The following is a 57,671-nucleotide window of genomic DNA, read 5'->3' as shown; positions in this document are numbered from 1 at the left end:
AGCAGTCTGCGCGGGCGGGTCGCCGATGCGCTGCGCGGCGCGCTCGCCGGCGGGAAACTGCGGCCGGGCGTCGTGTACTCCGCGCCCGCGCTGGCGGACGAGTTCGGGATCTCGGCCACCCCCGTCCGCGAGGCCATGATCGACCTCGTCCGGGACGGGCTCTTCGAGGCCGTCCGCAATCGCGGTTTCCGGGTCGTCCCGCTGTCGGACCGGGATCTCGCCGAGCTGACCGAGATCCGGGAGCTGGTCGAGGTCCCGGCGGTCGCGGGGCTGGCCGGGAACGTGCCGGCGGCGGCGCGGCGGTCGCTGCGGGTCCTGATCGATGAGGCCGCCGCGGCGGCGGCCGACGGGGACCTGATCCGCTTCCTGGACGCCGACCGCCGCTTCCACACCGGCCTTCTCGAACTGACCGGCAACCGGATGCTGGTCCGGACGGTCCTGGAGCTGCGCGCCCGGTCCCGGATGTACGGGCTGGCCGAGCCCGCCGCGGCCGACGACCTGATGGCGTCGGCGCGGGAGCACGCGCACCTCCTGGACGCGCTGGTCGCCGGGAACTGCGACCGGGCGCGCAAGGTCATGATGCGGCACCTGGAGCGCTTGCGGCGCGGCGGGCGCTGAGCCGCCTTCCCGGGAGCGGGTCGTCGCGGCCGGATCCGGCCACACCCCTTGCATGCTGGCCTTCGGTCCCGCCGATGGGTCTTGGCAAGTCGCGGCTTCCATTTTACAGTTCAGTGCAATTTCACATTGCACAGCGGACGCCGCGGCTCGAAGCCGCGGCACCCCCGTCCGCGAAGGAGGATCCCCCGAATGGTCCGCCACAAGCGCAGCGGCATCGCCACGGCCCTGGCCGCGGCCGCCGCCCTCATCACGGCCTCGGTGGCCGCGCCGGTCCCCGCCGGCGCGGCCACCGGCCGCGGCGCGCCCCCCGCCCCCTCCCCGACCACCAGATCCCAGACCCAGATCCAGCAGGAGACCGAGCAGGCACTCGTCAAGCAGATCGTCAAGGACCACCACGTCACCACCTCCGAGGCGCGGCGCCGCGCCGACCGCCAGCCGGCCCAGCTCAAGCTGGCGTCCAAGATCCGCAAGGATCTGGGCGCGGCCTACGGCGGCGCCTGGATCGACCAGGAGCACGGCGGCAAGCTCACCATCGGCGTCACCAAGGCGACCAAGGCCACCGCGGCGCCCAAGGCGCGCACGACCGCCAAGGCGTCCGGCATGAGCGACACCAGCACCACCACGGTCAAGTACAGCTTCCGGCACCTTCAGCAGGTGTCCGCGGCCCTGGCCAAGCGCGTCGCCAAAGCCAACAAGGGCACCGAGAACGGCCTGCAGACCGGCATCATCACCTCCCGCAACGTGGTGAAGCTCAACAGCCTGCGCGGCGCCGCCCTCACCCCCGCCCAGAAGGACGTGCTGCGCTGGGCCGAACACCAGTTCGGCGACGCCGTGCAGACCGGCACCTACGCCCACAAGTCGGTGCCCAAGTACTGCTACGACGACTACGCCTGCGACCCGCCGCTGCGCTCCGGCCTGGCGATCTTCACCAGCGGGGCGCGCTGCACCAGCGCGTTCACCACCTACTCCGGCGGCCAGTACTACATGCTCACCGCCGGCCACTGCGCCGAGATCGGCTACTGGTGGGACGTGTCCACCTACAGCTACGGCTACCAGAACGTGGGAGGCGTGGCCAACTACACCTTCGGCTGGTACGGCGACTCCGCGATCATCTCGGTCGACAACCCGAGCTGGTGGCAGCCGCGCGGCTGGGTGCTCTACACCACGCCCGTCTACGGCAGCGAGAGCGACTACGTCGGCGGATACGTCTGCAAGCAGGGCTCGACCACCGGCTACACCTGCGGGACGGTCACCGAGGTCGACGCCACCGTCTCCTACCCGAACCGGACGCTCGCCGGCATGACCTGGAGCACCGCCTGCGATGGCCCCGGTGACAGCGGCAGCGGCGTCTTCTACGGCAACTACGCCCACGGCATCCTCAGCGGCGGCCCCAACTCGGGATGCGGCATGATCCACGAACCGATCGGCCGCGCCCTGTCCACGTGGGGGGTCTCCCTGCTCAGCGGGTGACCCACCACGGATGGGAATGGGCGGGCGGTGCCGCTGCGGGGCGGCACCGCCCGCTCGCATGTCCGGATCCGCGCTTTCCGGACCCGTGCTCTCAGGAGTGGGACTGCATCCAGAGCTCGATCTCTTCCGGGTGACGCGGGAGTTCCGCCGACAACAGGCGGCCGCCCTGCTGGGTCACGAGCACGTCGTCCTCGATCCGGACGGCGATGCCCCGCAGCTCCGGCGGGAGCGTCATGTCGTCCGGCTGGAGGTAGAGGCCGGGCTCGACCGTCAGGACGTGGCCGGGCCGCAGCACCCCGTCGAGGTACTCGGACGCGCGCGCCGCCGCGCAGTCGTGGACGTCCATGCCGAGCATGTGCCCGCTGCTGCACAGGGTGTAGCGCCGGTAGACGCCCGATTCGGGATCGAGCGCCTCCTCCGCGCTGCGCAGCACGCCCCAGTCCTCCAGGCCCTCGGCGATGACGCGCATCGCGGCCATGTGGAAGTCGCGGAAGCGGGCGCCCGGGCGGATGGCGGCGAGGCCGGCCTCCTGGGCGTGGTAGACGAGGTCGTACACCTGCCGCTGCCGCGGCGTGAACCAGCCGCTGATCGGGAGGGTGCGGGTGATGTCGGCGGTGTAGAGGGTGTCGGTCTCCACGCCGGCGTCGAGCAGGAGCAGGTCGCCGAGACGCAGCGTCCCGTCGTTCCGGGTCCAGTGCAGGACGCAGGCGTGCGCCCCGGACGCGGCGATCGTCTCGTAGCCGACCCCGTTGCCCTTGATGCGCGAGACGCGCTCGAACGTGCCCTCCACCCAGCGTTCCCCGCGCGCCATGCCCGTGGCCTGCGGCAGCCCCGCGGCGACCTCGGCGAAGGCGGTCACGGTGTGGTCGACGGCGGCCTGGATCTGGGCGACCTCCCAGTCGTCCTTGACCAGGCGCAGCTCCGCGGCCCGGCTGGCGAGCTCGCGGTCGGGCAGCGGGTCCGCCACCGGGACCGCCCGGTCCACCTCCGGGTCGATGCCGCGGATCACGCGGGTCGGGCCGGGGCCGCGCAGCGCCTTCTCGAGGTCGTCGAGGGGCGCGCAGGTGATCGCCAGCCTCTCCGCTGTCTCGGCGAGGGTGGCGCGGGGGCCGACCCAGAACTCCCCGTGCCGGCGGTCGCGGTAGAAACCTCCATCACCGCGCGGTGACCGGGGCCGATGGTAGAGGATGGCGTCGTGCCCGTCGGCGGTGGGCTCCATCACCAGGACGGCGCCGGTCCCAGTGTCGGCGGCGGTGTCCCCGGTGAGGTGGGCGTAGGCGGTGTGCGGGCGGTACCGGTAGTCGCAGTCGTTGCTGCGGACCTTCGGCGGCCCGGCGGGCAGGACCAGGCGTACGCCGGGGAAGTGCGCGGACAGGGCGGCGCGGCGCGCGCTTGCGTACGGCGCCACGACGAGGCGGTCGGGAGGCGGCTTGTCGGCGGCGGCCCAGTCCCGCGTCATGAAGGAGGCGAGGGCCTTGGATACGGGCAGATCGTGGCTGCCCGTGGTGAAGCGGTCATCCATGTGCGTGTTCCCGGAGGTGGAGATTCGGTAACGGGGCTTGCAGTGCAATTGCACAGTACTATTTTATATTGCACTCCGCCCGACAATGCACGGAGATGCCATGAGACGTCCGGTACGGACCTGCTTCGCCCTCGCCCTCTCACTCACCGTCGCGGGCGGGCTGTCCGCCTGCGGATCGGGAGACGACGCGCCCGCCGCCAAGGCGGGGGGCACCCTCACCGTCCTGTACACGCAGGACTTCGCCCACCTCGACCCGCAGCGCAACTACGTGATGTTCGCGATGGACTTCGGCACCCGGCTGCTCTACCGGACGCTGACGACGTACGCCGCCAAGCCCGGCCAGGCGGGCACCGAGGTCGTCCCGGACATGGCGACCGGCACCGGCACGACGTCCGACAACGGCAAGACGTGGACGTTCCACCTCAAGCCGGGGCTGAAGTTCGAGGACGGCTCGCCCATCACCAGCGCGGACGTCAAGTACGGCGTGGAGCGTTCCTTCGCCCCCGATCTGCCGGAAGGCCCGGGGTACGCGAGGACGATGCTGGAGGGCGGCGACCAGTACAACGGCCCCTACAAGGACAAGGGCGGCCTGGACTCCATCGGGACGCCGGACGACCAGACCATCGTGTTCCACCTCAAGGAACCGTCCATGGACTGGCCGAAGATCACGACGCTGCCCACGTTCGCCCCCGTCCCCAAGGCCAAGGACGCCGGCGTCAACTACGACAAGCGGCCCTTCTCGTCCGGCCCCTACAAGGTGGAGTCGTACGACCGGGGCCAGAAGCTGTCACTGGTCAGGAACACCAACTGGAGCAAGACGACGGACAGCGTCCGCCAGGCCAACCCTGACAAGATCGTCGTGGAGGAGGGCCTCGCGCAGACCAGCATCGACCAGCGCCTGATCGCCGACCAGGGCAAGGACCAGCGGGCCATCACCCTCTACAGCGTCGCGCCGGCGAGCATGCCGCGCATCCTCACCAGGCCGGACGTGAAGAAGCGGTTCGTCAGCGCGACGAGCCTGTGCACCCGCTTCCTCGGGATGAACACGACCAAGCCGCCGTTCGACGACCCGAAGGTCCGGCAGGCGATGCAGTACGCGATCGACAAGGAGGCATACCGCACCGCGCACGGCGGCAGCGGCGTCGGCGACCTGGCGGGCTCCTACCTCCCGCCGGCCATGACCGGCGGGCAGGCCCAGGACGTCTTCCACGCGCCGCCGACCGGCGACCCGGTCAAGGCCAAGCAGCTGCTCGCCGCCGCCGGCAAGGACGGCGGCCTCTCGATCAACCTGACCACCACCAGCACCGAGCAGGGCAAGGCCGAGGCCGAAGCCGTCCAGCAGGGGCTGGCCCGCGTCGGCGTGAAGGTGCGGATCAACTCCGTCGCCAAGAGCGTCTACTACGACACGATCGGCGACATCAAGAAGGAGGACGAGATGGTCTTCTACGGCTGGTGCGCCGACTACCCGTCCGCCTCCTCGTTCATTCCGCCGATCTTCAACGGGCGGAACATCACGCCGAAGGGCAACACCGTCGTCTCCCAGATGGACGACAAGGCCATCAACGACAAGATCGAAGCGGCCGTGAAGGCGAACGATCCGGCGCAGTGGCAGGCCATCGACCGGGAGCTGATGCAGCTGTCGCCGATGGTCCCGCTGATCCACGACAAGCTGCCGCTGCTGCACGGCTCCAAGGTCACCGGCGCGTTCGGCCACCCGATCTGGGAGGGCGAGTTCGACTTCGCCACCATCGGGGTCAAGTAGTGAGCGCCCCGCCCCTCACCGAGGCGGCGGGCAGCGTGCCGGCGCCCGCCGGCCGGTCGCCCTGGCGACTGGCCGGCGGGCGCCTGCGCCGCGACCCCGCCGCGCTCGTCGGGCTAGCGATCATCGCGCTGTTCGTGCTGATGGCGCTCGCCGCCCCGCTGCTCACCGCGCTCAACGGGCACGGCCCGAACGAGTTCCACCCCGAGAAGATCGACAAGGCGCTCGCGGGCGCGCCCAAGGGCGCGTTCGGCGGCATCGACGGCGACTTCTGGCTCGGCGTCGAGCCGGGATCGGGACGGGACGTGTTCAGCCGCATGGTCTACGGCGCCCGCGTCTCGCTGCTGATCTCGGTCGCGGCGACCGCCGTGTCCACCGCGGTCGGCACCGTGCTCGGGCTCGTCGCCGGATTCACCGGCGGCCGCGTCGACGCGTTCATCAGCCGCGTCATGGACCTCGTCCTGTCGTTCCCGCACCTCATCTTCATGATCGCGCTGGTATCGGTGCTGCCGGACGCCAACCGGAAACTGGAGCTGGTGTTCGTCATGGGCTTCTTCGGCTGGCCCTACATCGGGCGGATCGTGCGCGGGCAGACGCTCTCGGTGCGCAACCGGGAGTTCGTCGAGGCGGCGCGGGCGTCCGGGATGCTGCGCATGCGGATCGTGTTCCGCGAGGTGCTGCCCAACCTGATCGCCCCGGTGCTGGTCTTCGCGACGCTCACCGTCCCGATCAACATCGGCACGGAGGCGGCGCTGTCGTTCCTCGGCATCGGCGTCCGGCCGCCCGACTCGTCCTGGGGGCAGATGATGGCCAAGGCGATCGACTGGTACCAGGTCGATCCGACGTTCTTCGTGGTGCCCGGTGTCTGCCTGCTGCTGACCGTCCTCGCGTTCACCCTGCTCGGCGACGCGTTCCGGGACGCACTCGACCCGCGCGGGGGTGGCCGGTGATCCGCTACATCGCGCTGCGCCTCGCCGGGGTCGCCGGCGTCCTGCTCGTCATCTGCGCGGTCACGTTCGTGATCTTCTACGTGTTCCCCGCCGACCCGGCGCTGCAGGCGTGCGGGAAGTCGTGCACGTCGGAACGGCTGGCCATGCTCCACCACCAGATGGGGCTCGACCGGCCGATCTGGCAGCAGTTCACCGACTACCTGGTCGGCATCTTCGCCGGACGCACCTACGGGACGGGGCCGCTGGCCGTCCAGTGCCACTTCCCGTGCCTCGGGTTCTCCTACCAGAACAACATGCCGGTCTGGGACCTGATGATGCAGCGCCTCCCCACGACCTTGTCGATCGGGATCGGCGCCGCGGTCCTGTGGCTCGTCGGCGGCGTCACCGTCGGGGTCGTCTCCGCACTGCGCAAGGACTCGCTGCTCGACCGGACGATGATGGTCGGCACGCTGACGTCCGCGTCCCTTCCGATCTACTTCACCGCGATGGCGCTGACCGTCCTCGTCGTACAGATCGGCGGCCTGCTGCCCTACTCCAGCTACGTGCCGATCGGCGAGGACCCCATCGGCTGGGTGAAGAACCTCATCCTGCCCTGGGTCGCCCTCGCCCTGCTGTACGCGGCGATGTACGCGCGGCTGTCGCGGGCGTCGATGGTGGAGACGATGGCCGAACCCTACATCCGGACGGCTCGCGCCAAGGGCCTGCCCGAGCGGACGGTCGTCACCAAGCACGGGCTCCGCGCCGGGCTCACCCCCGTCCTCACCGTCTTCGGCATGGACCTCGGCGCGCTCCTCGGCGGCGCCATCATCACCGAGAGCGTGTTCGGGCTGCCCGGCCTCGGCCGGCTCACGATCGACTCCATCGAGAAGTCCGACCAGCCGGTCGTGATGGGCGTCGCGCTGCTGGCCGCGTTCTTCATCACGTTCGCCAACCTCGTCGTCGACCTCTTCTACGCCGTGCTCGACCCCCAGGTGAGATACCAATGAGCCTGCTGACCGTCCGGGACCTGACCGTCGAGTTCACCGGCCCGAGAGGCACGGCCCGCGCGGTGGACGGGTTGTCGTTCACCGTGGACGAGGGCCGCACCCTCGGCATCGTCGGCGAGTCCGGCTCCGGCAAGTCCGTGACCAGCCTCGCGATCATGGGGCTGCACGACCGGGCCCGGGTGACCGGGTCGATCGACGTCGCCGGCACCGAGGTCGTCGGCGCCGGCCGGGAGGAGATCCGCGCGCTGCGCGGCCGCCGGGTCGCGATGATCTTCCAGGACCCGCTGTCGTCGCTGCACCCGCACTACCGCGTCGGCGAGCAGATCGCCGAGGCGCGGCGGCTGCACTTCGGCGTGTCCCGGCGGGCGGCGCACAAGCACGCCGTACAGCTGCTCGCCGACGTCGGGATCCCCGATCCCGGCGAGCGCGCCGGCGACTATCCGCACCAGTTCTCCGGCGGCATGCGCCAGCGCGTCATGATCGCCATGGCGCTGGCGTGCGAGCCGGACCTGCTGATCGCCGACGAGCCGACCACCGCGCTGGACGTGACCGTCCAGGCGCAGATCCTGGAGCTGATCGCGGACATCCAGCGGGAGCGGGGCCTCGCCGTCCTGATGATCACACACGATCTGGGGGTGGTCGCGCGGGTCGCCGACGACGTCCTGGTCATGTACGCGGGACGGGCCGTGGAGCGGGCGGACGTCGACGCGCTGTTCGCCGAGCCCCGCCACCCCTACACGCGCGGGCTGCTCGGCTCGCTGCCCAGGCTCACCGGCCCCGCCGGTGAGCTGACCCCGATCGCGGGCACCCCGCCGTCTCCGCTGACTCCGGCGGCGGGGTGCCCGTTCCATCCGCGCTGCCCCGACCGGATCGCGACGTGCGAGACCGTCCGCCCGGACCTGGAGGGCACGTCCCACCAGGCGGCGTGCCACCTGACGGCCACGAAGAAGGTGACATCGTGACGCCCCTGCTGAAACTGGACGGGCTGACCAAGACGTTCCACACCCGGCGCGGCGCCGTCCGGGCCGTGGACGGCCTCGACCTGGAGGTGCGGGCCGGGGAGACGCTCGGGCTGGTCGGCGAGTCCGGCTGCGGGAAGTCCACCACCGGGCGGATGCTCGTCCGGCTCCTGGACCCCACCGCCGGGCGGATCACCTTCGACGGGCAGGACATCACCGGGCTGTCGCAGCGGCGGATGCGTTCGCTCCGCCACGACCTGCAGATCATCTTCCAGGACCCGTTCTCGTCGCTGAACCCGCGGCACACCGTGGGCTCGATCGTGGCGGCGCCGCTGCGCGCCCAGGGCGAGGAGGCTCCGCGCCACCTCGTCCAGGAGATGCTGGAGCTGGTCGGGCTCGGCGCCGAGCACATCGACCGGTACCCGCACGAGTTCTCCGGCGGGCAGGCGCAGCGGATCGGGATCGCCCGCGCGCTGGTCACCCGTCCCCGCCTCGTCGTCGCGGACGAGCCGGTGTCGGCGCTCGACGTGTCGATCCAGGCGCAGATCGCCAACCTGCTCGCCCGCCTGCAACGGCAGCTCGACCTGGCGTACGTGTTCATCGCGCACGATCTGGCGGTGGTGCGGCACGTGTGCGCCCGGGTCGCCGTGATGTACCTCGGCCGGATCGTCGAGATCGGGGCGCGGGACGTGATCTACGGTTCGCCGGCGCACCCCTACACTCGGGCGCTGCTGTCGGCGATTCCGCTGCCGGATCCGGCGGCGGAGCGGTCCCGGGAGCGGATCGTGCTGCGCGGGGACCCGCCGAGTCCGGCGGACCCGCCCGCGGGGTGCGCGTTCCATCCGCGGTGCTTCAAGGCCGCGGCCCGGTGCCGCACCGAGCGGCCGCGGCTCACGGAGGTCAACGGGCGCCGGGTCGCCTGCCATTTCCCGGAGCTCGGCCCGTTCGAGCTCGCCCCGCCGTCCTGAGGAGGCCCGGGCCGCTCTGCTGAGGAGGCTCGGGCCGCTCTCCCGGAAACGGCGCCGGGGCCGGACCTTGCGGTCCGGCCCCGGCTGTTTTCGTCGGTGCGGTGGCGGGTCAGTACTGGGTCTTGACGGTCACGCCGTTGAAGGCGTCCTTTCCGTAGAGGCTGATGTAGTTGTAGCCGGCGGGCGGGTTGGAGATGGTGAGGGATTCACCGTTTCCGGTGTTGGTGGAGCGCTGGGTGTAGGACGTCGATGTGGCCCAGGAGCTGGCGTTGTAGTAGAGGTCGGCGTCGCCGGTTCCGCCGGAGGAGGTGATGGTGATCGACCGGGTGCCGGAGGGAACGTAGAGGTAGAGGTAGGACAGGTCGCCCTGTCCTCCCGACAGGTTGCTGCGCTGGCAGTTCTGGCCGAGCTGGCGGGTGTCGGATCCGGTGCACTCGGTTCCGCCGCCTCCGCCGCCGCCGGCGGACACCGAGATCTGCTGGGTGCTGGTGGCGGTGGCGCCGCCGTCGTCGGTGACCGTCAGCGAGACGCTGTAGGTTCCGTCGGCGCCGTAGGTGTGGGACGGGTTGGCGGAGGTGGAGGTGGTGCCGTCGCCGAAGTCCCAGCTGCGGGAGGCGATGGTGCCGTCGGTGTCGGTGGACTGGTCGGTGAAGTTCACCGCCAGGCCGTTGGCCGAGTAGGAGAACTTCGCGGTCGGCGCCTGGTTGCCGCCGCCACCGCCTCCGCCGGCGCAGGCGCCGGATGCGCACGCGGCGAGCCAGGTCCACCAGTCGCTGTCGTAGCGGCTGCCGATGGTGCTGGTCAGGAAGGTGCGTGCGGCGTTCCAGTTGCCGGTCCGGTAGTAGCCGAGGACGGTGGCGATGTCACCGGGGTGCTTCTCCAGCATGTACCGCACCGCCAGGTAGCCCCAGTAGTAGATGCGGGTCGTGTCGTGGCTGTAGGTGGTGTCCCACAGGGTGCTGAGCGCGTAGGTGTTCTTGGCGGCCTCGGCGATCGCCGAGGTGTTGGTCACCTTCCGGTAGGAGTAGGAGACGTACTCGGCGAACCCTTCGATCCACCAGATGGTCGGCGTGGTGACGTTGGAGTTGAAGTCGCCGTACATGTCGAAGCGACCGTCGAGGTAGTGGGTGTACTCGTGGTTGAGGTTCCAGATCTGGAACGTCGGGCGCATCCATTCGGCTTCGTAGGCGATGAAGCGGGGCTGGTTTCCGGCGGCGGAGGGGTTTCCTTCCAGGTACATTCCGCCGTTGTTGGTGTTGATGCCGAACATGGCGCCGGCGTAGGTCTGGTAGTCGGTGCTGGAGTCGAAGACGCAGACCTCGATGGTGGTGTTGTTGTCGCCGGCGACGGGGGTGTTCCCATCCTTGACGAGGCTGTGGAAGTAGGCGTCCTGGTTGATCAGGCTGGCGCAGGTGTCCGACAACTGCCCGGCGGTCATGTCCTGTGCGCGGATCTTGATGCTGGAACTGCACGTGTGGTTGATGGTCAGGACGTTCTGTGCGAGCCGCTGGGCGAGGTTGCAGGTGCCGTAGTAGGAGCAGTTGGCCTTGTCGTAGGAGTCGGTCATCTCGGCGATGCCGACCCACAGCGGCGCGGTCGTCCCGGTCATGCTGCTCTGCCCGAGCAGGCCCTTGGCCAGCGGCCTGACCTTGGCCTGGAGCGTGGCGTGCTGGAGGAACCGGGCCATTTCACGTCCGGCGTTGGACGCCAGGTAGCTGCGGTCGGTGCCCAGCAGGCTCAGGTGGCCCGCGGCGAACGAGTTGAGCGTGTCCAGGACGCTGGGGTCGGACTGCACCGCGGAGACGAACGCGGGGACCTGGTGGCCGCGGAACAGCACCGTGTAGACGTTGTTGACCGCGTTGAGCATCCACCAGGAGGCGTCGTAGGAACTGTTGTAGCCGTTCAGGAGCCGCTTGACCACGTAGATGTAGCGGGCGTTCTCCTGGGCGCTGTCGATCAGCGTGACGGCCTCGGCGAGGACCTCGCCGTTGGCGTCACTGACCGTTGAGGAGTTGGAGTTGCCGAAGTAGGCGTCCAGACCGGACTGGATCGCGGTCTTCAGCGACTGCCCGTAGGTGCCCACGGTGGAGGAGTTGTACCACTGGACGTAGTACCCGGCGCGCAGGTACAGCACGAGCTGGGCCGTGCTGGTGCTGTTGTCGCCCGGGTAGTAGACCGCGTTGTCGCGCAGCGCGTAGGCGATGCTCACCATCTGCGACTCGCGGAACGCGTAGTAGGCGTCCCCGCCGGTCAGGCTGAACAGCGAGTTGATGCAGTCGGTCGTCGACGCCTTGACCTGCTGGACCAGCGCGCTCCCGGACCGGCTGGTGAAGTCACTGGGACTGCACGCGGCGGCCGCCTTGGCCGTGGCCTTCGGCGCGTTCTTCTGCGCCTTGGCCGCGCTCTTCATGGACGGCCGTTTGTGCTCGGCCGACTTCTTGGGCTGCTCGGGGCTGCTCTTCAGCGCGTCCTTCTCCGCCGACAGCGGCGGACGGTCCTTGGCCGGGAGCGGGGACTTCTGGACGTGCGGCGCCCGATCGACGCGAGTACTGACCGGGGGCGGTTTCGGGGCGGCGTTGGCGGGGCTCGCGGGCGAGACCAGGAAGCTGATCCCGAGGAGGATTGCGGCCGACGCCTGCAGGCATCTGACAGATCTGCGTTTGCTTCTCACAGGGGGTTTCCTTCGGAGGCGTTCCCATGGGAACGAACCGGATCGGGGGGCTCCGGGGTCCAACGCCCGGAGGGGGTGAGGGAAGCGTGCGCCCGCAGTGTGCGAGCCGGATCCGCGCCGTGGTCATACACGGCCCCATCGGTCTCGGTTATGGATCGCCCGAGTGACCGGATTCGCGCCGCGGCCGAGATGCGCATCCGCTGAGGTCGCAGGCACTTTTCCGGTGCCGCTTCTCCGCCCGTTGCCGAATGCGGACAGCCCTGAAGGAAGGCTGCAATTGTACACTGCAATTTCACTGGCAACCTCAGGAGGCACTGGTGAAACAGCCGAAACCCAGACGCCGGGGCGCGATGGTCATCGCGGGCGGAGCCGTTCTGGCCGCCGCCGCGCTGACCGTCCCGCCGCCGGCCGCAGCCGCGCAGAAATCCCCCCAGCAGGCCCCCCAGAAGGCCCCCCAGTGGCGCTCGTGCGGCGACACCGAGCACCCCACCCTGCAGTGCGCGATGCTGGAGGTCCCCCTCGATCACGCCCGTCCGGACGGGCGCACGGTCAAGATCGCGGTGAACCGGCTGCCGGCCACCGCACCCAAGGACAAGCGGCAGGGCCCGATCCTGCTCAACCCCGGCGGTCCGGGCATCAGCGGCCTGTGGATGGCCACCTGGATCCCCGACCAGTTGCCGCCCGACGTGGCCGCCGCCTACGACTGGGTCGGCTTCGACCTGCGCGGATCCCAGCACAGCGAGCCGCACATGTCCTGCGACCCGCACTACTTCGACGGCCCGCGCCCCGACTTCCAGCCCAGCCAGGGCACCACCCGGACCTGGCTGAAGAAGGCCGCCGGCTACGTCGCCAAATGCACCGCCAAGTACTCCTGGCTGCTGCCGCACCTGGCGACCGTCGACCACGTCCGCGACATGGAGTCCATCCGCCGGGCCCTCGGCGCCGACAAGATCAGCTTCTTCGGCTGGTCGTACGGCACCACGCTCGGCTCGACCTACGCCCAGCTGTACCCCCGGCACGTCCGCCGGCTCGTCCTGGACAGCATCGTCGGCCCGTCGGTCTCCTGGTACGACCACAACATCCGCCAAGACCTCCAGCACGAGAAGCGGTTCACCGCGTTCACCGAGTGGGTGGCCAAGGCCGACGACGTCTACCACCTGGGCACCGATCCCGACGAGATCGCCGACAAGTGGTACGCCATGCGCGCCGATCTCCGCGAACACCCCGTCGGCCGGATCGGCCCCGACGAGTTCGACGACACCCAGGTCGCCGGCGGCTACAACGCGCTGCGCTGGCCGCGCCTGGCGACCGTCCTGTCCGCCTACACCAACTCGCGCGACACCGCCCCGCTCGTCACCGCCTACGAGCGCTACGCCGCACCCGACCCGTCCGACGACTCCTTCGACCTGTACAACGCCGTCATGTGCGCCGACAGCAAATGGCCCCGCAGCTTCCGGTACTGGCGCGAAGACCAGGCCGAGGTCAACGAGAAGGCCCCCTTCTACACCTACAACAACATGTGGTTCAACGCCGGCTGCCTCTTCTGGCCGGTCAAGGCAGGACACCGCACCAAGATCACCGGAAAGGACCTGCCGCCCGCCCTGCTCTTCCAGGCCACCGACGACCCGGCCACCCCGTACGAGGGCGGCCTGGAAATGGCCCGCGCACTCCCCTCCGCCCGCCTGGTCGTCGAACGCGGCGGCGGAAGCCACGCCATCACCTTCGCCGGCAACAAATGCCTGGACGACCTCCTGATCGACTACCTCCGCACCGGAAAGGTCCCCGCCGACCGCGGCCTCGTCGACCGGACCTGCGCAAAGAACCCCGACCCGACCCCGATCTGGGTCGCGCCCGCGCCGGCCACCGCACTCCGCACACCGGCGACCGCCGTCCCACGCCAGTTCACCACCTGACCCTCCGGCTCCCGACAAGAGGCAGCGGAAGGTCCGTCCCGTTCGTCGAGGTGCCGCCGCCCACCGGCACCTCGGCGGACGGGTGCGCGGCGAACGGCGCGAAGGCGGAGTTCGAGCAGGCCCCGGCTCCGGCGTCGCCGGACCGGCTGCGCACGATGATCCACAAGCGGCCGCTGACGGACGGCACGGTCGGCATGCCGCTGCCGGGGCTGTTCAACGCCCCATATCCCGGTGGTCCGCCCCGGCCCGCGCCGTAGGATCCTAGGATTCCAGTGCGGAACGAGCCGGTCAGGTAGAGGGTGCCGCCCGGGCAGGCGGTGGCGCCCACAGGAGCAGAAGCAGGGTCGTGGCGGATGGAGCAGGTCAGCTTGGACATCGGTGCGGGCGAAGAGGAGGTCGGGACGGAGGCGGGTGCGCCGGACTCGCTCGCCGATGACGAGATCATCGACTTCATCACCGGTAAGCGGATCAAGGAGAGGGGGAACGAGCCCGTCCGGCAGCGGATCGCCCGTGCCCTCTTCCACGAGTACGGGATCGCCGTGCGGGACATGCACCGCGACTTCCCGATCCCGGTGGCCGCGGTGGGCCGGCGCAGGGCGACGAAGAAGGCCGACATCGCGATCTTCGCGCACGGCGCCCCGCACACCCTCGCCAACCTCCGCCGGGTCGTCGTCTGCAAGCCGGAACCCAAGGCGAGCCGCAAGGTCACCAAGATCCGCACCTTCAACCAGGCGAGGGAGGACCTGGAGGAACTCGAGACCCTCCTCGGGACCGAGACCACACCCCAGGCCCAGTACGGCATGTGGACGAACGGGGTGGACTTCTTCTTCCTCTACAAGGAGTCGACCCGCTTCGGCGCCAAGTTCGAGCAGCGCGCGGACTGGCCCATCGCAGACGAGTCGGTGCAGAGCGGCTCGGTGGTGTCGGTCGCACGGCTGCGGCGCGGCGAGGCCGCGATGCTCAAGACCGCATTCCAGCGCTGCCACAACTACATCCACGGCAACGAGGGCATGCCCAAGGACGCGGCGTTCTGGCAGTTCCTCTACCTGCTGTTCGCCAAGATGCACGACGAGCGGGTCAGCCGCCGCACCCGCCGCACGCCCGAGTTCTACGCGCTGCCGTCCGAACCGTTCAACGAGGACGGCCGCAAGGCGATCCGCAAGCGCATCGAGGCCCTGTTCGCGGAGGTGAAGAAGGAGTACCCCCTCTTCACCGTCCGGGACGAGATCTCGCTGTCCGACCGCGCGCTGGCCTTCATCGTCGGCGAGCTCGCGCCCTATGACCTCACCGGCACCGACATCGACGTCAAGGGCATGGCCTATCAGGAACTCCTCGGCGCCAACCTGCGGGGCGACCGGGGGCAGTACTTCACCCCGATCGGAGCGGTCGAACTGGCGGTCGCCATCCTGGACCCGCAGGAGGACGAGACCGTCTTCGACCCCGCGTGCGGCACCGGGGGCTTCCTCCGCGAGACGCTCCGGCACCTGCTCAACAAGTGGCGCGCGGACGAGGACACCATCGGCCTGCCCGACACCGAAGAGCAGCTGATCAGCCACCAGGACAAGCTGCACACCTACGCAGAAGACCACCTGTTCGGGGCCGATTTCGATCCGTTCCTGGTGCGCGCCACGAGCATGAGCATCATGACCCTGACCGGTGGTGAGGGGAACGTCTACAACATGGATTCGCTGGCGTTCCCCCACGGATTTCTCCCCGGGGAGGCCGAGGCCAAGGAGCGCATCCCGCTGAACTCGGTGGACGTCCTGATGACCAACCCTCCGTTCGGCACCGACATCAAGGTCGAGAACAAGGACGTCCTCGAGCTGTACCGGGACGGGGTCGCCCGGACGTGGGTCCGCAACAAGGAGACGGGCAAGGCCGAGCCCGGTGAGATGCGCGCGGCGGTTTCGCCCGAGCAGCTGTTCATCCAGCGCGCGGTCCAGTGGGTGAAGCCGGGAGGCCGCATCGGCATCGTCCTTCCCAACGGGATCCTGTCCAATCCGGGCCCGGTGGACGAGGGGATCCGCGAATGGATCCTGGAGAACTGCTGGGTGCTGGCCAGCGTGGAACTGCCGGTGGAGACCTTCATCTACGACGCCGGCGTCAACATCCTCACCAGCCTGCTCTTCCTCAAGAAGAAGACCGAGGACGAGAAGGTCAAGGAGACGCTGGCGGGCCGGCAGCAGGACTACCCGGTCTTCATGGCCGTGGCGGAGAAGGTCGGCATCGACCGGCGCGGCAACCCCGTCTACAAGCGGCACCCGGACGGTGAGGTGGTGCTGGAGGTGCAAGAGGAGCGGGAACGGGTCCGCATCGATGGCCGCGACGAGGTGACGGTCCTGCACCGTAAACGCAAGGCCATCGACAACGACCTGCCCAAGATCGCCGAGGCGTACAAGGAGTTCCGCCGCCGGCATGACGAGCCCGGCTTGCCGCGCAGGAGCGGCCGGTGATCACCCGCATCGAGGCGAACCGGTACCGCTGTCCCTCCGCACAGGGTGCCGAGGGTCATTACGACGTGATCGCCGGGACGGTGGCCTCAGGCAAGTCGGCTCTGCTGGGTATCGTGGGCCTGCTGGGCGACCCAGTCCGGCTTCGGCGGGTCTCGCAAGCTACGGCGGAGGCGCAGCGCGCCGGAAAGACCCGCCGTACGGGCACGCTTCTCGAACTGCTGCACCGACAGGACGGCGACAGGATCTTTTTCGTGGTGGAGGCGAACCTGTCGTCGAACCACGTCGGTGCCCTGGCCGGTACGGACCCGGCCGGGCTCGTTATGCCGGTGCCAACGCGTCTCCGTCACGCCGCCCGGGTGGACGTCGGCAGGCGCACATTCGAGATCACCGACGACAGCATGCTCCTAATCAACGGCCGGAGAGATCGACTGTCGGACGAGTTCTTTGGGGCCGCCGCACTGGGGGAGGCTTCCGAGAAGGACGCCCTGGAGCCGAAGGTCCGGCAACTCGTGGCCGCCCGGCAACAGCATTGGGGGACCTGCCTCACTCCGGGCGCGACGCCCCAGGAGACGGAGACATCACCCTTCAAGATCTCACCGGATCGTCTTTCGCCCGACAACATCCCGGCCGGCGCGGGCTCTTTTCCGGATGCACCCTGGTTCGCGCAGTTGTTGCCTGAGGAAGTGGCCTCCCCAACCTCGAACTGGGAAGCGCTTCAGTACCCTGCCAGTCCAAACAATCCAGAGCAGTTGGGACGGCCAGGGCAGAACATTCGGCGGCTCGTGCTGGCGTTGCAGGAGGATGACACGCACCAGTCCGCCGCATGGGGCGACCATGTTCGGGTGGAGCCCCCTCAAGTGAACACAGTTGGAGCCGTTGGGTGTGAGGCGGGTCAGTGCGCTCCCGTCGAGGTCGATTACGGCCGCGGACACCGGGTTGCCTCTACAGGGCTGTCGGAAAGCACGCCGATGCTGATGCCGCTGGCACTTCTGCCGCTCCTGGACGAGGCACGGCCGCCCAAGCTCCCGCCGACTGAGGAGCCGGAGAAGAGCGTCTACCGACGAGCCATCGAGGCAATGATCCAGCTGCTCTACCCGCACAACCGTTCGCAAGTCCGGGCGCCTGCCCACTCGCCGGACGTGACGCGGAACAACCCATTGGAGGCAGTCAGCGTCGCACGGTTGAACGGTGGGTGCAGCACGATCGTGGCACCGGGCGAGGATTGTCATCGGCTGTGTGACCAGCCTGGCTCCCTCGGCAACGAATCCCTGTACGCGGCATGAGTGTCCTCGTGACCGAAGCCTCGAAACAAGGCGTCGTCCTCATGGTCGCGAGCGGCGGCACGGAACGAATGGTGCGCGGCCTTCTCGGCGACCGTTTGGGCTGCGCCACCTTCGATTTCAATCCTGACGAGGATGTCTTCGTAGTGCCGAACCGGGACGCGAGCGTATACAGCACGGTGCATGAACTTCTGAAGCCGTTCGAGCGGTTGCATCGCCGGGCGGTGGTGATGCTGAACGCGGCCTGGCCGGGCAGCCCCGGAGCCGCCGCCATCAAGGACGAACTCAGCCGGCGTCTGGCCGACTCGTGGGACGAGTACGCGGTGATCGTGATCGATCCCGTACTCGAAACCTGGCTGTGGTGCGGGCTCCCGGATATCACCGTACCCCTCCCCGTCCCCGAGGATTACCGCAAGACGCTCGCCGTCAGTAAACACTGGCGGGAAGACGAGGACACACCGAACGACCCCAAGGGCGCGCTGGAGCATTTGTGCCGTCGGAACAAGGCGCATATCTTCAGCTCAGACCTCGGCGAGGCCGCCCAGTACATATCGGTGGAGCACTGCAAGGATCTGGCCTTCGTCCTGCTGTGTGACCGCCTCCAAGCATGGTTCCCGGAGAACTCGTGAAGCTCGCTGAGCCCGACAACCCCGTCCGCTACTCATGGCTCGCCGACCACGGCTTCCGCCTAAGCCCCGGTCCTTTCGTATCGGAAAGTTACGCGGCGCGAAAGTTTGTGGAAGGGCTGCCGCGCACAGAGACTCTGAGTGAAGTCACGGAGCGCATCTTTCACCCGGGGCGAGTCACGCGCAGGTGGACCACCAGCCCGGAGCACGGTGTTCCCTTTCTGTCCAGTGCCGACATCTTCCAGGCGGACCTGTCCACGCTCGCACTGATCACCAGGAAGTCGTACGAGGAGAATGACAGACTTCCACTCGAACCCGGTTGGACGCTGGTGACACGCTCCGGGATGACGGCGGGTCGTGTCACGTATGCCCGCCTTGACATGGCGGGATACGCGTGCAGCGAGGACGTTCTACGCATCGTCCCGAATCGCGACCGGATACCGCCTGGCTACCTCTACACCTTTCTGGCCAGCTCGCTCGGTACAGCGATGATTAAGGGGACGGTGTACGGCACTAGTGTCAAGCACATCGAACCGGTACACCTGGTTGACTTGCCAATACCTCGCCTTAATGATGAGGTCGAACAACGGATCGACTCGCTTTGGCAGCGCGCATCACAGCGGCGGGCAGACTTCCAAGATGGGATCACAAAGGCTACTCGTGATCTTTTTGAGAGCGCTGGAGTCTCAGAGTTCACGGGTCTTCGGTGGCATGACTTGCCCCGCGATGTAAATTTTACTGCGCCTTCGGTAAATGCGCTTACGCTGCGCTCCCTCAACTTCTCGCCGCGCGCTCAACGTATCCTGGAACGTCTTCGTTCGGTCCCGCATCGCACCCTTGGTAATATCTGCCGAGATGGGACATTGCGTACTGGCGCGCGGTTCAAGAGAATTGATGCGTCAGCCGCTAATGGTGTTCGGCTCATCGGGCAACGTCAGGCGTTCTGGATGCGTCCGGAAGGCCGTTGGATCAATCCTCGTCAAGCGCCATCAGATGTTATGCAGAGAGATGAGAGCGTTCTGGTTGCAGCGCATGGGACCTTGGGTGATACGGAGGTCTACTCAAGATCCATCTTTGTGACTGGAAGCTGGCTTGCTCATGCCTTTAGCCAAGACTTTGTGCGGGTAGTGAGTGGCGACCCAGAAATTTCGGGCGCCTACCTGTTTGCGTTTCTCCGGTCCGAGGTTGCGTTTCGTTTGCTGCGCTGCATGAGCGTCGGAGGAAAACAACAGGAATATAATCCGGTTCTTCTTCGTCACCTCCCGATACCAGAATGTACGCCATCAGACAGGAAGCGGATCGCTGGCGCCGTGAGGCAGGCGTATCAGTGGCGGGACGAGGCAGACGCGTTGGAGGATGAGGCGCAAGCCCTACTCGCCGAAGGGATGCATGAGGGAACGCAGGGCTGAGGCTGAATGGCGGCATGGTGTTGAGGACGAGGCGGACGATCCGGTTTTAGCGCGCCGTTGGTGCCGGAGGCATCGAAACGATAAATAGTTTGTTCGTCCGATGTCTGTGGCTCTCCACGATGTGCTGAAGAGGTGTGCAGACGCCTTCGGCCACGTGAATCAAGCATCCGTTATTTGTCCATACCGCTCAAACGGGCTCGTTCAGCGCGTACCTGTACCGGATTGATAGCGTTTACAGAGTCGTTCGCCCTGGCATGCTGCCCTTGCGTTCGCCGACAGGAGCAACACACCGTAACCCAACGTAATAGGCAAAATTTGCGATCAATCCATCAAGAAGGGATGGCTTTGGTAATTTTCTGGGCGGCTGAGTCCAAATATAATTGGGTGGCCATAGGCACCCTAGGATCTTAGTGTAATTGAGGGCTCCGCAGGTGATGCGGCCGTTTGATGCAATCCAATTAATGGTGGCGCTTTACGGCTCAGGCGCTTGCTTCCTTGATCTGCCTTACAAGGGCGGCGAAACCGGCAGGTGAGACCGCAAGGTATCCCGCGTCGGGGTTCTTGCTGTCGCGGATGCCGATGGTTTCGACTAGGTGGGCAATCTCCACGCACTGAGCGCTGGTTCCCTCCGTGGAGCGGCTGCTCTTGCGCCAGGCTGGGGGAGTCACGACAAGGCCTCCATGTGTTTCTTGATCAGGGTTTGGGAGGAGTCTACGGGCAGGGCAACTGCACCGATCCGGTCAAATCGTAGCTTGAAGCTCTCCACCTCGGCGACTTCGGCGACCAGTCGTCCCCCGTTGGGAGCCTCAACGAAGGCGATCTCTCCCTCCCGCACCTTGATGATCTTGAACGAGCCGTCGAGCCCTGGGTTCGCCCCGGCCGTGTTGGGGACGATCCGTAGCGTAATGTGCGGAAGCGCGGAGAGCTTCAAGAGGTGGGCAAGCTGTTCTCGCATGACATCCTTCCCGCCCACGCGGACCTGGAGAGCGGTTTCGGCGAGCAAGACCCATAGCTCTGGGGGATTGTCCTGGTCAAGGATGGCTTGCCGTGCTATGCGAGCGTTGACCGCCTTATCGATTTCCGTCTCCCGGCCCGCGAGGAGGAGCGCGCTGGCGTAGGCCGGGGTCTGGAGTAGAGCGGGAATGAGTTGTCCGCTGTACTGTTTCATGAGCGAGGACCGGGCCTCGAACTCCGTGAAGCTCTTGAACCACATCGGGTCGTGTCCCTGGCGGGCGTACCACACCATGATCGAGAAGAGGCCGCCGGTGTTCCATGCCTCGTCGAGGACGGCCGCCTGCTTCTCGTCCAGCTTCGCCTCGCCGTTCTCCAGTCTGGAAACTGAGGAACGCGCGCAGTTGAGGAGCTTGCCCACGGCGTCGCCCGTGAGGCCGCGCTGCATGCGGTGGAAGCGCAGCGAGTAGGCGATCCACGCCCACATCGAAGATCGCGGGTCTGGTGGTTCGTTGATGTTCACTGCTCCCCCTCGGGGTTGGTGAAGTTCCAAGAGTTCCCGGGAACAAGGAAAGGCTAGGTCAAGGGGCGCAGGCTGTGGCCGGAAGAAAGAAACCTGTGGCCTGCAAGGATGGTTCCAAAATGGTGCAGATCGCACAGTCCGGACAAATATCTGTCGGTCATGCCGCCGATATCTCGCTGGGCGGCATGTGCGCGTGGCGACTTCCCGGGGACGCGAGCTGCGCTTCGGCCGCCCGTTCGCTCCTCGGCATCGCCATGAAGACGGTCGGTCTGGACCGTGACACGGCCGCCGACGCGGTCCTGGCCGCCAGCGAGCTCGCGACGAACGCGTTCAACCACGCGCTGCGCGCCGGGCCCGACGTCCAGGCCGGCCCGCCCGAGCTCTGGGTCTGGGCCAGGGTCACGCCGACGCCGCAGCTCGTGGTGTCGGTGTTCGACACCTGCCGGTCCGCGTGGCCGGACACCGCTCCCCGCGATCTCCTCGACGAGCACGGCAAGGGTCTCGGCATCGTCGGCATGCTCGCCGCCGCGTGGGGCACCTACCCGACGCGGTCGTGGCTCGGCCGCCCGGACCTGTGGGGCAAGGCCGTCTGGTGCGCCTTCCCTCTCCCCGGCCCCTGGCCCAATGCCCGTACGACGGCTCCGCCCGTCCTCGTCGCACGGCACCTCACGTCATCGCTCGCCGGACGGGGCATCGCGGGCGTCTCCCACTGTCACGGTAAGGGCGTCTCACTCGTGACCGTCCCGCGTCCCAACGGCCAGGACGTCAACGTGTGGGTCGAGCCCGGGCACCTCACCTACACCTCGGCCAGCGGCGCACGCATCCGCCGTCCCGTCGTCGACCTGTACGACGTGACCGAGAACCTCGTCGGCTCTATCGAGAGTCCCGGTCATGCCTAGCGGTCTTGTGCCGGTGAGACCTGGATACTGTGGCGTCACGTCGTCTGGTGCGGCGGGTGATTCCTCGAAGGAAAGGACCGGCGCGATCGGTGTGAGCAAGGACGTACAACTCGACATCCCGGTTGAGTACGACTACAGGGGCCTGAGCACGGACGTCGAGGCCGAGGAGGAGGAGCCACAGGACGGCACGATCCACGAGCCGTTCGACCCGGCGAAGATCGACGTCCAGACGCGAACGATGACGGTCGGGCTGCTTTTGGCGCGGCTGCGGCGGGGCGTCCTCGACCTGGCGCCCGACTTTCAGCGTTTCGCCGGTATCTGGAGCGAGGCCGCCCAGAGCAGGCTCATCGAATCCGTCCTGCTCCGCATCCCGCTTCCGAACCTTTACGCGGCCGAGGTCGGCGAGGAGAGCTGGGCGATCGTCGACGGGATCCAGCGGCTCACCACCATCGCGCGTTTCGTGGAGCCCGAGGTGATCGGCATGCCGCCGCTGAGGCTCACCGGCCTGGAGTACCTCAGCAGCTACGAGGGATACACCTATGCCGACCTTGCCAGCGGGCTGAAGACCAGGATCGATGAGACCGAAATGGTCGTCCACCTCATCCGGGCGGGCACACCCGAGCCGGTCAAGTTCAACATCTTCGGCCGGATCAACACCGGCGGCCGTCCGCTGACGCTCCAGGAACTGCGACACGCGCTGATTCCCGGGCGAGCCCGAACCCTTCTCGCGGAACTGGCCGGCAGCGACCCCTTCCTCCAGGCGACGCTACACAGCGTCAAACCAGACCGGATGGCCGACCGTGAGATGGCCCTGCGGTTCCTCGCCTTCCGCCTCACTGAGCCGAAGGACTACCCGCGAGGAGACCTTGACCTCTTCCTCCGCCAGGCGATGAAACGGCTCAACACTCTGGAGCCGGAAGCGATCGAGCGGTTGAAGGACGATTTCGCGCGTGCGATGTGGGCGGCCCGCGATATCTTCGAGGAGCACGCCTTCAGGAAACGGTTCCCAGGCCAGCACAGGCGCCTGCCGGTCAACAAGGCGCTCTTCGAGGCAGTCTCGGTGAACCTCGCCAAGATGACGTCCCAAGAGATCGATGCGTTGCGGGAGGGACGTGACATGGTGCAGGCGCGGTTCGCGGCGTTGATGGAGGACAACAAGTTCCACCAGGCCATCTCGGTCGCGACCGGCGACGGGAAGAAGGTTCGCCGCCGCTTCGGCGCCGTGGAGGAGCTGTTCAGGGAGATCGCCAGATGATCGACGCGCTGACCATCACGAACTTCAAGTCCTTCTCCTCGGCGGAGATACCGCTTGGCGCATACACGTTGCTGTCCGGGCTGAACTCCTCCGGCAAGAGCACCGTCCTCCAGGCCCTCGCCCTTCTGCGGCAGGCCGAGCAGGCCGGGCTGCTCTCGCACGAGCACGGGAACGCCGAGTACGCCGAGACAGGCGCGGTCGGCGGATTCCCGCTGAACGGTGAGCTCGTCGAACTCGGGACCGGCCAGGACATCCTCCACGAGGACCATGTCACCGAGCAGGGTCGCGACCCCGAGATCGGCTTCGCCCTGCGAGCGAGTACCTCGGTGCCGTATGAATGGCGTGCTCGCTATGGCCGTGAAGACGACCTATTGCCGCTGACTGTCTGTCGTCCGCTCCCACATGAACGTCCGGCGCTGCACGATGAGCAGCGGGTCACCCTCTTCAACCCGGGCTTCCAGTACCTGAGGGCCGACCGGATCAACCCGGCGGTGACCTACCCGCAGTCCCACGAGATGGCGGTGCGGCGCGGGTTCCTCGGCACCCGCGGCGAGTACACCATCGATTATCTGCGGCACTACCAGGACGAGACCGTCCCGTCGACGGTGCTCCACCATCCCGACGCGTCCCCGCGGCTTCTCGACCAGGTCGAGGCGTGGATGGGGGAGATCTGTCCCGGAGTGAAGATCGCGGCCACCGCCATCGACCGAACCGACCTCGTCCGGCTCGGCTTCGAGTTCACCCGGCCGCGTCAGCTCACGACCAACGCGCGCCGGCCGACCAACGTCGGGTTCGGGCTCACCTACGTCCTGCCGGTGGTCGTGGCCTGCCTGACGGCCAGGCCCGGCGCCATGATCCTGCTGGAGAACCCCGAGGCGCACGTCCACCCCCAAGGACAGAGCGCGATGGCCCGGCTGACCTGCGCCGCCGCGTCTGCGGGCGCGCAGGTCATCGTCGAGACCCACAGCGACCACATCCTCAACGGCGTCCGCCTCACGGTGAAGCGGCAGCAGCTCGCCCCCGACGACGTCCGGCTGCACTACTTCCAGCGCAACGCCGACGGGATCGTCGACATCGTCAGCCCCGCCATCGGGCCCGACGGGATGCTGTCGCAGTGGCCCCCCGGCTTCTTCGACGAATGGGACCGCTCGCTCGACCAGCTCCTCGACTGACCGTCCTTTCGCCGTCCCCCCAGGGAAAGGGGCCTCGTGCGCGTCCTGCTCTTCTTCAACGAACTGTCCTGCTCGAAGGCCCTTCCGAAGGAGCAGGTGGACGAGGCGATGAAACAGTTCGTCGCCGTCCTGCGCGCGGTCGCCGCGCGACGCGGCGATACCGGCCTCGTGTCCGACGTGAAGCTGGCGGAGCTGGAGCTGGCGCCGGGCTACTACCTGTCCGAGTGGTCCGGGCGACCCGCCAACGTCGACCTGTGGCGCTGGATCCGCCGCATGCAGAACCGGGCCCCGTTCAGCTCGGTCCTTCCCCAGGGCGCGGGTGAAGGCGCCGACTACCACTGGCAGGGGCGGACCGCGAAGGCGCTGGGGGCGGCGCATCTGATGGACGGCGTCCTCGTGAGCCTCCAGGTCGATCCGGCGTGGGACGCACCCTGGGTCCACGCCGAACGCGAACTGCTTCCCGAGGACCCGGACGAGCTCGACTTGGTCAAGCAGAACGTGGAGGTCCGGCACGTCTCGTCGCTCGACCATGTCGAGGAGCACGCCGACTGGATCGAACAGGCGGGCATCTCCGACTTCAAACATGGTTCGGACATCTGGGAGGCGCGCGCGGACCTCTACCCGCACCTGTCATTCCTGCCCCGCACCGAGCAGCACTTCGCCGGACTGAGGCGCGACTGGGTGATCCCGGCCGCACGCGAACTGCTGAGGATCAACGGCGCGTTCGCGGAATGGGATCCCACGCTGGCGAAGGAGCCGCACTGGAGGTCCGATGTGACGCCGGAGTCGAAATCCCGGATCCGGAAGAGGCTCTTCGAATTCGAGGACCTCGACGGTGTGGTGCGCTGCTTCGAACTGCACGGCCGGTTCGCCCCGGGCTACGGCCGCATCTACTTCCGGCTCGTGCATGAGGAGCGGAAGGGAAGGGTCGCTCACGTCGGCGACCACCTTTAGCGGCCGGTCGGCGTCCCTGCCGAGCATGCGGCCGGGGCGGCCCACCGCGCACCTCGGCCTCGCGCCGAGCCCTGTCGGAATGGCCTGACCGGTTGCGTAGCTCGTCTTGACGAAACGGTGGATCAACAGGTTCCCGGCGTTGTTAGATGGGGTCTCGGTACGGGCGACAGGGGAGCCGGGAGAGGCGGTCCGGTAGTTCATGGCGGTCATCGTCGGCGGGGGTCCACCGGTCAACGACGCCGAGCGGGCGGCCATCGCGCATCTGCGCGACCACGGCCCCGACGACTGGCTCGTGCTGCACAACATCGACATCCCGGTCCGCGGCGACATGTACGAGGTCGACCTGATCGTCGTGATGCCGCATTCGGTGTGCGTCATCGATGTGAAGGGGACCAGGGGACGCATCGAGGTCTCGGGCCGGCGCTGGTACCCGTCCAACCGCGGCTCCTTCCACTCCCCGGTGTCCAAGCTCCGCGACCATGCCCGGGCGCTGAAGGGAGCGCTCGCCCGCCGGAGCCCCGGCCTCAACCGCGTGTTCGTGGACGCGCTGGTGGTGCTCACGGCCGATGACGCCGTCCTGGTGGACCGCAGCGACCGGACGGACGCGGACGCCCACGACGTCGCGAGCCTCGACGACCTGATCCCGGTGCTGTCCGACGTCTCCCGGGTCCGCAGCGGTTTCCCACGCGACATCCGGCGGCACGGGGAGGAGATCATCAGGACGCTGCAAGGCGTCGTGCGGGTGGCGTCCGGTCCGCCGCGGTTCGGCAACTGGGTGGTGCGGGAGACACTCGGCGGCACCGAGGAGGTCACCGAGTACCGGGCGGCGAACGCGACCGTCACCAGCTCGCAGACCGTGCTGCTCCGGGTCTACAAGGCCGACCCGTTCCAGCCGGAGGACGTGCGCGCGGCGGAGCGCATCGCGATCGCCAACGCCTACGAGGTACTGGCCAAGATGCCGCCGCACGAATGCGTGGTCGGCTGCCGGGACTTCTTCCCCACCGAGGACGAGAGCCAGTTCGTGCTCGTCCTCGACGACGTTCGCGGCGGCGCGTTGCGGCTGCGCCTGGACAACCCCCGGCAGGCGCTGGCGGCGGACGCCCGGTACCGGCTGATCGCAGACCTCCTGCGCGGGCTGGCGCACGCGCACGGCCATCGGGTCATCCACCGCGCGCTGTCCCCGGCGGCCGTGCTCGTGACCGACAGCGGGCGGGGCATGCTCACCGGCTTCGACTACGCCCGCCCGGAAGGGCCCCGGTCGCACACGGTCGTGGACCGGCTCGCCGGTGCGCTCGACCCCGCGTACGTCGCCCCCGAGTGCCAGTCGAGGGCGCAGGCGATGAGCCGGGCATCGGACGTCTACGCCGCCGGTGTGATCGCCTTCCAGGTCCTGACCGGGGAACTGCCGTTCGCCTCGACGTCGGACCAGTACGAGAAGGGGAGCGTGCTCCCCGCCGAGCCGTTGGAGGCGGCGGTGATCCCGGAGCGGATCGCCGAGCTGCTCGGCCGGATGTGCGCGCGGGCGCCGTCCGCGCGCCCTTCGGCGGCGGAGGCCCTGCGGGCGCTGACCGGTGCTACCCGGCGGCAGACCGGACGAGACGCGACCCCGAAGGTCGACTACCGCAACCTTCCGGAAGGCCACCAGCTCACCCGCAAGTACACGATTCAGCGCAGGCTCGGCAGGCCCGGTTCCTTCGGCGCGGCATACCAGGTGTACGACAACCTCGCGGGCGCCGACCGGGTCGTGAAGATCGTGGACCGGGACCGCGAATCCCTCGTCGAGCGTCTCAGGCACGAGTACCAGATCCTGCTCGGCCTCCGCCCGCACCCCAACGTGATCAAGGTGGAGGGCGCCGACTACCTGGACGGCGGCGAGACCCCGTACCTGGTGTTCGAGTACGTCGAGGGCCAGGACGTCGGCGTGCTCGTCGACGAGCGTTCGCTCGGCCCGGCGGACGCGGTGAAGCTCGGTGTCGAAGTCGCTCGCGGACTGGCGTTCCTGCACGCGAGCGGAATCTTCCACTGCGACATCAAGCCCGGGAACCTCCTCTGGACCGACCGGGGCTGCAAGATCATCGACTTCAACGTGTCGGCGTCGGCGGGGTCGAGCATGTCGAAGGCGGGCGGCACGACCAAGTACGTTCCGCCCGACCACAACACGCGCGTCCCGCCGACGGCGATCGACCTCGTCGACCGCGACGTCTACGGCCTCGGCGTCACGCTCTACCAGGTGCTGACCGGCCGGTACCCGTTCTCGTCCGGCAGGCCCGCCCTCGGTGAGCAGCCTGTGGACCCGCGGTCGTTGTCCGGGCTGTCCGAACTGTCGGACGCGTTGGTCGACACGGTGACGAAGGCGATCGCCCCGCTGCGCAGCGCCCGCTATGGCGACGCCGCCGAGTTCCTCACCGCGCTGGAGGCGATCGGCGAGGTGCACCGGCGGCCGCCGGCGCCGCCACCGGAACCGCGGCCGGTCGTCTCCGCCCGGAACGTGAACCCGTTCGTGGCCCACCTCCAGACCCTCTACAGCCAGAGCACCAGCAGCAACGCGGGCACGCGCGGAAGAGACCCCTACGACGTCTACGTCGCAACCGCGCTGGACGACAGGCTGATCCCCGACGTGCTCGCCGGCCAGTACCGGCTCGTCGTGATCACCGGTAACGCGGGAGACGGCAAGACGGCCTTCCTGGAACACCTCATCGCCGCCGCGATCGACCGCGGCGCCGCCCCCGGTGCGCCCCGCGACAACGGCGCCGACGTGCGGCTGCTCAACGGCCGGTGGCTGCGCACCAACTACGACGGCAGCCAGGACGAGGGCGACAAGGCCAACGATGAGGTGCTGGCCGACTTCTTCGGGCCCTTCGCCGAAGGCGCGGCGGCCGGGCCGGGAGAGCCGGAGACCAGGCTGATCGCCATCAACGAGGGACGGCTCGTCGACTTCCTGACCACGCACACCGAGAGGTTCGCGTTCCTCGCCTCGACCGTCCTGGCCGGCTTGGACGGCGAACTCCCACCGGGGGACATCGCCGTCGTCAACCTCAACCGGCGCAGCGTGGTCGCCGGCGCCGACCGGCTCAGCGGGCCGATCTTCGACCGGATGCTGGCCAGAATGACCCACGACCGGTTCTGGGAGGCCTGCGCGTCCTGCGACCTGGTGAACTCCTGTTACGTGCCGCACAACGTCAGGACGCTCGCCCACCCCAGCGCGGGACCGAAGATCGTCAAGCGGCTGCGGGAGCTGTACAGACTCGCCCACCTGCGCGGACGGATGCACATCACGGTGCGGGACCTGCGCTCCGCCCTGGCGTTCACGCTCACCTCCGGAAGGGACTGCGCGCAGATCCACGAGCTGTACCGCGGGGACGACATCCAGAAGATCCTCTCCGGCTTCTACTTCAACAGCTGGGTGGGGGCACCCGGAACCCGCGACCGGCTGCTGGCCTTCCTCCAGGAGGTCGATGTCGCCGCGGTCCCCGTCCCCGCGCTGGACCAGCGACTCGCGCACGTCGGTCCCGACGCCGGGCAGGCGATGATGACCATCGACCGCCGCGGCGACTACGACATGTCCTTGCTCCGCACGCTCTTCCACCGCCTCGCCGGGGACGCCGCGGTGCCCCGGGGAGGAGGGGAGGCACACGCGCGCTACCTGGCGTCCGTCCGCCGGAGGTTCTACTTCGAGGGAGTGGACGACAAGCGGTCGCGGGCCATGTCCCCCTTCCGCTCGGCGGAGCGGTTCCTGTCGCTGCTGGAGCACCCGGAGCGGGCCGCCGCCCGGCTCCCGGACCTGATCGCGGCGATCAACCGCGGGGAAGGGCTGCCCGACCCGCGCAGCCTCGGCGACACCCTCGCCCTCCAGGTTCGCCAGGTGCCGGGCGGGACGATCCGCAGCTACCGCCTCTTCCCCATCGATGCGCTGACGCTCACGCTGTCGGGCGGCGTGCCGTCCCCCTATCTGGAGCAGGAGCCGGACGGGCTGGTGCTCGGCTACCACGGTCCAGGAGGCCAGACCGCACGGCTCCGGATCCAACTCGACCTGTTCGAGCTGCTGTACCGCCTCCATGACGGCTACCTGCCGGGCATCGCCGAGCAGCAGGGCCACTACCTGGGCCTGACGATCTTCAAGAACGAGCTGTCGGCCGCGCCCTACCAGGAGATCGTCCTGTCCGCCGGGGGACGCCGTCTGCACCGGGTCCGCCGTGAACGCGACGGGCGTCTAGTCATGGAGGGCATCGACGCACGAGGGGAGGAGACCGATGACTCTGCACCGCAGTGACAAGGAGTTCCGCCACCCCGGCATCAGCTATCTGGACTACAAGCAGATGGAGATGGACCGGGTCCTGACCGGCTTCCTGCCCCGGCTCTGGTGGGACGGCAGATCCAGCATCGTCTCGCGTTCCGCGGACCTCGACGTGGACGACTTCGTCGACACCTTGCGGGAGCATCCCGAGTCCTTCGCGGGCTTCGATCCGGACACCACCCGCCGCTGGCTCGAGACCCACCTGCTGGACGTGGTCAACCGGGGCAAGGCGACGCAGGCCGTGGCGGGTCTGCGTCCCCTGCACGGTTTCACCTACCGGTTCCGGAACGCGCGCCGGTCGCGCGCCTACGGCGCGGACGAGCAGCTCTACGAGATGATCTCCCACGCCTCCGACCCGAGGCGCGGCCTCCGGACGCTCGAACACTTGAAGAACTTCTTCTTCGACGGGCTGGACAAGCGCACCGAAACGCCGATGTCGGACGCTGATATCGACGTGGAGACGCAGGCGCTGATCAACCTCTCCGAGGCGGTGAAGCGGGACATCACCGACCGGCCCGCGAGCGCCAAGGACCGGCGCTCCTACCCGCCGCTCTATCCGGAGGCGTCCGACCTCCTGGTGGAGGACGTCCTCCGCCTGCTGTTCCACCGCGACCTGATCCCGCGGTCGGTGCTCGTCGACTACCTCAAGATCCTCTTCGCCTTCCACCTGGCGCTCTACCACCTGCGGATCCTGAAACTGCTGCCGTCCCTGGTCCGCGGCGCTCACGCGCGTCCAGGCGGAGGGCTCTTCCTCGACGTCGTGGGGATCCCCGGCACGCCGACCGCCCGGCTGGCCGAACGGAGCGCGGCGGTGTGGTTCGGCCGCATTCCCGACTTCGTCCGGGCCACGTTCACCGTGAAGCGGCTCGACGACCTCGCGCGGCATCTGGTGCGGCGCGGCACCCTCCGCACCCTGGTGCGCGGCTTCTTCACGGTCGAGGACCTGCTGGGCCTGCTCGCTCCCGCGCACAAAGAGGAGCGCGACAGGTTCGCCGGCGGTCGGCTGGCGGTCATCGAGAGCTCTCGAGGGGCCGATGCGGAGATCGACGCCGAAGTCGAGCAGATCCTGCAACTCGGCCTTGACGACTTCACCGCCTACATCGAGGTCATCACCGCCTACCGCGTCGCCTTCCACCGCAAGTACCTGACCGGATGCCTCGACTCGCTCCTGCTGAAGAACCGGCCCGGCGCGATGATCGCGCAGCCGAGGCGCGGTGACCGCCGGTTCATCCTTGACAGCCGCCTGCTGGAGGTGCTGCTCCAGCTGTCGCTGCTCAGGCTCGGGGACGACGGCGAGTTCTACACCGCGTCCCTGCGCGTGGACGAGTTCCTCACCATTCTCCGGGAGCGGTACGGGCTGCACATCGACAGGCTTCCGCCGGGCGACGGCTTCGACCGTCCGACGATCGACGACCAGGCCGCGCTGCGCGCCAACACTGATGCGTTCACCGCCAGACTTCGGGAGATCGGCTTCTACTCGGACATGTCCGACGCCTACCTGACGCAGACGATCACCCCGCGCTACACGGTGACGGCCGACCGTTCCCGGGGGAGGGACGCATGAGCGCCGGACTGAGAGAACTGCAGGAGCAGGATGTCGAGACCGCACTGGAACGGGTCCTCGTCCCGCGGCTGTCCGGTCGGCTGGCGGCTCGGCTGCCGGGGCATTGCATGCGGGTCACCGAGATCGAGACCTCGCTCGCGGTCCGGCTGTGCCGGCGCGTGAGGAGCGCCGTCGACAACGGCGCCCGCGTTCTCGTGCTCGGCTCCGAGCCGGCCGTCCCGGCGGACGTCGCCGTCACCGGAACCAAACTCGTGGAACTGCGCAACCCCGATGCGCAGGGACGGCAGCGTCCCCCGCTCCTAGTCTTCGTCCCGCCCGGCACGCACGCCAGCGCGGAGGACTCGTTCGGCGTGGCCACCTTCGAGGAACTGGCCCTCGGCGACGTCTACGCCGAACTGGCCGCAAGGCTCCTCGCCGAACTTCCCGACGCCGTTCGCCGCGGTATCGAGGAGATGTTCACGGTCATCGAGGACCAGGGTTGGGCCTATGCGGGGGACTACGCGCGGTCTCGGTACCTGCTGACGATCCAGCTCAATGACAACGATCCGCTGGCGGCGGGCGCGGCCGTCTTCGAGTTGGGGCTGGTGCCCGACTTCGAGCTGTTCGCCGATCCCGCCCACGTCCAGACCCGTACCGGGCGGAACATCGGGCACATGCGGGTGCTGTCGGCCACGGAGCGTCCCGAACGTCAGCGAGTGATCGAACTCGGGCTGACCGACTCCCGTTTCCGGCAGCGGCTGGCCGAGTTCCTCGTGCGGACGGGGCTGGAGGACGTCCGGGCCTGGACGCGGCGGATCGTCGTCGACCGGGAGAACTGGAACCTCGCCTTCCAGCATTGGCCGCTGCGCGAGAAACAGCCCGCCGAGGCGCTGCGCATCGTCGTCGGCGACCTTGATCTGCCGAGGGCCGGTGACTCGCCCGAGCACGCGGACCATACCGTCCTGCGGAACATGACCGGACAGCCGTTCCTTCACGGCGGCCGGCAGGGGCAGAACCAGCTTCCGCTGACGTTCACCGTGGATCCGCACCCCCGACGGGTGCCCGGCCTCGCCAAGTTCGTCGTCCAAATGGTCTCCGAGGAATCCGGCCCGACCGGCGTGGCGGCGACGGTCCGGCTCGGCAAGACCGCGAAGAACACCTACAAGGCCGCGCTCAAGAAGCTCCGTTCGGCGGAACTGGAGCAGGGATGGCACTTCGTTCGGGTGACGCCGCAGGACGCCGAAGGCGTGCCCCTGCCGGTCGAGACGGCACATGACGGCGCCGACCTCGGCAACGAGAGCGACCGCTTCATGGTGGTCACCGACGAGGACTTCGAGGACACTCCACCGCCGCAACGCGTCAGCAGAGAGGTCGGCGTCAGCCAGGCGCTCCGGCGGCTGGAGTTCACGTCGTTGGAGGAGGCCCGCGACTGGCGGAGCGTCACGTGCAAGAGCGTGGCCTGGAAGAACGCGGACGGCACGGGCAGACATGTGCTGCGGGCGGCGTTCGGCGCACACGGCTCGGCCGAGATACCGCTTGCTCCGCCGCTCCTGGAGGTCCAGCGCCGCCTGCTGGCCGAACCCGATCGACTGCGCCGGTGGAGGCTCCCCGTCAATGTCGACCAGGCCGGAGATCCCCTTCCCGAGGTCCTGCCCGTGCCGGACACGGGCGACGATGTGGTGAACGCCTTCATCGCGGCGCGCCGTGCCGTACTGGGCGCCATCAGAGGCGACGACGAGCTGGTGGTCGAAGGGAGAGATCTGCTCGGCCTGCGGGCGGAGATTCAGGCGTACGCCGAGTCGTACGGCGAGGTCCTGGCCTGGCAGCTCCGCCGCGCCGAGCGGGCCGGCGAGGACCGTCAGACCGAACTGCTCCGGGAGATGACGGCGCTGCTCCAGGTCGACACCGTCGAAGTCGGCTTCACCGACCCCGACGGTGCTCTGCGAGAGCTCGTACTCGTCGCCCCCACCCATCCACTGCGGTTGCTGTGGCTGCTGACCTGGTCCGAGCTAGGCCGCCGCTGGCTTGAGAACGCCAGAGAGAACGAAGCCTCCGTGATCGCCGCGGCGGAGCGGACCCTCGCCGGTCTGACCCCGCTCGGCTTCCCGCTCGTCGTCCCCCGGCGCGGCGGGGCCCTGGCCATCGCGGCCGGAGACCTCAACCCCTACTGGGGCGTGTGCCTGCCGACCGGCACCGACGACCCGCAAGGCCTTCTCTCGGCGCTCGCCGCCGGGCTGCGCCTGCCGGAACGGTGGAGCGGTGGCCAGGCGGTCTCGGGACGGGCGCTGGCCGACCGGGTCGAGCGCTACCTCCGCCTCCACCCGTACGTCGACACACTGGTGATCAGCGCGGTCAACGCGGGACGAGCCGAGCACCTCGTCGACATGCTGATCGAACTCCAACGGCGGAAGGGACTGGCGGACGTCAACTACGACATTCGCCTCTTCGCCTCCGATCCCCAGGCCACCGGCAACGGGGAGGCTCTCGCTGGACTGCTGCGCGGCGAGGGCGGTTCAGCGGCCGAGGCCGAGACCTTCCATACACGCCGGCCCTCGGGCCTCATTCCCAAACTGGCGGTCGCCGTCCGGCCGTTGCACGAGTTCCGCTCCGCGACCGACGAGCACGCGGCGCACCTGACCCTGCTCTTCGACGCCTTCAGCGGCGAGAGCTACGACGCGGCGCCCGCTGACGCTCTCGGCATGACGCCGGTACACGGGCTCGTCCAGGACGTGTCCGTCACCTTCGTCGAGGACGAGGAGACCGTCACGTGGCACAAGCAGCCAAGGCACGGCCCCGCCCATCCGATCATGGGAGCGGAGGAGCTGTCCGACCTGCTGTCAGCGCTTCCCGCGACGATCTCCCAGGCGGCGGCCGCGGTCACGACGGGGCAGGTGGGCACCGGTTTCGTGCCCCGCGTCACGCTCACGCTCGATGCCCGTGACGGAACTCTGCTCCACCAGGCGCACCGCTCCAGCGACTGGGTGATCACCGTCGACCGGACGCTGGGCGTCGAGTACTTCGACAGTCCCGGCAGCGAACGGCGGCCCGACTATGTGATCGACTTCGATGTCGAAGGCGCCGAGGGGCTGGGGCACCATCTGGTGATCAGTTCCCGGTCGGTGGACGAACTGCGCGCGCTGCTCGCACCGGTCTGCACTCAGCACGGATTCACCATTGACACCCGGCATACCGGGACGTTTTTTGAACAACTGCGGCTGTTGTCGGGACGGCTCGCGTTCAAACTGGCCTCCAGCGCGCCGACACAGCGGACCGAAGTGCTGGGGCTCGCGCTGGCCCGGCTCTTCCTCGACTACCAGAACGTTCTCGCCGACCAGATCCTCGTTCCGCTCGACGCCCATCTCGGGTTGTACCGGGAGTCGCGCAGGCGTGCCGACGAGGTGGGGGAGTCGGTGAGTTTGAAGCGCACCGATCTGGCTCTGCTGAGCCTCGACGCCCGTCGGCGCACCATCACCTGCCGCTTGGTCGAGGTGAAATGCTACGGCAGTCTGGAGGGGCTGTCCGCCTACGAACAGCTCAAGAGCCACATGATCGAGCAGATCGACCGCAGTCAGACCGTGCTGGCAGAGCATTTCGACCCGCACCGGAGCCGACCCGATCGGCCCGATCGGGCAGTGCGCAACGCCGAACTCGCGACGCTCCTGCACTTCTACGTCGGGCGCGCCGTCCGGCACGGCACCATGCGCCCGGACGCAGCCGCCGAGGCGCGCTGGCTGCTCGACCGGCTCGACGCGGGATACCGGCTGGAGTTCACCCGAACCGGATTGATCTTCGACCTCTCCGGACGGGGGACGGGTTCCGAGCACGAGGCGGGTGTCGAGTTCCATCGGATCGGACGGGACCTGGCGGAGGAACTCCTCGACGCGGTTCCCACGGATCAGGTACCGGCGGCGGAAAGGGCGTCCAGCCTCAGCAGCCTCGACCTGACCGTGCCGCGCCTTCACGAGGCCGCGTTCCGCGCCCCGGCCCGCCGCCACGACACCCCCGACGAGCCGGTCCGGATCGAGCCGGACGAACTCGCGGATGACACCGCACCGGCGAGCGCGGAACCAGAGATCGAGCCGGTCACCAGCCCTGCGGCGTCGGCCGAGGACGCAGCGCCCGGTCCTGAGCCGGAACCTGCCGAGGCCGCCGCCTCCGACCATGATCGAGAAGTGGCCGCCTCCCCTGCGGGAGCGGAGACGCCGGCCGTGTACGTGGGATCGAGTGGTCCGTCGCCGCAATACGGCGTCATGGGCCAGGTCGCGGGGCGCTCAGTCGCCCTCGACCTCAATGAGACGCACACGATCAGCCTGTTCGGAGTCCAGGGCGGAGGCAAGAGCTACACGCTCGGATCGATCATTGAGGCCGCGTCGCTGCCGCTGCCGCCGGTCAACGAGCTTCCCCGTCCGCTCGCCACCATCGTTTTCCACTACAGCCCGACGCTGGACTACGCCCCCGAGTTCACCAGCATGCTCGCCCCCAACGACGACTCCGAGCAGATGCGCGTTCTCGAAGAGACCTATGGCGGACGGCCCGCCGCTCTCACCGATGTGGTGATGCTCGTCCCCGAAGACCAACTGGAACAGCGTCGCCGCGAATACCAGGGCGTTCAAGTCTTGCCGTTGAAGTTCGGATCGGCCGAACTCCGCGCCGAGCACTGGCGCTTTCTCATGGGGGCGATCGGGAACCAGTCCACGTACATCCGGCAGCTTCAGCGGATCATGAAGGCGCACCGAAGGGATCTGCGTCTGGATGTCATCCGCGACGGCGTGGAGCAGTCGGCCATGTCCGACGGCCTCAAGCAGCTCGCTCAGCAGCGTTTGGACCTGGCGGCCGACTACATCGACGACGACGCGCGCGTGAAGCAGCTCGTCCGCCCCGGCCGCGTGATCATCGTGGACCTGCGCGACGAGTTCATCGAGAAAGACGAGGCGCTCGGCCTGTTCGTCGTCCTCATGCAGTTGTTCGCCGAGGCGCAGGAGGAGGGCGAGCGTTTCAACAAGCTGGTCGTTTTCGATGAGGCCCACAAGTACATCGAGAGCCCCGACCTCGTCGACGGCCTGGTTCAGAGCGTCCGGGAGATGCGGCACAAGGGCATGAGCGTCCTCGTCGCCAGTCAGGATCCGCCTTCGGTACCGATTTCGCTCATCGAACTGTCCAACCATGTGATCCTGCACAAGTTCACGTCGCCGGCCTGGCTGAAGCACCTGCAGAAGGCCAACGCGTCACTCGCAGACCTGACACCGTCCAGGATGGCCGGCCTGGTGCCCGGAGAAGCGTACGTGTGGTCGAACAAGGCCACCGACGCGGCCTTCACGCGTGGCGCCGTGAAGGTGCGTCTACGTCCTCGAATGACCAAGCACGGCGGCGGAACGAAGACCGCCACTTCATCAGTAGACGGACGGGACGATTCTCGATGAGCCCGGCCGTCTGGTGCTCCTGCATGGACAGTTCTCCGGTGTGCCTCCCCTCGTGGGGAGCCCTGCTGCGTCGTGCGTCATGGTCTCCCTTGAGGTGCGGCATACCGACAGGCTACGTTCTCACAACAGACGTTATGAGAACGGGGGTTCCGTGGAGGCCGACGCCAAGTCCGAACTCGACCGCCTGATGAGCGTGCTCTTCGGTGCGTTCACCAACGTCGGCGGTATCCGGCCGAACCTCACTGCCGTCCGCGACGTTTTCATCCCACAAGGGATGATCATCAAAAACGTCGGAGGCGAGACGCGGGTCTACGACCTCGATGCATTCATCACACCCAGAGAGAAGATCCTCACCGATGGGACGCTGACCGAGTTCTCCGAATGGGAGGTCGCTGAACGGACGGAAATATTCGGTTCGATCGCGCATCGTTTCAGTGCATACGGTAAGTCAGGCTACCGGAACGGTGAGTGGTTCGAAGGTTCCGGTCACAAGACGACCCAGTTCATCCGTACGCCCGGCGGTTGGAAGGCGATCTCCCTGGCCTGGGACGACCTGTAGCGCGCACCGCTTCCAGGCTCCGTTGCCACCCGCTGGAGCGTCATTACCGGCCCGTCCGAAAACGGCCGATCAGCTTCCATGAACATCAAGCACAAACAACGGATTCCTTTACTGTTTCTCCAATTCCCTCGCCATTGCGCTCGGCCGGGATGCGCCATCCCCGGCTCTCCTGGAGGTGCTCACCGGGTCGCCGTTCGGCTTCCAACTGCTCGGGGCACCCTGCCGTTGTCCGACCCGTTCGGCTGGGACCCGGAGAGGGGACTGGACGCCGCGATCGGGCTGCTCGGCTACGAGTGCGAACGCAGGTCTGCTGCTGCACCAGCCCGACAGCGGCAGAGCCACTGGAGCAGACCACTACGTGGTGGTGCTGGCGGCCGACACCGACAAGATCGTTTTCCATGATCCGCATGGGCACCCGATCAGTGATGACCGCCCACGTCAGCAGCCGATCGTATGCACAGCCCGAAATTTCAGGCGGACTTGCGTGCGATGCCGGCGTACATGTGGACATGGGCGTCACTTGTAGCGGCGGCCGTTCTGTCTGGATACCAGCGGTTGACGAGCACAATGCCCGGGTCGAGGAGATCCATTCCCTCGAAAAGGCGTTCGACTCTGGCCTCGTCGCGAGCCACCAGGGGGATCCCATTGGCGTTGTACGCGGCGACTCCGGTTTCCACCTCAGCCGGCGCACTGTCGGCGGTACACGTGGACAACGCCAAGATGCTACCTGGCGCCAACGCGTCCATCAGGCGACGGATGATTCGCCGTACCTCGTCGTCTTCGACGATGAAGTGGACGATCGCGATCAGAGTCAACGCGACGGGCTGATCCAGCGAGAAGGTCTCGCGCAACTGGTTGGACTCTATGATCGTGTCCGGGTCGAGGAAGTCGGCGTCCAGGTAGCTGGTCTTGCCCTCTGCCGAGCTGGCGAGCAGGGCACGCGCATGCACCAGCACGATCGGATCGTTGTCGACGTACAAGATCCGTGACTCCGGCGCGATGCCCTGCACCACCTCGTGCAGATTGGGAGCGGTGGGGAGCCCGGTGCCGATGTCCAGAAACTGTCGAATACCGAAGTCGGCAGCCAGGCGGTGAGCCATTCTGGCCATGAAGGCACGGTTGGCTCTCATGGACGTTGGCAGGTTCGGCCAGTTCGCGACGATATCGGCGGCTGCTGCCCGGTCGGCCGGGTAGTTGTCCTTGCCTCCCAGGATGTAGTCGTAGACCCGGGCCGAATGTGCTCTCTCCGTCCGCATGTCGACGCTGCCATTGCTCAAGTCTGGGACTCCTTATCCGAAGATATGCTCTCGGCCCAAGATCCTTGCGGGTCGTGACTGCATTAGCGCGGCGAATCAGGTGAACGTGGAAGCGTTGTACCGGTGCTTCTTGAAAGCGTGTCGATACGTTGGAACGAACTTCCAGAATGTTCAGCGACGCGCCCTTCTGCCTCCGCCGTGATTCTCTCAGCGAGACCGCGAGTACAGTTCGCCGATGCCCAGCGCGATCTCGAAGGAGCATGGAGCAGTATCGCGGCCGGACATCAATGCACGTCATCAGCTTGGCCATAACTTTCAGTTATGTCTTCGTACGTGTCGTCCGCATGATCAGCCCGCCCGTGGGCCACCCTAAACGCGACGGGCGGGTGCGGTACGCCGCTCCGACTCAGGGCGCTCGTTCAAGAACGCAGTGAGCCTTGCCCAGTCGGCCCGTCCACTCTTCTCATCCGGCACGGCGACTCACCCTCACGGGTTATGTCCACGCCCCGCAGCGACGGTCGATGAGGCGTTCGTCTCCAGCGATGATCGCATGTACCGGCAAGCACGGTGAGACGTCCGTCGCGAGCTCCGCGCGCGGGGCTGGGCATCGGGCTGACCGTCATCGGGTTCGCGGACCTGGTCCTGATGTCCGGCGACGCCCGGCTCAAGACCCCGTTCACCAGCCTGGGCGTGGCGCCGGAGGCGCACCGGGTCGCGGCCACGCTGGCGAGCCGATCTCCAGCCTGCGCGAGGTCAAGCGCGACATGACCGCGCCGCTGCGCGAGGAGATCCGGCGGGCCCGGGAGCGGGAGAACGACGGTTTCGCCCGGCTGATGGGCGGCCCCGCCAACGCCGAGGCCCTGGCGGCGTTCGCCGAGGGCCGCGGCCCCGACTTCACTTCCCTCCCGCCGGGCTGGTAGGCCCGACGGCAACCCCAGGCTGGACCCCCGAGGCAAGCACCGACTGACACCCCACCGGTGACGGGGCGATGGCGGACGTTCGGCTTCGACGATCGGTGGTGGGTGCTCGATGCGAGTGCCGGGCAGCGTCCAGGGGCTGACGAGGCAGCGCGCTCGGCCCCTGGTCCGTCGTCATGCGGGAAGGCTGGTGCGGCCGGGGCGCACTCGTTCTCAGGCAGCGGCGGTGCGGGTCGGGGGCGCTTGATGGACGCGGCCCCGGCGGCGTAGCAGGACGATCGCGATGACGGAGGCGAGCAGGGAGGCGGCCAGGACGGCGGTGGAGGCGATCTCGGCCGTGGCCGCGTCGGCGGTGGCGAGTTGGGAGACCAGGAGGCTGACCGTGTAGCCGATGCCGCCCAGCATCGCGACCGGGACGACGTCGCCCCAGCCGACTCCGCTCGGCAGCGTGCCGATGCCGAGCCGCACGGCCAGCCAGCTGCCGCCGAGGACGCCGAGGAACTTGCCGGCCAGCAGGCCGAAGAAGACGCCGTGGGCGAGCGGGTCGGTCAGGGCGTCGCCGAACGCGCCGACCGGGATACCCGCTGCCGCGAGGGCGAACAGCGGGACGATCAGCCCGGCCGAGAGCGGGTGCAGCCGGTGTTCCAGTCGCGAGCCCGCGCTCTCCTTCTCGCCGCCGATCGGGGCGACCGGGGTGAGCAGGCCGAGGGCGATGCCCGCGACGGTGGCGTGGACGCCGGTGCCGTGGACGCAGATCCACACCGCGACGGCGAGCGGCACCATGATCCACGGTGCGGTGATGCGGCGGCGGTGCAGCCACCAGTACAGGGCGCAGAGCAGCACCGCGAGGACGAGGTAGACCAGGTTGAGGCCGGAGGTGAACAGGAGGGCGATGAGCGCGATGGCGCCCAGGTCGTCGATGACGGCCATCGACAGCAGCAGGACGCGGACGCCGGCGGGGAGCCCGGCGCCCGCGAGGGCCAGGATGCCGAGCGCGAACGCGATGTCGGTGGCGACCGGGATGGCCCAGGCGCCGCCCTCGGCGGCGGCTCCGCGCGACACGGCCAGCGCGACCGCGGCGGGCGCGATCATCCCGCCGCCCGCGGCGAACAGCGGCAGCGCGGCCCTCCGCCATCCGGCCAGCTCCCCGATCGTCAGCTCGCGCTTGACCTCGACTCCGGCGACGAAGAAGAAGATCGCCAGCAGTGCGTCCGACGCCCAGTGCGCCAGCGTCAGGTGCAGGTGCAGCCAGTCCGGACCGGCGCCGACCTTCGCGCCCCAGACCTGCTCGTAGGCGCCGGGAGCCACGTTCGCCCAGATCAGGGCCACCGCTGTGGCCAGGAGCAGCAGGCGTCCGCCGGTCGTCTCCTGGCGGAGGAACTCGCCGAGGGTGGCGGCCGTGCCGCGGTCCTCGGTACGGGCTGACGGGCCGGGGGAGGTCGGGTGCACGGTTCTCCACTCTGCGGGGTCGTCGGACGGACCGCCGACCAGACTTCCCGGCACACCCTGTGACGTCAGGATACCTGCTCGATGTCCGCTTCCGTCCCGCGGGCACCTCCCGAACCGGGGGCGCCCGCACCTCCCGGACGCGGCGGGGGCCGGCCTGCCAGGACCCGGCAGGGGCGTTACGCGGGATACCGGGCCAGGCCGCATGCCTTCAACGTTTCTCCGCACCCTGTTTTCCGAAGACCTCTTGCTGATCATTGAACGGACGTTTAATGTGGTCTTCGTGCGAGCGCGGAACACGTCCTCGGCGGACGGCGGCGACCCGGTCACCGCCGCCCGGATACGGGACGCCGCGATCGACCGGTTCGGCAGGGACGGCTTCACCACCGGGCTGCGGGCCATCGCCGAGGACGCGGCCGTCTCCCCGGGCCTGGTCGTGCATTACTTCGGCTCCAAGCAGGGCCTGCGGCGCGCGTGCGACGAGCACGTGCGCGAGGTGATCGTCGCGGAGAAGCGCGCGGCCACGACCGACGGCAGCGCCGCCCAGCTCCTCGCGAGGCTGGCCGAGATCGAGCGGTTCGCCCCCATCACTCTGTACGTGGTGCGATCGCTGCGCGAGGGCGGTGGCCTGGCCGTCGAGCTGTTCGAGGACATGATCGACGACGCGACGCGCTACCTGGAGGCGGGCGTGGCGGCCGGGGTGATCCGGCCGAGCCGCGACCCGGCCGCGCGGGCACGGGTGATGGCCTACCAGGCGATGGGCTCCCTGCTGGTGTGGCTCACACTGCACCCCGAGCACGCCGAACCGGCGTCCTTCGGCAAGGCGCTGCGCGCCTACCTTGAGGAGGTGACGGCCCCCGTGCTGGAGATGTTCACCGAGGGCCTCTACACCGACCGGTCGCTCCTGGAGGAGTACCTCCTCTACGTCCCCGACCCGCCCCGCGACGCATCGCAGGACTGATACACCACGCCATTTCACCGCCTTCTCACCGGCGGCCGGCCGAGCGCGCTCGGCATCCCTTTCTCCATGCCTTTCAGCGAGGGCTGAACAATGACCCCTGCCATCGAGATCGACGACCTGCACAAGTCCTTCGGAAAAGTGAAGGCGCTGGACGGGCTCGACCTGTCCGTGCAAGCCGGCCACGTCCACGGGTTCCTCGGGCCGAACGGCGCCGGGAAGTCCACCACGATCCGGATCCTGCTCGGCGTGCTGCGCGCCGACGCCGGGCGGGCCCGGCTGCTCGGCGGCGACCCCTGGGCCGACGCGGTCGGCCTGCACCGCCGCCTGGCCTACGTCCCGGGCGACGTCGAGCTGTGGCCGAACCTGACCGGCGGCGAGGCGATCGACCTGTTCGCCCGGCTGCGCGGCGGCACTGACCCGGCCCGCCGGGACGAGCTGTGCGAGCGGTTCGACCTGGACCCCACCAAGAAGGGCCGCACCTACTCCAAGGGCAACCGGCAGAAGGTCGCACTGGTGTCCGCGCTGGCCGGCGACGTCGACCTGCTGCTGCTCGACGAGCCGACCGCCGGCCTCGACCCCCTCATGGAGGCCGTCTTCCAGGAGTGCATCCGCGAGGCCCGCGACGCCGGGCGGACGGTCCTGCTGTCCAGCCACATCCTCGCGCAGGTGGAGGCCCTCGCCGACCGCGTCTCCATCATCCGGAACGGCCGGATCGTGGAGACCGGCACGCTGACCGAGCTGCGGCACCTGACCCGCACGACCGTCACCGCGACCACCGACCGGGACACAGGCGCCCTGGCCGGCCTGCCCGGCGTGCACGACCTGCGCACCGAGAACGGGCAGCTCCGCTTCGACGTCGACGGCGATCACCTGGCGGCCGCCGTCCGCCGCCTCGGCGAGCTGGACGTCCAGGCCCTCACCGCGCACCCGCCGACCCTGGAGCAGCTACTGCTGCGCCACTACGGCGACGACCTCACCCGCACCGGCAACGGCGCGGCCGCCGGGAGGACGTCATGACCGCGACGACCCTCCCCGCGGCCGGACCCGCCGCGTCCGGCGGAACCCTGGCGGGCACGGGCACGCTGCTGCGGTTCATGCTGCGCCGCGACCGCGTCCGGTTCCCCGCCTGGACGCTCGGCGTGGCACTGCTCATGGGCTACTTCACCACCGCCCTGAACTCCGTCTACACCACCACCGAGCAGCTGGAGTCGGTCAGCGCGTTCTCCACCAGCCCCGCCGGGGCGATCTTCGGCGGCTCCGGCTACGGCTACGACGCCATCACGCTCGAACGGTTCCTGTCGGGGCAGTACGGCCTGTACGTCATGCTCCTCGCGGCGCTGATGGCGCTGCTGACGGTCACCCGGCACACCCGCGCCGAGGAACGCTCGGGACGAGCCGAACTGGTCCGCGCGAACGTCGTCGGACGGTCCGCCCAGCTCACCGCCGCGCTGATCCTCACCGCGCTGATGAGCGCCACCGCCGCCGCCCTGGTCACCGCGATCATGCTCGCCGCCGGGTACGCCGCCGCCGGGTCGGCCCTGTTCGGGGCGTCCGTCGGCGCCGTCGGGCTGGTGTTCGGCGGCATCACCGCGATCGCCGTGCAGATCTTCGCCTACCCCCGGGCCGCCTCCGGGCTCACCGGAGCGGTCCTCGGCGCCGCCTTCGTCCTGCGGGGCATCGGCGACATGGCCGCCGTCCAGGACAGCGGGCCGTCCTGGCTGTCATGGCTGTCCCCGATCGGCTGGTCCCAGCAGACCGCGCCCTACGTGCTCGACCGGTGGTGGCCGCTGGCCCTGTCCCTGGTTTGCGCCGCCGCGGCCGCCGCCGCCGGATACCGCCTGGCCGGCCGCCGCGACCTGGACGCCGGGCTCGTCCCGCCGCCACCGGGCCCGCCCCGCGCCGCCGCCTGGCTCCGCACCGCGCCCACCCTGGCCTTCCGCCTCCAGCGCGCCTCGATCATCGGCTGGAGCGTCGCGCTCCTGATCGCCGGCGCGGCCTACGGCGCGTTCGCCCAGCCGATGGCCGAAGGCTTGGACGACGCTCCAGAAGATCTGATCGCCGTCATGGGCGGAGGCCGGGACCTGGTCGCCGGCTACCTCGGCGTCATGGGCCTGACCATGGCGTTCACGGTCGCCGTATTCGCCATCCTGGCCGTGCAGTCGGTACGGGCCGAGGAGTCGGCCGGACGCACCGAACCCGTCCTTGCCACCGCGGTCAGCCGTACCGGCTGGCTCGGCGGCAACCTCGCCGTCACCGCGCTCGCCGTCCCGTGGCTGCTGCTCGTCGCGGGTCTGGGCACCGGAGCGGCCGCCGCCATCGGCACCGGCGACGCCGCGCTCCTGTGGAAGACGACGCTGGGGCACATCGCCCACACACCCGCCGTGTGGCTGCTCCTCGCCGCCGCCGGACTGCTCTACGGCGCGCTGCCCCGGGCAGTGCCGATCGTCTGGGCCGTCCTCGGCTACGGCGTCGTCGCCGGATTCTTCGCCCCGGTCCTCGACATCCCCGGCAGCGCCGTCAACGTCTCGCCGTTCGCGCACGTCGGCGAGTACCCGCGCGAGAACGTGAGCGCCGCGGCGATCGGCGTCCTGACGCTGGTGGCCGCCGCCCTCACCGCGCTCGCGCTGCGGACCTTCAGCCGCCGAGACCTCACGACGACGGCATGACGCCGCGCCCGCCCGCCCGGCGGGGCGGGCGGGTGTCACGCGGCCAGCAGCCCGTCGAGCAACGCTCCCCAGCTCACCGCCCCCAGCACACCGCCGTCATCGTCCACGACGGCCACGATCGGGCACCCTGTGCCGGCCATCGACGCCGCCGCCTCCAGCACCGTGGCGTCCGGCATCACCACCGCCGACCGGCGATGCCCGCGCGGCAGACAGTCACGCATCGACCGGCCGGTGCACTCGGAGAGGAACTCGTCGGCATGCTCCTCGTCGATCACGCGCGCCAGCGCCAGCCGCTCACCCACATACGGCGAAACCACCAGCCGCAGCACCTCGGTCACCGAGAGCACCGCCACCAGACGGCCCCGGCCGTCCACCACGACCAGACCGGGAACCTTCCGCCGCCACATCGCCCGTACCGCGTCCAAGACCGGATCGTCCAGCCCGACGACCGCGACCTCGCCGGCAAGCTCACGCACCAGCACCGAAACCTCCGCCGCACACTTCTCCAAGGTCGGACGACCCCGGAGGCCGACCAGGCTTCCCGGCACTCCAACCGCCACTGTAAGCACGTTGATCCAGACTGCCAACATGACCTGGACGGGAACGAACCGCTGTTCGGCGAGGAGGGGTGGCGGTGGAACGGGCGACGCGGGTGATCACTCTGGCCGGCGGTCCGGTGGAGTATCGGCTGGAGCGGCGCGGCCCCGGCGTGGTGCTCATGCTGCACGGCGGGCACATGCGGGCCGGGCTGCCGCTCGGCGAGGAGGTGTTCGCCGACGCCGGCTACACGATCCTGGCGGTCTCGCGTCCCGGCTACGGCCGGACGCCGGCGGCCACTGCCACGGCACCGGACGGCTTCGCCGACGTGGTCGCCGGGCTGTGCGCCGAGCTCGGCCTCGGACCCCTAGCCGCCGTGGTGGGCCAGTCGGCGGGAGGACCGACCGCGGTGGCGCTGGCGGCCCGCCACCCCGACCTGGTCGAAAGGCTGATCCTGCAAAGCGCGGTGGGATTGCTGCCCTGGCCCGATCGACGCACCCGGATGGGCGCCGCAGTGGTCTTCCACCCGCGAACCGAGGCGGTGACCTGGGCGCTGATACGGGGGATGACGCGCCGCGCCCCGGGAATGGCGCTACGGCTGCTGCTACCGGACCTGACCGCCCGTCCGGTCGCAGACCTGCTCGCCTCCCTCACCGAAGCGCAACGCAAGGCGCTGCTGGAACTGTTCGGCCGGATGCGCTCCGGCGCCGGCTTCCGCAGCGACGTGCGCGCCACGTCCGATGCGGGCGCCACCCGCCGGCTCGCCGCCATGGCCGCGCAGGTGAGTCGGCCGACCCTGGTGATCGGCAGCCGCGACGACGGATCGGTCTCCTACGCCCACGCACGATCGCTCGCCGAGACCGTCCCGCACGCCCGCCTGGTGACCAGCACCGCCCCCAGCCACATGATCTGGCTCGGCGACGACTACCCGGCGATCGCGGCCACCATCACCGACTTCCTGACGTAAGGGATCTTCACAAGCGCGCAATGCCGGGTTACCGTCCAGGGAAGTTCCCTCCGCTCCCTGCCCTTCCGCCCCTCGCCTCACGGTGGTCCCATGAACTCACTTGAGACCTTCCTGTCCGACGTCAGCGGTTTCGTCTGGGGACCGTGGCTGCTGATCCCGTTGTTGCTGCTGACCGGGCTCTACCTCACCATCCTGCTGCGCGGGCTGCAGTTCCGGCACTTCCGGCTGGCCTTCTGGCTGGCGTTCTTCAAGCGCAAGGAAGACGGTGACGTCGACGGCGACATCGCGCACTACCAGGCGCTGACGACGGCACTGGCCGCGACCGTGGGCGTCGGCAACATCGCGGGCGTGGCGACCGCCATCGCGCTCGGCGGGCCCGGCGCGGTGTTCTGGATGTGGTGCACCGGCCTGGTCGGGATGGCCACCAAGTACAGCGAGGCGTTCCTCGGCGTGCGGTTCCGGCGCACGGACGCCGCCGGCGAGCAGAGCGGCGGCCCGATGCACTACCTGCGGGAGGGCATCAAGGGCCGCCTCGGGTGGTTCCTGGGCGGGTTTTTCGCGATCGCCGGCGGCATCGCGGCGTTCGGCATCGGCAACATGGTGCAGGCCAACACCGTCGCCGAGAACGTCGAGGCCGAGTGGGGCCTGACGCCGTGGGCCACCGGCCTGATCGTGACCCTGCTGGCCGCCGCGGTCATCCTGGGCGGCATCAAGAGCATCGGCCGGATCACCAGCGCCTTCGTCCCGGTGATGATCGTGTTCTACATCGCGGGCGCGGCCGCCGTCCTGGCCTACGAGATCGAGGAGCTGCCGGCCGCGATCGGGCTCATCTTCAGCGACGCGTTCTCCGGGACGTCGGCCACCGGCGGCTTCGTCGGTGCCGGTGTGGCCGCCGCCGTCCGCTACGGCGTCGCGCGCGGCATCTTCTCCAACGAGTCCGGGCTGGGCACCGGCGGCATCGCCGCCGCCGCGGCCAAGACCACGCACCCGGTCCGGCAGGCGCTGGTGTCGATGACCCAGACCTTCATCGACACCCTGGTCGTCGTCAGCTTCACCGCGCTGACGATCCTGGTGACCGACGCCTGGAAGACCGGCGGCAAGGAGCAGGCGGCCACCTTCACCGCCCGCGCGTTCGACGACGGCCTGCCCGGTGACTGGGGCAGCGTCATCGTCACCGTGGGCGTGCTCTTCTTCGCCTTCTCCACCCTGCTCGGCTGGTCCTACTACGGCGAGCGCTGCATGGAGTACCTGTTCGGCAGGCGGGCCGTCCTGCCCTACCGGCTCGTCTTCATCGTGGCCATCTATATCGGCTCGGTCTCGACCCTCACCGCGGTGTGGACCTTCTCGGACGTGATGAACGGCCTGATGGCGCTGCCCAACCTGATCGGCCTGCTCATCCTGAGCCCGCTGGTATGGCGCGAAACCCGCGCCTACTTCCAGGAACGTCCCAAGGACGAGGAGTCGGCGACGGCCGTCAAGACGTGACCATGTTCCGTTGAGCTCACCAGCCCGCGCCACTCGTCGCGAACTTGCGCACGCAGGGCGCCGGGGCGTGCCGTGCGCGTTTGGCCGCCCAGATCGTCACGTACTCGAACACGCTGGTCTGCCACAGCACCGAAACGATCACCATCATGCCCAGCAGCAGGAAGATGACGTTCCAGTCGATGCCCGACTAGGTGGAAGGGAACGCCTTCTCGACGTCGGTGACGTGGAGCAGCAGCATCAGCCCGGCGCCGCCGAGCGCCACAGGGGTGCGGTGAGTCCTCTCCGAGGCGATCAGGACGTACGCGACGACGAAGATGATGACGGCGGCTATGGCTGCCGAATGTGGGTTCTGGTCATTCCGGACGTTCTCGGGCGGCGTCGTCGGAGTCCGCCGATGGATCAGCCGCGTCCTGTGCTCGGGTGCCGCGGCGGGATCTGCGGATGCGTGCTCGGGCCCTGCCGTGCCAGGCCGGGACTTCGCGTTCGTCGTCGAAGCCGCGGGCGACGACGATGTCGGTGGACGAGTGCGCCAGGATCGACAGCGCGATCGTCGCGCCGACGAGGTGGAAGATGTGCTCCCCGTCCGCGATCCCCGACTCCAGGACCAGCAGCCCGTACACGACCGACGCGAAGCCCTTGGGGCCGAACCACATCACCGCGGCCTGCTCGCGCGCGGTCAGCCGGGACCCGAGGAACGACACCCAGATCGCGACCGGCCGCGCGACGATCAGCGCGAGGACGGCGAAGCCCCAGCCCGTCCAGCCGACATCGCCGAGGAACGCCGGGGACAGCAGCGCGCCGAACACCAGCAGCGCGGCGAGCTTGAGCAGTTCGGCGACCAGTTCCCCGAACTCCTCGAACGCCTCCCGGTGCCGGTGCCCGATGGTGGCGACGGTGACGCCGGCGGCGAATGCGGCCAGGAACAGGTTGCCGTGCGTGACCTGCGCGGTCGCCAGCACCAGCAGCCCGATCGCGACGGCGTTCAGCGGCTCGTACTTGGGCGCGATCGCGAACAGCCGGGTCCGCACCAGCATGATCGCGGCCCACGGGATCGCCACTCCGATGGCGAGCCCGCCGGCCAGTTCGGCCGCCAGCTCGCCCAGGTGCAGGCTCTCCTCGCCCTGGGCAATGGCCAGGAACACCACGACGAACGGCAGGATGAGCCCGTCGTTGACCCCGGATTCGACGTTGAGCAGATGCCGCAGCCGGGGCGGAACCTTGTCGTTGCCGACCAGCGCGGCGGCGAACACCGGGTCGGTCGGGGTGAGGACGGCCGCGATCAGCAGTGCCTCCACCCAGCCGAGCCCGACGAGGTAATGCGCGAACAGTGCCGTTATGCCCAGGGTCAGGGGCAGGCCCCAGCCCAGGGCGCGTCCGGGAAGCCGCCAGGCGCTGCGCAGGTCCTGCCAGCCGGCGTGCATGCCGTCGGTGAACAGGACGGCGAACAAGGCCAGCTCCGCCAGCCGGGACACGAGCTCGTCGCCGGGTTGCAGCGAGACCAGGTCGCTGACGCCGTCGCCGAGGAGGAACCCGCCGACCAGGAACAGCGCCGCCGTCGACAGGACGGTCCGGTGCGCCAGATTCGACACCAGCACCGCGAGCAGCAGCAAGGCGGCGAAGGCCAGCAGGAGAGTCATCAGGCGGGTCTTCCAGGGTCGGCGGCAGCACTGCCGACCAGACTTCCCGGCTCACCAAGCCCCGACCCTAACGGGAACTGGAGACGCTTTCCACGTACGGGGTTCGCGCGGGCCTGTCTCATGGCCTGACCGGCATCGGTTACCTTCCTGGTGCGCGTGCACGCGAACTCGCCGTCGAGTACCCCCGGCCAGCAGCGCGCTGGACGCGGCCCGGCTGCTGGCCCGAACACCGGCTGCCAGGCTTTCTCATCGTTGATGCCGAGCGGCGTCCGGTAGCGGCGATCCCGGGGTCACGGCTGCTTCGGTCCATCATTCCCCAGCATGTCCGAAACGATCCCGCCCTCACCGCGTCTACGACGAGCGCCACGCCGACAAGCTCTGCGCCGGGCTCGACGGAACACGTCGCCGATCTCCTCAACGAAGAGCACAAGCCGCTGCCCGTGGTCGACGCCGACGCCACCGTCAGGGAGATCGCCAGCGTCATGGCGGGAGCGCGCAGCCCCATGGTGGCGGCGGTGAAGCCCACCGCACCGGCGGCCCGATGGTCGGTGTCGTCACCGCCGCGCACCTGCTGTGCCGGCTCCTCCCCGAGCGGCCGGACGGCACCACACAGGCCGGATAAGTCGCCTGAACAGGCTCCTCAGAGTCGTTCAGTGAATCGTTCGGCCTTGGCGATGGGCCCGCCGAGTGGGCGCCGAGCTGCACGACAGGCCGCTGCCCAACGACGAGCAGCGGCTGCGCGCTCTGTTCACGTGGCTCGGCCCGCACGGCCGGGTGCTGGTGTGGTCGACCAGCCCGCATCGATCGGCGCGCCGCCCGTCGCCGACGCCCGCGACGCCTACAACATCGCCGACGCCGTCCGCACTCCCTGCGCCGTTTAGAGAAGGCCCTGGGCCCCGGTGGTGCAGGTCCTGCACTCGTCACGGCGCGGCTCGCTACCGCCGGATCGATACCGGGCCGGGCCACATTGTCACCGCCGCCGAACCGCTCCCCGACGACCTTCACCGTGTGTTCCGGAGCATCCACGCCGACCACGGACCTGCGCACCAAATTGGCACAGGTCAGGTTTCTCGTTCGGGGTCTGCCGTTGGGGTGGCGAGTGCGGCCTTTGTCAGTTTCTTCATGCGCCGGCATGCTCGTCCGTAGAACCTGACCTGGGTGACGCGGCCGAAGAGGATGAAGCCGAGGCGGATGATGGGGTTGGCGATGGTCCCTCGTTGCGAGAAGACGTGGATATGGAATTCCACCTCGCCGGTGTCGAGCCATTTGCGGACTTCCTGGTCCATCTGGCCGCGTTCGAGGTGTCCTTTCAGGGTCCGGTAGTTCCAGCCGTACACTCGCGCCTGGCGGCCGTTTCGCTCGATGTATCCGTCGACGACGTTGCCGATGCGCAGCCCGAGGTAAAAGCGCAGCCCGTAGAAGCGGCCTTGCAGGAGCATGTCCTGGCCCGGTTCGGGAGGCCCCGACCGGTGGACTTCCCGGATGATGGCCGGATCGGCGTATGCGTAGTCGCGTACCAGGCGGCTGGCGGTCTCCCAGCTTCCGCCGGGGGTCGGCGGGCCGGGCGGCTCGGCCGGCAGCGGCTGCCGGTAGTCATCGACGTGCCAGCCGTCCTCCGGCCTGCTCATGTCGTGCCGGCGCGGATCGAAGTTGAGGGGAAGCTTGCTCAGGTCGGCGTGTCGGCGCAGCATCCGCCGCTGGACGCGGGCGCTCCCTTTCATGGGGCTGTCCTTTCCGGTTGGCGACGTTGCGCGGGCCGTGGATCCCCGGTGCGGCGAGCGGTGTGCTGGACGGCGTCGTAGGTGGGGCCGCGTACCTGCTGGAAGAGCCCTGCGGGAGGCAGGCCCCGGATGGGATTCCTGGCGGGGTTGAAGCGCATCGATTCGTGGTCATCGCCACGTGCGGGCCCCAGGATCCGCAGTTCACCGAATCGCTCCCATGGGCCGAATCCGGTCGCCACCACGAGGTCGAGGAGTAGCGGCTGCTCGTCCACGGAGCGTGCGAGCGCTGCGAGATCGGCCGGGACGGTCTGGTGCCGCCGTGCGACCGCGCCCAGCAGGATGCGGCGGTCGCCGGCCTGGTATGCGAGCAGAGAACCGTAGAAGGTCGGACTCCAGTGGGTCGCGGGACGTAGCAGGTGGCGGCCCAGCGTTGTGTGCCCGGTCGTGGCCAGCAGCAGTTCGGCGGTGGCTTCGGCCCCGGCGTCGCCGGTCGATGGTTGCCGCCAGCGCAGTGCCAAGCCCAGCAGGTCCGGCAGTGGCGGCGGCAATCCGATCGCGCGGGAGAGCCGCACCTCACCTCGCAGTTCCGTGCGTTCGTCCAGGAATGGGACGCCCCAGTGCTGGGACGTCCCGTGCAGGACGAGTGCGGCGTCGAACACGAGTCCCTTGGGATGCAGGGGCCGGTCGCGCAGTCGCGCCGCCAGGGCGAAGGTTCGCGCGAACGCCGCGGTGACCGCATGTTCGACCAGCTGCTGCCCCTGGCCGGCGTCGGCAACGTCCACCCGTTCGGTCTGTACTTCCACGTCGCCGATCATGGTGCCGCCGGACAACTCGGCGACCCGGGTGCAGAAATGCGTCCACATGTGCAGCTGCATTTCCTTCGCGATGCCCACGCCTTCGTAGAGAATCTCTGCCAGCCGGTCGCCGCTTCGCGCCCAGGACTCGATGATGAATACAAGGCCGTCTTCCCGGGCTTCGTCCACGCGGAACTCGATCTCCCCGGCCTCCAGGTGGCCGCTCAGCGTCACTAAACGGAATGACGCCGGTGCGCGTTCCACGACTCGGACCGGACAGTTCCAGGGCCCCGGCATGTGGACGACGTACTCGTCTCCTATCGCCAAGGGCCGGGACGCCCCCGAGGTCTTGTCGAAAACCGCGACCTCTACCGGTGAAGCGGCGTTGAGGTCGGCGGCCACGCGGTCGATCAGTTCTGCGGCGGTCAGCGGACTGCCGGCGATCCGGACCGTGTAACGCCGCTGGTAGAGCGGCCCGACGCCCTGCCGCGGCCCCTGCACCCGGTCCCCGCCACGCTGCGGCAGCCGGTCGATCTCCGACTCCACCTCCGTGTGCAGCCTGCGCCGCGGTACCCCGCGGGAACGCCGCAGCCACCGCCACGCCGCCAGGCCCATGCCCACGGGCCACCGCACCGCACGCACGCGGCGCCGCGCACGTGTTCGCATCGCGTCCCCCGATGATCGCCCGTTGCCCCACTCGACTCCCGGCGGGTTGACGCGCCGTGGCCTACCCTTTCTGACCAGGAAAAACCATTCCTCGCCCGGAGGTGAACGAGGTGCGGTCGGCGTCGGCGACGGCAGCGCGGCGACGGATCGCCGCCGACAATCCGGACAGACCCGCCCCGATCACAACGACCGGACCGCCCGCCCCCATCAACGCCGCCCGTGCACACGATGTCGGGAGTGCACTGTTCCTCCAACGTCGTCCGAAAGGTTCTGCACCTTCTTCGGAACCGGGTGGCCGAACGGTTGCACCGTGCTCGCAGGCGTGGCCGAACCCGCCGGGACCCGCCGTGACTACCGCATCGCGGCGGAGGGCGACGTGGTGACCTTCTCGTCAATCGAGCCGCGTTGCCCTGATGCCTCCATCACGACCTCGTCCCGCATCTCCTCCGTGCGCAGGGCGATCCCCATGCCGAAGAAGGTCGGGGCCCATTCGCCGATGAAGATGCCCCACCGGTCGGCGCGCTCCAGGCCCGCGGCCTCCAGCCGGTTGGACGCCGCCCAGGACGCGAACGCCAGCCCGACCGAGGCGATGCCCGCCGTGTACATGAGGTTGGACTTCACGCCCCACCTGTGCAGTGTGCCGATCATTTCTCCCCCTTCGTCGGTGCGCCCGTACCCCCCTCTGACCTGCACAAGCCCGCGTTAAGTGAACTTTGCCCGCCCCGCACGGTCCCGGTGCCGGAGCGCGGTCGGCGGCCGAGTGACCGTCCGCCAGGTGGGCATGGTGACGGTCGGAATCGGCCGGAACGCAAGGCGGGGGTGGGCAGATGTCCGATGCTGTGATCGTCGTGGGGGCGGGGCTGGCCGGGCTGGCCTGCGCCGTGCGGCTGCACGAGGCCGGTGTCCCCGTCCGGGTGCTGGAGGCCTCGGACGGCGTCGGCGGCCGAGTGCGCACCGATGTCGTCGACGGCTTCCGTCTCGACCGGGGTTTCCAGGTCTTCAACACCGCCTACCCGGAGGTGCGGCGCGTCCTGGATCTGAAGGCCCTGGATCTGCGTGCGTTCGCGTCCGGGCTGCTGATCTTCCGGGAGGGACGGTGTGAGCGCGTGATGCTGCCCTGGCGGCACCCGCGGCATGCGTTGAGCGGTGCCTTCGCGGATGTCGGTTCTGTTCGGGACAAGGCGGCACTGGCCGAGATGACGGCCCGCGATGTGCTGGTCCCGGGGTCCTGGATTCGGGACGGTGCGGAGCGCGACACGGCCGAGGAACTGCACTACTGGGGCGTCTCGGACGAGATGGTGGAGAAGATGCTGCGGCCGTTCCTGGCCGGGGTGCTGCTGGAACGGGAACTGGAGACCTCCAGCCGCTTCTTCCATCTGATCTGGCGGTCCTTCGCGCGCGGCACCCTGTGCGTCCCCGCGCTCGGCATGGGCCAGATCCCGGGCCAGTTGGCGGCCCGGCTACCCGCCGGGACGGTGGCATTGCGAACCGCCGTGCGGCAGGTCACCGGCGAAGGGGTGATGACGGACGACGGCGAGACGATCGAGGCGGCAGCCGTGGTCGTCGCGACCGACCCCGACCGCGCGGCGACGCTCGTGCCCGAAATCGAGGCTCCGGTGATGCGCTCGGTCACGACCTTCTACCACGCGGCCCCGGCGTCTCCGCTGCAGGAGGCCGTACAGATCGTCGACGCCGAAGGGATCATCACCGACACGCTCGTCCTCACCGACGCGGCTCCCGAGTACTCACTGGACGGCCGCGCGCTCATTTCGACGTCCGTGCTCGGTGCGGACGCCGACGAGCCGGCGGTGCGGGAGCGGCTGACCGAGATCTACGGCGACACCTCGACGTGGCGGCCCATCACGTCGTACCGGGTCAAGGCGGCTCTTCCGGCGATGCCGCCGCCCCTGCCGCTGCGCCGCCCGGTACGGATGGGCGGCGGACGGTACGTCTGCGGCGACCACCGGGATACCGGGTCCATCCAGGGTGCCCTGGTCTCCGGGCGCCGAGCCGCTGAAGCCGTTCTGGCCGATGGCGTTCGCACCGTCCGCCGGAAACGGCTATCGCGAAGCCGCTGAGATCTCCCGTAGCCGGTGGGCCACCGTGGGCGGGTCGGCGATGGTGAGGGTCAGTCCCGGGTGGCGGAGCACGCCGGACGGCTCGATGCCGCGAACCGGCTGGTGGAAGCGGATGCAGACGCCCTGTTCGGTGTTGGTGCCGAACGTGAGCCCGCGGTCGGCCATCGACATGCGCGCGCCGATGACCTTCCAGACCTTGAACGGTCCGGTGAGTTCGGCGCCGGCCACGTTGTCGAGGGGCGTCCGCACCGTCCAGGGGCCGAAGCGGACCTCCAGCCAGGACGCGGTGAGCAGGAGGCGGCAGGTGTCCGGCCGGATCCCGAGCAGTGCCAGCGGACGGGCCAACCGGCGGTCGAAGGCGAACTCAAAGCGTTCGGCAGTGGAATCTGAAGGCATCTCAATCCCTCGTTGACCAGCTGTTTCGTGGTGACTACCCGCGCCCGGCGGCGGGTACCGCGACCCATATGAGCGATAAGGGCAAGAAGGAACCGGCCGTGGGCGACGAGGTCACGTGGCGCAGCCACGGCTCCACGGCCGAGGGCCGCGTGGAGGAGAAGATCACCGACCGCCGTAAGGAGGCCGGCCGCACCGTCGCGGCCTCGCCCGAGGAGCCGCAGTACCTCGTGCGCAGTGAGAAGAGCGGGAAGAAGGCCGTCCACAAGGGTTCGGCGCTGCGCAAGCGGAAGGGTTCGAAGTGAGCGCCGAGGGGGAGGCGGCGGCCGGGTTCGGTGAGGCCGTGAACATGACGGCCAAGGAACTGGAGCGGTGGCTGGAGACCGAGGAGTCGCGGTCGGTCGGCCAGAAGGACGGCGGCGGCGAGTCGACGGGCCACGCGTCCGGCCGCCGGATCGTCGATCTGCTGCGCACGAACAGGTCGGACCTGACCGAGCAGGACTACGCGCACATGCGCAAGGTGAGCGGGTATGTCCATCGCCACCTCGCCCAGCGTCCGTCCGGCGACGTCACCGACACCAGGTGGCGTTACTCGCTGATGAACTGGGGCCACGACCCGCTCAAGTGAGGTTCGCCGGACGATCGGCATCGACGATGGGCGGTGGGTAGTCGATGCGAGCGTCGGGCCGTGTCCAGGGGCGATGGACGCTGGCGCCTTCGATGGCGGCGAGTTCGGGGACGTATCTGCGGACGTAGTCGCCGCGGGGGTCGAAGCGGGACGCCTGGCGCAGCACGTTCATGGTCTGGCCGGGCCGGGTGCTGTTGCCTGTGCCGGCCACCCACTGCCAGTTTCCCGCGTTGTCGGCGATGTCGCCGTCGGTGAGCCAGTCGTTGAAGTGGCGCAGGCCGTCCCGCCAGTCGATGCCCAGGCCACGGGTCAGGAATGAGGCGGTGATCAGGCGGGCGCGGTTGTGCATGTAGCCCTCGGCTCTCAGTTGCCGCATCCCGGCGTCGACGATCGGGACGCCGGTCATGCCGTCCCGCCAAGCAGCGAGGGCTTCCTGGTCCCGGTTCCAGCTTCGTCCGCGCGGCCGGTAGTCGCTCCTGGGCAGTGCGGGGAAGGCGGCGGCGACCTGATGGTGGAAGTCGCGCCACGCGAGCTGGCGCCGGAATCCGTCCGGGCCCGCCTCCGCCACCTCCAGCGGTGAGACGCAGCCGAACTTGAGGTAGGGGCTGAGCCGGGACGTGCGGTCGGCGGCGAGATCGTCGCGGACGCGTTCGTAGGCGGCGGCGTCCTCGTCCCGCCATGCCGCGAGGCGGGCGCGTCCTGCCGTTTCGCCGCCGGGTGCGAGGCCGGGGGACGGTGCCCCTGATGCCAGGTGCGTCGGTAGTTCTCCCGAGTCGACGCCGGCGGGCAGGCGCATCCGCGTGGGCGTTTCCGCGATCGGACGCCAATGGGCCGAGTCCCAGGCCCGCCAGTACGGGGTGAACACCCGGTAGTGGTCGCCGGTCGCCGGGGTCAGGTCTCCGGGCGGGACGACCGTGATGCCGGGGAGCGCTGAGACCTTCAAGTCCAGGTCGCAGAGGCGGCCGAGACGCCGTGTCCCGTAGGCCGAGCGTTCGCCGGCGAGGAAGAGCGAGTCGGCGCCGGTGTCCGTGGCCAGGCGGGCGACCTCCGCGGCTGGATCACCCCGCCGCACCACCAGGTCGCCACCCAGCATGCGAAGGGATGTCCGGAGGTCGGCAAGGCTTTCCCGCAGGAACCGGACGCGGTTGGGCGCGGCGAACGATCCGGCCAGGATCGCGTCATCGAAGACGAACGCCGGAACGACGTGTTCGGCCTCGCACGCGGCGGCCAGAGCGGGATTGTCGTGCACCCGCAGATCGCGGGTGAACAGCATGATCGAGGTGCTCATCAACGATACTTCGGAGCAGCATCTGCGGCCGGTTGCCGTCTCATGCATCCATACGGTGCTTGACGAGTGAATCAGTGGCGTTGGGCGATGCCGAACCGACTGTCAAGGGCTTCGCCGGCGGCTCCCCAGTATGAGACCGTGTGCCCATACTCTCAGCCCGGCTGCTTGGCCGCCGTGGCCTGACGGTTGCGACGCGCGATGTCGGCGTTCAGCGCTGTGGCGAACGCGCACCATGCCGCGTACGGGACCAGCGCACCGGCCGCCGCGGCGTCGATGCCGGCCGTGCGGCGGATCAGGTCGGCGTTGCTGATGTCGAGCAGTACCGTCCCCGCCAGCCCGGCCTTGGTGCTGCGCCGGCCGAAGAACAGCTGGTTCCACGCGGCGTTCAGCAGCAGGTTGAGCCCCAGACTGGTGGCCAGCGCGCGGCGGTGGCGTTCCCGCGCCCGCAGCAGAGCATGTCCGCCCGCCCATGCGATCGAGGCGTACAGAGGCGTCCACACCAGCCCGAACGTCCAGGACGGCGGCTGCCACGGCGGCTTGGACAGCGAGCGGTACCAGACGCTGTTGGCGTTGACCGCCTTGGAGCCGATGGCCGCCGTCGCCGTCACAGCCGTGGTTGTTGCCGCGTACGTCCGCCACCCTCCGGCCGTCGGCCGCCGCTTCAGCTTCTTCGCCGGTTTCATGGCCTGCCCCTTCCCGTGGCGGCGGCACCTGCACACGTCCCAGGCGCCGAGGTGAAACCGGCGCATAGAGTTCCGGCGAAGACCAGGCAGATCGCACGCTGTGCGATCCGGGGCGGAACCAAGGGAGCGGACGCATGGGCGGGCCGGTGGACCGGGAGGCCGGGCTGGGCGTGGGCGCGGTGGCACAGCGCCTCGGCGTGGCACCGTCCACCCTGCGCACCTGGGACCGCCGGTACGGGATCGGACCGAGCGGACGCAGCCCGGGCGGCCACCGCCGCTACACGCCCGCCGACCTGGCACGGCTGGAGGTCATGCAGCGGCAGATCCTCGCCGGTGCGCCGCCGGGCGAGGATCTGCCGCTGCATGACCTCCAGCCTGTCTCTTATACCCCTCT

47 protein-coding genes (1 of these 47 running past the window's edge) are annotated in these 57,671 nt (G+C 69.0%); 32 read left to right on the top strand and 15 right to left on the bottom strand.

The features are described from left to right. Together HUX53_RS27625 and HUX53_RS27620 are read left to right on the top strand one after the other, a co-directional pair. A protein-coding gene (locus HUX53_RS27625) for a GntR family transcriptional regulator (RefSeq protein WP_176406138.1) crosses the window boundary here: on the top strand, positions 1 to 618 show its 3' portion. Its footprint begins 51 nt before the window's first position; the window shows 618 of its 669 coding nt (coding positions 52–669); the start codon falls outside the window, past its left edge; it ends in the stop codon at positions 616 to 618. Positions 619 to 807: 189 nt separating this feature from the next. Further along, positions 808 to 2,088, top strand: coding sequence for a S1 family peptidase (locus tag HUX53_RS27620; protein ID WP_176406137.1), 1,281 nt, complete (start codon positions 808 to 810; stop codon positions 2,086 to 2,088). Between the two features lie 91 nt (positions 2,089 to 2,179). On the opposite strand, the gene HUX53_RS27615 is transcribed toward HUX53_RS27620, so the two are convergent. Further along, positions 2,180 to 3,610 (bottom strand): aminopeptidase P family protein, encoded by a 1,431-nt coding sequence (locus HUX53_RS27615; protein ID WP_176406136.1) that lies wholly within the window; start codon positions 3,608 to 3,610, stop codon positions 2,180 to 2,182. Positions 3,611 to 3,710: 100 nt separating this feature from the next. On the opposite strand from HUX53_RS27615, the gene HUX53_RS27610 reads away from it, so the two are divergent. The 5 genes from HUX53_RS27610 to HUX53_RS27590 are packed head-to-tail and all read left to right on the top strand — an operon-like array spanning position 3,711 to position 9,232. Continuing rightward, positions 3,711 to 5,372 carry an ABC transporter substrate-binding protein gene (locus HUX53_RS27610; protein WP_176406135.1) on the top strand — a complete coding sequence of 554 codons (1,662 nt, stop codon included), beginning with the start codon at positions 3,711 to 3,713 and terminating at the stop codon, positions 5,370 to 5,372. Then, positions 5,372 to 6,319, top strand: coding sequence for an ABC transporter permease (locus HUX53_RS27605; RefSeq protein ID WP_176406134.1), 948 nt, complete (start codon positions 5,372 to 5,374; stop codon positions 6,317 to 6,319). The genes HUX53_RS27610 and HUX53_RS27605 overlap by 1 nt, the downstream gene beginning before the upstream one ends. Further along, on the top strand, positions 6,316 to 7,305 hold the full coding sequence (locus tag HUX53_RS27600) for an ABC transporter permease (protein ID WP_176406133.1): 990 nt from the start codon (positions 6,316 to 6,318) through the stop codon (positions 7,303 to 7,305). The genes HUX53_RS27605 and HUX53_RS27600 overlap by 4 nt, the downstream gene beginning before the upstream one ends. Beyond that, the gene (locus HUX53_RS27595) at positions 7,302 to 8,267 is read left to right on the top strand and encodes an ABC transporter ATP-binding protein (protein ID WP_176406132.1); all 966 of its coding nucleotides are present in this window, start codon (positions 7,302 to 7,304) and stop codon (positions 8,265 to 8,267) included. The genes HUX53_RS27600 and HUX53_RS27595 overlap by 4 nt, the downstream gene beginning before the upstream one ends. Then, a complete protein-coding gene (locus HUX53_RS27590) occupies positions 8,264 to 9,232 on the top strand; it encodes an oligopeptide/dipeptide ABC transporter ATP-binding protein (RefSeq protein WP_309237470.1) in 969 nt (322 codons plus the stop codon). Before HUX53_RS27595 ends, HUX53_RS27590 begins: the two co-directional genes overlap by 4 nt. Positions 9,233 to 9,341: 109 nt before the next feature. Here HUX53_RS27590 and HUX53_RS42310 read toward each other — a convergent pair whose 3' ends face one another. After that, positions 9,342 to 11,903: a collagenase gene (locus HUX53_RS42310; RefSeq protein ID WP_309237469.1), complete on the bottom strand. Its 2,562-nt coding sequence runs from the start codon at positions 11,901 to 11,903 to the stop codon at positions 9,342 to 9,344. Between the two features lie 317 nt (positions 11,904 to 12,220). Between HUX53_RS42310 and HUX53_RS27580 the strand changes: the two genes are divergently transcribed. The 6 genes from HUX53_RS27580 (at position 12,221) to HUX53_RS27555 (ending at position 19,584) form a co-directional block, all read left to right on the top strand. Beyond that, entirely contained in the window at positions 12,221 to 13,816 is a 1,596-nt protein-coding gene (locus tag HUX53_RS27580; RefSeq protein ID WP_217919978.1) for an alpha/beta hydrolase, read from the top strand. Positions 13,817 to 13,866: 50 nt separating this feature from the next. Continuing rightward, positions 13,867 to 14,073 (top strand): hypothetical protein, encoded by a 207-nt coding sequence (locus HUX53_RS27575; protein WP_176406130.1) that lies wholly within the window; start codon positions 13,867 to 13,869, stop codon positions 14,071 to 14,073. Positions 14,074 to 14,169: 96 nt separating this feature from the next. Further along, positions 14,170 to 16,269 carry an N-6 DNA methylase gene (locus HUX53_RS27570; RefSeq protein WP_176406129.1) on the top strand — a complete coding sequence of 700 codons (2,100 nt, stop codon included), beginning with the start codon at positions 14,170 to 14,172 and terminating at the stop codon, positions 16,267 to 16,269. After that, complete coding sequence (locus HUX53_RS27565; RefSeq protein ID WP_176406128.1) at positions 16,266 to 17,552, top strand: hypothetical protein; 1,287 nt, start codon at positions 16,266 to 16,268, stop codon at positions 17,550 to 17,552. The genes HUX53_RS27570 and HUX53_RS27565 overlap by 4 nt, the downstream gene beginning before the upstream one ends. Before the next feature lie 8 nt (positions 17,553 to 17,560). Continuing rightward, positions 17,561 to 18,178, top strand: a complete 618-nt coding sequence (locus HUX53_RS27560; RefSeq protein WP_176406127.1) for a hypothetical protein — start codon at positions 17,561 to 17,563, stop codon at positions 18,176 to 18,178. Next, positions 18,175 to 19,584, top strand: a complete 1,410-nt coding sequence (locus HUX53_RS27555; RefSeq protein WP_176406126.1) for a restriction endonuclease subunit S — start codon at positions 18,175 to 18,177, stop codon at positions 19,582 to 19,584. The genes HUX53_RS27560 and HUX53_RS27555 overlap by 4 nt, the downstream gene beginning before the upstream one ends. A gap of 479 nt (positions 19,585 to 20,063) precedes the next feature. Here the strand turns inward: HUX53_RS27555 and HUX53_RS27550 are convergent, their stop codons facing one another. Next, positions 20,064 to 20,252, bottom strand: coding sequence for a DUF397 domain-containing protein (locus tag HUX53_RS27550; protein WP_176406125.1), 189 nt, complete (start codon positions 20,250 to 20,252; stop codon positions 20,064 to 20,066). Next, on the bottom strand, positions 20,249 to 21,058 hold the full coding sequence (locus HUX53_RS27545) for a helix-turn-helix transcriptional regulator (protein WP_176406124.1): 810 nt from the start codon (positions 21,056 to 21,058) through the stop codon (positions 20,249 to 20,251). Before HUX53_RS27545 ends, HUX53_RS27550 begins: the two co-directional genes overlap by 4 nt. A gap of 119 nt (positions 21,059 to 21,177) precedes the next feature. Between HUX53_RS27545 and HUX53_RS27540 the strand changes: the two genes are divergently transcribed. The 8 genes from HUX53_RS27540 (at position 21,178) to HUX53_RS27505 (ending at position 37,154) form a co-directional block, all read left to right on the top strand. Beyond that, positions 21,178 to 21,957, top strand: coding sequence for an ATP-binding protein (locus tag HUX53_RS27540; RefSeq protein WP_369009215.1), 780 nt, complete (start codon positions 21,178 to 21,180; stop codon positions 21,955 to 21,957). 91 nt (positions 21,958 to 22,048) lie between these two features. Next, the gene (locus HUX53_RS27535; protein WP_217919977.1) at positions 22,049 to 23,212 is read left to right on the top strand and encodes a DUF262 domain-containing protein; all 1,164 of its coding nucleotides are present in this window, start codon (positions 22,049 to 22,051) and stop codon (positions 23,210 to 23,212) included. Further along, positions 23,209 to 24,384: a DUF3696 domain-containing protein gene (locus HUX53_RS27530; protein ID WP_176406121.1), complete on the top strand. Its 1,176-nt coding sequence runs from the start codon at positions 23,209 to 23,211 to the stop codon at positions 24,382 to 24,384. The genes HUX53_RS27535 and HUX53_RS27530 overlap by 4 nt, the downstream gene beginning before the upstream one ends. A gap of 36 nt (positions 24,385 to 24,420) precedes the next feature. Beyond that, positions 24,421 to 25,338, top strand: coding sequence for a hypothetical protein (locus HUX53_RS27525; protein ID WP_176406120.1), 918 nt, complete (start codon positions 24,421 to 24,423; stop codon positions 25,336 to 25,338). Positions 25,339 to 25,537: 199 nt separating this feature from the next. Continuing rightward, complete coding sequence (locus tag HUX53_RS27520) at positions 25,538 to 29,608, top strand: serine/threonine protein kinase (RefSeq protein WP_176406119.1); 4,071 nt, start codon at positions 25,538 to 25,540, stop codon at positions 29,606 to 29,608. Then, positions 29,589 to 31,196, top strand: coding sequence for a hypothetical protein (locus HUX53_RS27515; RefSeq protein WP_176406118.1), 1,608 nt, complete (start codon positions 29,589 to 29,591; stop codon positions 31,194 to 31,196). The genes HUX53_RS27520 and HUX53_RS27515 overlap by 20 nt, the downstream gene beginning before the upstream one ends. Then, complete coding sequence (locus tag HUX53_RS27510) at positions 31,193 to 36,595, top strand: ATP-binding protein (RefSeq protein ID WP_176406117.1); 5,403 nt, start codon at positions 31,193 to 31,195, stop codon at positions 36,593 to 36,595. Before HUX53_RS27515 ends, HUX53_RS27510 begins: the two co-directional genes overlap by 4 nt. A 151-nt stretch (positions 36,596 to 36,746) precedes the next feature. Continuing rightward, a complete protein-coding gene (locus HUX53_RS27505) occupies positions 36,747 to 37,154 on the top strand; it encodes a DUF4440 domain-containing protein (protein WP_309237468.1) in 408 nt (135 codons plus the stop codon). Positions 37,155 to 37,624: 470 nt separating this feature from the next. Here HUX53_RS27505 and HUX53_RS27500 read toward each other — a convergent pair whose 3' ends face one another. Beyond that, positions 37,625 to 38,431 carry an SAM-dependent methyltransferase gene (locus HUX53_RS27500; protein ID WP_255205690.1) on the bottom strand — a complete coding sequence of 269 codons (807 nt, stop codon included), beginning with the start codon at positions 38,429 to 38,431 and terminating at the stop codon, positions 37,625 to 37,627. Between the two features lie 546 nt (positions 38,432 to 38,977). Here HUX53_RS27500 and HUX53_RS40230 point away from each other — a divergent pair. Then, positions 38,978 to 39,178, top strand: a complete 201-nt coding sequence (locus HUX53_RS40230; RefSeq protein ID WP_217919976.1) for a hypothetical protein — start codon at positions 38,978 to 38,980, stop codon at positions 39,176 to 39,178. After that, a complete protein-coding gene (locus HUX53_RS40225; RefSeq protein ID WP_217919975.1) occupies positions 39,175 to 39,330 on the top strand; it encodes a hypothetical protein in 156 nt (51 codons plus the stop codon). Before HUX53_RS40230 ends, HUX53_RS40225 begins: the two co-directional genes overlap by 4 nt. A 210-nt stretch (positions 39,331 to 39,540) precedes the next feature. Here HUX53_RS40225 and nhaA read toward each other — a convergent pair whose 3' ends face one another. After that, positions 39,541 to 40,776, bottom strand: coding sequence for a Na+/H+ antiporter NhaA (gene nhaA, locus HUX53_RS27490; RefSeq protein WP_176406116.1), 1,236 nt, complete (start codon positions 40,774 to 40,776; stop codon positions 39,541 to 39,543). Between the two features lie 280 nt (positions 40,777 to 41,056). On the opposite strand from nhaA, the gene HUX53_RS27485 reads away from it, so the two are divergent. From HUX53_RS27485 to HUX53_RS42305, 3 genes are all read left to right on the top strand, one after another. Further along, complete coding sequence (locus tag HUX53_RS27485) at positions 41,057 to 41,734, top strand: TetR family transcriptional regulator (protein ID WP_309237467.1); 678 nt, start codon at positions 41,057 to 41,059, stop codon at positions 41,732 to 41,734. Between the two features lie 90 nt (positions 41,735 to 41,824). Further along, a complete protein-coding gene (locus HUX53_RS27480; protein ID WP_176406114.1) occupies positions 41,825 to 42,751 on the top strand; it encodes an ABC transporter ATP-binding protein in 927 nt (308 codons plus the stop codon). After that, positions 42,748 to 44,400 carry an ABC transporter permease gene (locus HUX53_RS42305; protein WP_176406113.1) on the top strand — a complete coding sequence of 551 codons (1,653 nt, stop codon included), beginning with the start codon at positions 42,748 to 42,750 and terminating at the stop codon, positions 44,398 to 44,400. Before HUX53_RS27480 ends, HUX53_RS42305 begins: the two co-directional genes overlap by 4 nt. A gap of 35 nt (positions 44,401 to 44,435) precedes the next feature. Here the strand turns inward: HUX53_RS42305 and HUX53_RS27470 are convergent, their stop codons facing one another. Further along, positions 44,436 to 44,882 carry a CBS domain-containing protein gene (locus HUX53_RS27470; RefSeq protein ID WP_217919974.1) on the bottom strand — a complete coding sequence of 149 codons (447 nt, stop codon included), beginning with the start codon at positions 44,880 to 44,882 and terminating at the stop codon, positions 44,436 to 44,438. Between the two features lie 152 nt (positions 44,883 to 45,034). On the opposite strand from HUX53_RS27470, the gene HUX53_RS27465 reads away from it, so the two are divergent. Further along, positions 45,035 to 45,904 carry an alpha/beta fold hydrolase gene (locus tag HUX53_RS27465; protein WP_217919973.1) on the top strand — a complete coding sequence of 290 codons (870 nt, stop codon included), beginning with the start codon at positions 45,035 to 45,037 and terminating at the stop codon, positions 45,902 to 45,904. 90 nt (positions 45,905 to 45,994) lie between these two features. Then, positions 45,995 to 47,389 carry a sodium:alanine symporter family protein gene (locus HUX53_RS27460; protein WP_176406111.1) on the top strand — a complete coding sequence of 465 codons (1,395 nt, stop codon included), beginning with the start codon at positions 45,995 to 45,997 and terminating at the stop codon, positions 47,387 to 47,389. Between the two features lie 16 nt (positions 47,390 to 47,405). Here HUX53_RS27460 and HUX53_RS41615 read toward each other — a convergent pair whose 3' ends face one another. The 5 genes from HUX53_RS41615 to HUX53_RS27435 form a co-directional block, all read right to left on the bottom strand. Continuing rightward, positions 47,406 to 47,570: an SLC13 family permease gene (locus tag HUX53_RS41615; RefSeq protein WP_369009216.1), complete on the bottom strand. Its 165-nt coding sequence runs from the start codon at positions 47,568 to 47,570 to the stop codon at positions 47,406 to 47,408. A gap of 172 nt (positions 47,571 to 47,742) precedes the next feature. After that, entirely contained in the window at positions 47,743 to 49,026 is a 1,284-nt protein-coding gene (locus HUX53_RS27455) for a sodium:proton antiporter (RefSeq protein WP_176406110.1), read from the bottom strand. A gap of 1,061 nt (positions 49,027 to 50,087) precedes the next feature. After that, positions 50,088 to 50,747, bottom strand: a complete 660-nt coding sequence (locus HUX53_RS27445) for a DUF1990 family protein (RefSeq protein WP_176406109.1) — start codon at positions 50,745 to 50,747, stop codon at positions 50,088 to 50,090. Beyond that, positions 50,744 to 52,042: a DUF1990 family protein gene (locus HUX53_RS27440; protein ID WP_176406108.1), complete on the bottom strand. Its 1,299-nt coding sequence runs from the start codon at positions 52,040 to 52,042 to the stop codon at positions 50,744 to 50,746. Before HUX53_RS27440 ends, HUX53_RS27445 begins: the two co-directional genes overlap by 4 nt. Before the next feature lie 516 nt (positions 52,043 to 52,558). Beyond that, positions 52,559 to 52,855 (bottom strand): hypothetical protein, encoded by a 297-nt coding sequence (locus tag HUX53_RS27435; RefSeq protein ID WP_255205687.1) that lies wholly within the window; start codon positions 52,853 to 52,855, stop codon positions 52,559 to 52,561. A gap of 179 nt (positions 52,856 to 53,034) precedes the next feature. Here HUX53_RS27435 and HUX53_RS27430 point away from each other — a divergent pair, with 179 nt between their 5' ends. Continuing rightward, positions 53,035 to 54,285: an NAD(P)/FAD-dependent oxidoreductase gene (locus HUX53_RS27430; protein WP_176406107.1), complete on the top strand. Its 1,251-nt coding sequence runs from the start codon at positions 53,035 to 53,037 to the stop codon at positions 54,283 to 54,285. Here the strand turns inward: HUX53_RS27430 and HUX53_RS27425 are convergent. Next, a complete protein-coding gene (locus HUX53_RS27425; protein ID WP_217919972.1) occupies positions 54,268 to 54,681 on the bottom strand; it encodes a hypothetical protein in 414 nt (137 codons plus the stop codon). The genes HUX53_RS27430 and HUX53_RS27425 overlap by 18 nt on opposite strands. A 68-nt stretch (positions 54,682 to 54,749) precedes the next feature. Between HUX53_RS27425 and HUX53_RS27420 the strand changes: the two genes are divergently transcribed. Together HUX53_RS27420 and HUX53_RS27415 are read left to right on the top strand one after the other, a co-directional pair. After that, a complete protein-coding gene (locus tag HUX53_RS27420) occupies positions 54,750 to 54,983 on the top strand; it encodes a DUF2945 domain-containing protein (protein WP_176406106.1) in 234 nt (77 codons plus the stop codon). Further along, on the top strand, positions 54,980 to 55,306 hold the full coding sequence (locus HUX53_RS27415; protein ID WP_176406105.1) for a DUF3140 domain-containing protein: 327 nt from the start codon (positions 54,980 to 54,982) through the stop codon (positions 55,304 to 55,306). The genes HUX53_RS27420 and HUX53_RS27415 overlap by 4 nt, the downstream gene beginning before the upstream one ends. Here HUX53_RS27415 and HUX53_RS27410 read toward each other — a convergent pair. Beyond that, a complete protein-coding gene (locus HUX53_RS27410) occupies positions 55,299 to 56,594 on the bottom strand; it encodes a deoxyribodipyrimidine photo-lyase (protein WP_176406104.1) in 1,296 nt (431 codons plus the stop codon). The two genes, HUX53_RS27415 and HUX53_RS27410, sit on opposite strands and share 8 nt — an antisense overlap. 152 nt (positions 56,595 to 56,746) lie before the next feature. Continuing rightward, entirely contained in the window at positions 56,747 to 57,277 is a 531-nt protein-coding gene (locus HUX53_RS27405; RefSeq protein WP_176406103.1) for a TspO/MBR family protein, read from the bottom strand. A gap of 134 nt (positions 57,278 to 57,411) precedes the next feature. Between HUX53_RS27405 and HUX53_RS27400 the strand changes: the two genes are divergently transcribed. Beyond that, positions 57,412 to 57,671 (top strand): MerR family transcriptional regulator (locus HUX53_RS27400; protein WP_176406102.1); only part of this gene is annotated, 260 nt, incomplete at its 3' end.

Origin of the sequence: Actinomadura sp. BRA 177, from assembly GCF_013372625.1 — a bacterium.
In the GTDB taxonomy this organism is placed as follows: domain Bacteria; phylum Actinomycetota; class Actinomycetes; order Streptosporangiales; family Streptosporangiaceae; genus Spirillospora.
The sequence above is the reverse complement of the archived record's forward strand: the minus strand, read 5'-3'. Positions and strand labels throughout refer to the sequence as shown.

Coding starts and splice junctions, on each gene's coding strand:
- HUX53_RS27595 (WP_176406132.1), top strand. CDS start 7,302: ATGAGCCTGCTGACCGTCCGGGACCTGACCGTCGAGTTCACCGGCCCG.
- HUX53_RS27405 (WP_176406103.1), bottom strand. CDS start 57,277: ATGAAACCGGCGAAGAAGCTGAAGCGGCGGCCGACGGCCGGAGGGTGG.
- HUX53_RS27515 (WP_176406118.1), top strand. CDS start 29,589: ATGACTCTGCACCGCAGTGACAAGGAGTTCCGCCACCCCGGCATCAGC.
- HUX53_RS27410 (WP_176406104.1), bottom strand. CDS start 56,594: ATGAGCACCTCGATCATGCTGTTCACCCGCGATCTGCGGGTGCACGAC.
- HUX53_RS27530 (WP_176406121.1), top strand. CDS start 23,209: ATGATCGACGCGCTGACCATCACGAACTTCAAGTCCTTCTCCTCGGCG.
- HUX53_RS27620 (WP_176406137.1), top strand. CDS start 808: ATGGTCCGCCACAAGCGCAGCGGCATCGCCACGGCCCTGGCCGCGGCC.
- HUX53_RS27520 (WP_176406119.1), top strand. CDS start 25,538: ATGGCGGTCATCGTCGGCGGGGGTCCACCGGTCAACGACGCCGAGCGG.
- HUX53_RS27435 (WP_255205687.1), bottom strand. CDS start 52,855: ATGATCGGCACACTGCACAGGTGGGGCGTGAAGTCCAACCTCATGTAC.
- HUX53_RS27610 (WP_176406135.1), top strand. CDS start 3,711: ATGAGACGTCCGGTACGGACCTGCTTCGCCCTCGCCCTCTCACTCACC.
- HUX53_RS27455 (WP_176406110.1), bottom strand. CDS start 49,026: ATGACTCTCCTGCTGGCCTTCGCCGCCTTGCTGCTGCTCGCGGTGCTG.
- HUX53_RS27460 (WP_176406111.1), top strand. CDS start 45,995: ATGAACTCACTTGAGACCTTCCTGTCCGACGTCAGCGGTTTCGTCTGG.
- HUX53_RS27540 (WP_369009215.1), top strand. CDS start 21,178: ATGGTGCAGATCGCACAGTCCGGACAAATATCTGTCGGTCATGCCGCC.
- HUX53_RS27430 (WP_176406107.1), top strand. CDS start 53,035: ATGTCCGATGCTGTGATCGTCGTGGGGGCGGGGCTGGCCGGGCTGGCC.
- HUX53_RS27570 (WP_176406129.1), top strand. CDS start 14,170: ATGGAGCAGGTCAGCTTGGACATCGGTGCGGGCGAAGAGGAGGTCGGG.
- HUX53_RS42305 (WP_176406113.1), top strand. CDS start 42,748: ATGACCGCGACGACCCTCCCCGCGGCCGGACCCGCCGCGTCCGGCGGA.
- HUX53_RS27510 (WP_176406117.1), top strand. CDS start 31,193: ATGAGCGCCGGACTGAGAGAACTGCAGGAGCAGGATGTCGAGACCGCA.
- HUX53_RS40225 (WP_217919975.1), top strand. CDS start 39,175: ATGACCGCGCCGCTGCGCGAGGAGATCCGGCGGGCCCGGGAGCGGGAG.
- HUX53_RS27445 (WP_176406109.1), bottom strand. CDS start 50,747: ATGAAAGGGAGCGCCCGCGTCCAGCGGCGGATGCTGCGCCGACACGCC.
- HUX53_RS27480 (WP_176406114.1), top strand. CDS start 41,825: ATGACCCCTGCCATCGAGATCGACGACCTGCACAAGTCCTTCGGAAAA.
- HUX53_RS27420 (WP_176406106.1), top strand. CDS start 54,750: ATGAGCGATAAGGGCAAGAAGGAACCGGCCGTGGGCGACGAGGTCACG.
- HUX53_RS27425 (WP_217919972.1), bottom strand. CDS start 54,681: ATGCCTTCAGATTCCACTGCCGAACGCTTTGAGTTCGCCTTCGACCGC.
- HUX53_RS27615 (WP_176406136.1), bottom strand. CDS start 3,610: ATGGATGACCGCTTCACCACGGGCAGCCACGATCTGCCCGTATCCAAG.